Source organism: Geobacillus sp. WSUCF-018B (assembly GCF_002809985.1).
GTDB classification, from domain to species: Bacteria; Bacillota; Bacilli; order Bacillales; family Anoxybacillaceae; genus Geobacillus; species Geobacillus thermophilus.
The window spans coordinates 1-55,880 of sequence record NZ_PIJF01000006.1 but is presented as its reverse complement, the minus strand read 5'-3'; the positions used below and the strand labels follow the sequence as shown (position 1 = coordinate 55,880).

The window sequence follows — 55,880 nt, the reverse complement described above, 5'->3', positions numbered from 1 at the left end:
TGTTTCGCCTTCACCGTCACCGTAAACATCCCCTCCGGCGTCAAATCGGTATTGACCCCGGTCGCCACCGGATAAACGGCTTCGATGCGGCCGTCGCGGACGAGCGCGAGCTTATTGATCGCTTTGTTCACAATGACAAGCGGCTTTGCCTCCGCCGCTGTCTGGAAAGGCGCTCCCAACACGGCGGTGAGCACGAAACAAATGGCCAACCATACCCGCATATCCGTCCATCCTTTGCTTGAATGTTTGGCTATAGTGTGCACCAAAACGGATGAACATATGCCCTGCATCATGCCTTCAGCCGCTGCGGTTTTCGTTCGTTTCCGGGATGGAATTCGCTTTTGATGATTAAATATCGCTCCAATTCGCGCACTAAATGAAACAACGCCGCCCGCTCTTCAAACTGCTCGCGCGTCTTTGGCAGCGGCATCGCTTTAAACTGTTCGCGCATCTCGGCAAGGCGCCGCAAAAAGCGGTCCGCCGTATTTCCCGGATGAATGGCGTCGCTTAACTCATCGATAAAATCGGCGATCATCATCCGCTGTTCAACCGTATAGGTGAGCGATGTCACAAGCGGCAACATCCGTTCAATAATCTCAAGCTGTCGCTCACGCATGCGGAAATAGCGGACATATTCATCCTCATTCCGCCATAGCTGGTTGTCGGCGTGGCGGATGGCGAGCTTTTTCGCTTTTTCGAGCGTCTCCGCCGCAAGCGGCAGCTCCTTCCCATCCCAATCAAGCTCATTTGTGCGCAAGTAGCGGACGATTTCTTTTAAAATAATGCGAAACAAATCTTCGACAATGCGCTGGTACTCTTTGAGCTCCTTCTCGGCGCTCGGCATGTACATGTTCATCAGCAGCGCTACCCCAATGCCAACCGCCACCAGCAAGATCTCATTGGCGACCAATCCCCACGTGATGTCCTTGGCCTCATACAAATGCAAAATAATGACCGAGCTTGTCGCAATGCCCTCGTTCACTTTCAGCCTGACGGTCACTGGAATGAACAGCAGCAGCAACAGCCCGATCGTCCACGGATGATAGCCGAAGACGGTAAAAAACAACGCCGCAAAACCGATCGCGACAACGCACGCCGCAAAACGAGCCCGGGCGGTCTCAAGCGACCGCTTTTTCGTCACTTGAACGCATAAAATGACGATAATGCCAGCGGAAGCGAAATTATGCAGGCCGATCAGCTGAGCGATGGCGATCGCCAGCGCCGCCCCCACCGCCGTTTTCAACGTCCGATAGCCGATTTTCATCGCGAGTCTCCTTTGCCAATGGTTGCCGACTTCATTGTACCGATGACGGCGCTTTCGGTGCAAGGAAAAACGGACAATCCTGGCCTCCGCTCCGAAGCCGATCTGTCCCAACAGGCGCAAAAGGACAAAAAAGGCGGCTGTCCGCTCATGCAGGGCAAGCCGCCTAGGCTCACGACGGAGATTTCTCATAAATCGTCTTCCCGTCGCGCTCGATTTCCCGCCGGATCGCTTCGTTCAGCGCGTCGAAAAAAAGCACGTCACATGAGTAAATGCCGACAATCTCGTCAAGATCCTCTTTGATTTTCCACTTTTGTTTGCCGGTGTAGTCCACGCACAAGTCAATGTCAGAGTTGTAGCGGGCCGTGCCGCGCGCCCGTGAGCCGAACAAAATGACTTTTTGTATATCTTCTTCGCCCGCGAAATACGCCATCAACCGTTCAAACACGGTCGGGCTCATTCCATAGGTCACGATCGATCACTTCTTTTTTGATGTATTTGAGCAGTGCTTCAATTTCATGGACATATTGTGATACAATTCGGTTTTTAATCTGTTCATAGTCTTCCTCGTTATATACATGGGCTGCAGCGTTTCGCGAGTGCAATATATCGTTCCATACATCAATATTCTGAATCCACCCTTCCTTAAACGCCTGGCGGTAACATGCCCGCGGGTTGTTCAATTCCAGACCGGACGCTTTGAAAATTCGCGACAACAGCTTCCAGAGCTGGTCTTCCAAAATTTCATACTTTTTCACGATCGAATCACGATATACTTCCTTCAGCAGTTCATCTTCTGCCGACACTTGCTTCGACGCGGCAATGACATTCTTCAAATGAAGCAACAATCGAAACGCGCGCTGGTACGATAATACAATCGATTCTCGTTCATCCATGCCATCGTTCTCCTTTGCCCATTGTCCTAAATGGATCTGCATCTATGGCTTCGAAAATGGCGCTTGATTCGTCTTCATATAACGCTTCAGCTCTTCGTAAAAATTTTCACGCGTCCCCACCAAAACCACCACCACAACATGTCCGCTGTCATCTTGGTCGATCAAATAAGCAATCTCATAATTGATGCCTCGATGATAAATGTCATAACCGTAAATTCCTGCTAAATCACCAGTTTTCGCTTCCCCTGCTTCGGCGGGATCGGTAAGAATCTGCCGCAAGGCTTCGATCAAACGCTGCTTCAGAGCTGCATCCTTTTTTGTCAATTTTTTAATGGCTTTTTCTGCTTTCGGAAGCAATTGCAGCCGATTATTGTTCATCATCTTCGCCGAATAACTCCTCTAACGTATCCGCCGTATACGTTTTTGCCTTCGGTCTTTCCTCAGAAATCATCGCGTTGAATGCAGGGGCAATTTGCGATTTACGATATACAAATTCTTTGTATAGTTCTTCACCTGCATATCCTTCCCTGATCAAGTCTTTTAAAATCAGATCGGAAAAGTCAAAGTGGTCCTCATGAATCGGATGAATAATTAACTTATTATCCGCCAGCTCAATCAGCACTTCATTTCCAATCCCTAATTGCTCATAAAAATCTTTTGGGATTGTAATTTGTTTTTTACTTGATACAGCAATGCGCTTCACACGTTTTTTCTTGTCATCTGGGAGTTTGTCCATCGGTACCTTCTCCTTTGTCATCGAATCTGATGGTACCATATTATTCCCCTCCTTCTAAAAAAATAACCAAATTTCTTGGTTTCTTTACTAATGATCATAGCATGGTGGGGAAACAAACACAATGATTTTCCCATACCGTAGGGAGGAGAAGTGTTCAATGTTTGCGGAAGAGGAATAGATTGATGCAAACACTAACATCCTAGTGGAACAAAGCGGAGAATTCCTGAACAAAACGACGCTCAATTGATGGAGGCCAAGGTCCTCAAAGATAGTGATTATTATTTCAAATAGGAACTTTCTTAAATAGATACCGACGTTTATTATCTGGATTAATCAACCAAAACTTCTCTCTTGTCCCAGAAGCTTGCCGTTCCTCATCTTTTTCCAGTGGCTAACATCATATAACTCCATAAAAGATGATCCTTTTTTAGTTTTTGGTTTTTGATAGAAACAAGAGAAAAAGTTGATCACAAGAGAAGCCTGCTAAAATGATGATCATATGCACTGCTGTTTGCCTGTCTCTGATCTCTTTACAATTATATTATCACAAACAATAATGGCCATGCAAAAACCCGAAGTCCCTTTTGGAACTTCGGGTTCTCCTTTCACACTTCCTCACAATATTCATCGAACAGCGCCTGCAGCTTTTGCACGACAGCGACCGGTTCGTGCCCTTCGATGTCGTGTCGGTGCAGCATGGCGCACAATTTCCCGTCTTTTAACAAGGCGAACGACGGCGAGGATGGCGGCTCGCCGACAAAATATTCGCGCGCGCGGGCCGTTGCTTCTTTGTCTTGGCCGGCAAAGACGGTCACCAAATGGTCCGGGCGCTTGTCGTAATGAACCGCGTGGGCCGCTGCGGGACGGGCGATGCCGCCGGCGCACCCGCACATGGAGTTGATGAGGACAAGCGTGGTGCCCGGACGGCGGAATGCCGCATCGACGTCTTCCGGCGTGCGCAGTTCTTCAAATCCGGCTTCGACCGCTTCACGCCGCGCTTGTTCGACGATGTCGTGATAGAGCGGAAATTGAAATTGGAACATCGTGACACCTCCTTCGATTTGCCTTTATCATATCACAGTTCACCGCCTCGCTTCCGTTCATACGCCTCGATCAGCTCGCGGACGGCGGCGGTGACCGGCTTGGCGCCGGAAATGACGCTGTTCTCGAGCATCGGAAGCTTCTCTTTCACGACCGGATCGGCAAAAAAGCGCGTTTCCACATATTCTTTGATCATGGCGTGCATCCAGTCTTTTTGCTGCTGGCGGCGGCGGTCGAAAAAGACGCCGGATTGCTTCGTCGTTTCGACAAACGTTTGAATGACGCGCCACATGTCGGCGATCCCTTCTCCCAAAAGCGCCGAGCATGTGTACGCTTTCGTCTCCCAGCCGGGCGTGGCCGGGCGGAGGTAATGGAGAAACTGGTTGTATTCTTTTTGCGCCATCCGCGCTTTTTCTTTATTATCGCCGTCCGCCTTGTTGATGACGATGGCGTCGACCAGCTCCATGATGCCGCGCTTCATGCCTTGCAGCTCATCGCCGGCGCCGGTTAAGGCGAGCAGCAGGAAAAAGTCAACCATCCCGCGGACGACAAACTCGCTTTGCCCGACGCCGACCGTCTCGACGAGGATGATGTCATAGCCGGCCGCTTCGCACAGCATCATCGTCTCGCGCGTTTTCCGATGCACGCCGCCAAGCGCCCCACCGGATGGAGATGGACGGATGAAGGCGTGCGGATGGCGGGCAAGCGCCTCCATCCGCGTTTTGTCGCCAAGGATGCTGCCGCCGGTCAACGAACTCGTCGGGTCGACGGCCAAGACGGCGACGCGATGGCCCTGCTCGCACAAAAACGTGCCAAACGCTTCAATGAACGTGCTTTTTCCCGCCCCCGGCACGCCGGTGATGCCGATGCGAATCGAGCGGCCGACGTGCGGAAGCAGTTCATTGAGCACTTGCTGGGCGAGATCCATATGCCTGGCCGCATTGCTTTCGACAAGCGTAATCGCCTGCGCCAAAATGGTGCGGTCGCCGGCGAGCACCCCTTGGACGTATTCTTTAACCGATCGTTCTTTTCGCCGCACGAGCCGCTTCGGCGCAGGTGGGCGCTCGGCTTGCACGTACGACGACAAGCCATTGCCGTCCGCCCATTCCGGGCGCCGCGGCTGCCCGTCCGAAGCTGCGCTCTGGCCGCTTTCCTGTTCCCGCCGTTTCTCTTCCCCGCTCATGGGTTCACTTCCTCATAGCCAAGCCGGGCGTAAATTTCCTCCAACACCTTTTCCGCTGACTCCGGAATCACGGTTCCCGGCCCGAAGATGGCGGCGGCGCCGTGCTCATACAAAAACGCGTAGTCTTGCGGCGGAATGACGCCGCCGACAAAAACGAGAATGTCGCCGCGGCCGAGTTTTTCAAGCTCCGCCACAAGCTGCGGCACGAGCGTTTTATGTCCACCGGCGAGCGAGCTGATGCCGACAGCGTGCACGTCGTTTTCGACCGCCTGGCGCGCCGTTTCTTCCGGCGTTTGAAAGAGCGGGCCGATGTCGACGTCAAACCCTAGATCGGCAAACGCTGTGGCGACGACTTTCGCCCCGCGGTCATGCCCATCCTGCCCCATTTTCGCAATCAAGATGCGCGGGCGGCGTCCTTCGAGTTCGGCGAACTGCTCCACCCGCCGCTTCACCCGTTCGAGCTGCGCTTCGTTTTTGTATTCCGAGCTGTAAACGCCGCTGATCGAGCGGATGGCGGCGCGATGGCGGCTCGCCACTTTTTCGATCGCGTACGAAATTTCTCCGAGCGTCGCCCGGACGCGCGCCGCTTGGACGGCCAGCTCGAGCAAATTCCCCTCGCCCGTTTCCGCCGCTTTTGTGATGGCGTCAAGCGCCGCTTCGACCTGCTCGTTGTCGCGCGTCGCCTTGAGCTCGTTCAGCCGCTCGATTTGCCGCTTTCGCACGGCGGTGTTGTCGACTTCCAAAATGTCGATCGGTTCTTCTTTGTCCGGGCGGTATTTGTTCACGCCGATGATCGTTTCCGCTCCTGAATCGATGCGCGCTTGGCGGCGGGCCGCCGCTTCTTCGATGCGCATTTTCGGGATGCCCGTTTCAATGGCTTTCGCCATCCCGCCCAAGCTTTCAATTTCTTCGATATGCACCCACGCCCGTTTCATCAACTCGTTCGTCAACGCCTCGACGTAATACGAACCGGCCCATGGATCGATCGTCCGGCAAATGCCCGTTTCTTCCTGCAAGTACAGCTGCGTATTGCGGGCGATGCGCGCCGAGAAATCGGTCGGCAAAGCAATCGCTTCATCCAAGGCGTTCGTATGGAGCGACTGCGTATGCCCCATCGCCGCCGCGTGCGCCTCGATGAGCGTGCGCACAACGTTGTTGAACGGATCTTGCTCGGTCAAGCTCCAGCCCGACGTTTGCGAATGCGTCCTGAGAGCGAGCGATTTCGGGTTTTTCGGGTTGAACGTTTTCATCATTTTCGCCCACATGAGGCGCGCCGCCCGCAGTTTCGCCACTTCCATAAAGTAGTTCATGCCGATCGCCCAGAAAAACGACAGCCTCGGCGCGAACGAGTCGATGTCAATGCCCGCTTTCAAGCCGGTGCGCACGTACTCAAGCCCGTCGGCGAGCGTGTACGCCAGCTCCAAATCGGCCGGCGCCCCGGCTTCCTGCATATGGTAGCCGGAGATGCTGATGCTGTTGAACTTCGGCATGTATTTGGCCGTATAGGCGAAAATGTCGGCGATGATGCGCATCGACATCTCCGGTGGATAAATGTACGTGTTGCGCACCATATATTCTTTCAAAATATCGTTTTGAATCGTGCCGGACAGTTTGTCTTGCGTCACTCCCTGCTCTTCGGCGGTGACGATGTAAAACGCCATGATCGGGAGCACCGCCCCGTTCATCGTCATCGACACCGACATTTGGTCGAGCGGGATGCCGTCAAACAAAATTTTCATATCGAGCACCGAATCGATGGCCACCCCTGCTTTGCCGACGTCGCCGACGACGCGCGGATGGTCGGAGTCATAGCCGCGGTGCGTCGCCAAGTCAAAAGCGACCGACAACCCTTTTTGCCCCATCGCCAAGTTGCGCCGGTAAAAGGCGTTGCTCTCCTCGGCGGTCGAAAAGCCGGCGTATTGGCGGATCGTCCACGGCCGCACGACGTACATCGTCGGGTACGGCCCGCGCAAGTACGGCGGCAAGCCGGGCATATAATCAAGAAAATCGAGCCCATCGATGTCTTCCTTTGTATACAGCGGCTTCACCGCAATGTGTTCGTTCGTCTGAACCAACAGCTCATCGATCGACGCTTGCACGCGCCGCTCCACCGCGTCTCTCCACTGTTTCTCATCCACATCGGCCGCCGCCGTGGAAAGCGTCATGTTGGTAAAATCAACGTACTTCGCCATCAAGCGCCACCCCTCTTTCCGTTAGAAACGCCACGATCACATCGTACGCGTTCGAACCGAGATGAATCGATCCGTCCACGCCCGCGTCCGCGTACGTTCTCTCAAGCTCTTCCGGCGGCTTTCCGGCGACATACAGCTTCGCGTTCGGCTTGGCTTGCTTGAACGCCTCAGCCAACGCTGGAACGAACGCCGGGTAATCGTCATCGGCGCCGCACACGATATAATGCGTCCCGTTCGTGCTTTGCACCCATTCGACCGCTTCCGCGACCGAGGCAAAACCGTCGCTCCGCTCAGCCGCCACCCCGCCGGCCGCAAACAGCCCGGCGATGAAATCGGCGCGCGCTTGATGGCGGACAAGCGGCCCGATATTGATCAAGTGAACGGAAAGCCGGCTTCCCGTACGCTCCGCATGCTTCTCGGCCGCCTTGCGCAGCCGCTCAAACGGCTCGGCCAAGCGCCATGCGCGAATCGGCGCAATGCGGATGGACGTGTTTCCGTCAGCGAGAGCCGCCGCGATTTCCCGAGCGGTTGCTCGACGGCGAACCGCACGAATCGCCGCTTCCATCCACTTCCCGCCCGCGAGCGAGGCGCGAATATCGGCCACCCGCTTTTCATCCAGCGGCGGCGCCACGTTCGCTGCGTCTTGCTTCGGTTTTTCGACCGGCGTTTCCTCCAAATTGGCGTACACGTTCGTGCCAACGATTTTTTCCTTCCGCATCTTGACACGATCAAGCCGCCGCTTGGCGACCGCTTCCACTTCCGTCTGCACGAAGCCGGCTTCGAGCGCCTTCGCCATGCCGCCTTGTTCTTCGACGCGTTGGAACAGCTTCCACGCTTCTTCAGCGAGCTTGGCGGTCAACGTTTCCACATAATACGAGCCGCCCGCCGGGTCGATGACGTTCGCCACATGCGCCTCTTCGAGCAAAATGAGCTGCGTGTTGCGGGCGATGCGCCGCGAAAACTCATCAGCGAGTCCGATCGCTTCGTCAAACGGCGACACGTGCACGCCATCGGCGCCGCCGACAACGGCCGCAAACGCTTCCGCCGCCGCCCGCAGCATGTTCACATACGGGTCGTACACCGTTTTCGTAAACGGCGACGTGCGCACATATAGCTCGATCCGCTTTGCGGATTCACCGCCGCCAAACGCCTCCATCACTTGAGCAAACAAGCGCCGCGCCGCCCGCAGTTTTGCGATTTCCATAAAAAAATCCGCTCCAACCGCAAACGACGCTTGCATCCGCACCGCGATGTCGTCGACCGCCAAGCCTCGATCGAGCCCGGCGCGGATGTACTCGACCGCTGTCGCCAACGAAAACGCGAGCTCCTGCACGGCGTTCGCCCCGCCGTTATGGTACGGTTCGCCGCGCACCAAAATCGTGCGAACGGCAGGCATCTGTTCCTTCGCCCACTTCGTTGCTTCCGCCATTTCATCATACAGCCGCTCAAGCGAACACGGGAGCGTCCCCTGCTCCGCCCACGCTCCGAGCGGATCCATGCCGATCGCGCCCCGTACGCTCGATAGCGGCACCCCCTGTTCCTTGAAATAAGCGACAAGCAGCGCCAAAAACGAAAGCGACCGCGCCCCGGCGTCCACACGGAGCGAATAGCGGTCCAGCAGCACGCCATCCAACATCGCCGCCACATCATCAACCGACTCGACGGCAAACGGCAGCCGGCCGAGAGCGAAATGGATTTCCGTCTGTCCCCGCTCCAAGTCGTGCTTGACCGCTTCGTTCCATTCCGACGGGCTCGCCGCCGAAATCTCCTGGCTCACCTTCCACGGCCCGCCCCGATACCCTTCCGGCCGCGCTCCGCGCACGTACTGGCCAAAGCCCGGGTACTGCTCAAGCGGGCCGAGCGCCTCCACATCGCGGCGCGTATAGAGCGGTTTGACCGCAATGTTTTCGTACGTCATCGATACAAGCCGCTCGAGCGGCTTGCCTTTCAGCGACTTTTCCGCTTCCCGCTCCCACTCCTCCACCGTCGGAGCCGGAAACGCCGCTTCCTTCATCTTCGCGACATCGCTCATTTCCCCATCCCCTTTCGCGTCTTTCTCTCAAAAAGAAACCGCTTTCGTTTTTCCGCGCCTTTTTCCACCTGAAGACGGGCAACACCCAATGGCGCCTCACGCCAAACAAATGAAGCCGTGCTTGGGTGGGAAAAAACGGGTTCTATGTTTATTGTAGTACATAGGCTGGTTTTGGGCAATGAACAAAAAACAGCGAAATGACTGGCCAAGGGCGCTGCATTGGATACGGGTTGGACCAAAAAGGCCAAGGAATTCCACAGCCTTTCCACATGATCGACATCGAAACGGGAACACACCAAGGGGTTGGATTCATCGAAGTATGAATGCCGCCTTTCGCCATGAAAAGGAAGAGGGCGTTGACGGCACATTCTAATGAGCCTCCCTCGTCCCCTTCCAAATCGCACTTAGCGTAAGTCTCAACTGCCATTTATTCATTGGAAAATGTTTCGCAAATCGATCACGAAATCCTTCAATACATGAACCAAAACGGCGTCATCCCGGTTGTACACTCCATGAAGTTCCAATCTTCCTGTTTTTCCGCGCAAATACACTTCCACCACTTGATTCGCCGGGTCAACGATCCAATATTCCTTCACCCCGGCCCGCTCGTACGCGATCCGTTTGTCCATCCGGTCGATTTTGGCCGTGGCGGGGGACAAGATCTCGACGACCAAATCCGGAGCCCCGACAATGCGGTTTTTTTGAATTTTGTTTTTGTCGCAGATGACGACAAGATCGGGGCATACCCAGTTTCGGACGTTTTCATCCATCCATCCCTTGCGATGATCTTCGAAAAGATACACATCGATCGGGGCGGCCAACACGCGGCAATCCTTCCCACGAAGATGCATCCCGAATTCAATGGAAAGTTGGAGCGAAACTGATTGATGTTCCGGTGTCGGCGACGGCGCCATGCTAATGATGTTCCCATCCAACACCTCGCACCGTTTTCCTTCCGGCCATGTCGCATACTCTTTGTACGTCATAGGGGCCTGTTCCTTTTCTGGTGAACCCATATCCTCCACCTGCCTCCTAATTTTATATTGATTATACATCATCCATTCCTGTGTCTTGAACGATGTTTATTCCTCTTCCCGAACGAGCGGCAGGCGGACGAATACGGTCATCCCGCGTCCAAGGTCGCTGTCGAACCAAATCGCGCCGTCATGAAGAGAGACGATTTGTTTGACGATGGCAAGCCCCAAGCCGGTGCCGCCTTCTTTGCGGGTGCGGGCGCGGTCGACGCGGAAAAAGCGCTGGCCGAGAAGCGGGAGCTGGTCTTTCGGAATTCCTTTTCCCGTGTCTTGGATGACAAGCTCGCCTTCCGCTTCCGACAAGCGGGAAAGCCGCACCGTCACCGCGCCGCCTTCCGGGGTGTAGCGGATGGCGTTGTCGAGCAAGTTGCGCACGACTTGTTCGAGCCGGTCGGCGTCGCCGTTGACGATGATGTCATAGTCCAACTCACACGCCAGCTCGATCCGCTTTTGCGCGGCGATCGGTTCGTACGTGGCGATGACATCTTCGATCACTTGGGCGAACGCCACCGGCGCGCGCTCGAGCGGCACGCTTTGCCCTTCAAGGCGCGCCAGGTCAAGAAGATCGCGCACCAGCCGCTCCATCCGCTCCGTTTCGCGGTGGATGAGGCGAAGGTACGCCTTTTCTTCTTCCTTCGTTTTCGCGAGGCCAGCAAGGAGTGCTTCGCTGTATCCTTTCATATAGCTGAGCGGCGTGCGCAGCTCATGCGAGACGTTCGCTAAGAACTCGCGTTTCCGCTCGTCTTCTTTAGCAATGGCGTCCGCCATTTGGTTGAACGCCTCCGCCAGGCGGCCGATTTCATCATCGCTCCGCACGGGAATGTCCGCTTCGTAGCGTCCTTCCGCCATGCGTTCTGCCGCTTGTTCCATCGCTTGGAGCGGCTCGGTCATCTGCCGCACCATCCGTCGGCCGACAACCAAAAGCGCGGCGGCGAATATGGCGGCCAACGGCCAAAACGCGGCGGCCGCCCGCTTCGTTGCTTCCTGAACGTCGGCTAACGGCAAATACAAGTAAATCGCTCCTTCAAGCCGCTTGCCGTCCAAAAGCGGAACGACGACCGCCATCACGCGGCGGCCGAACCGCTTTTCGTATCCCGTTTTGACAACAGGCTTCCCGGCTAACAGCGTTTCCCGGTCGCGGCCGCTGACTAACGCGTCATAGTGGACCGGAAACGGAAAGCAGGCGCTCAGTTCGCGCGGGTTGTCAATCAACAAGATCGTGGCCGTTGATTTTTCGTCATACCATTCGATTTGACGGCGATATGCCTCCGTCACCGCCCCGCCGCGATAGTCGCGGGCGAGGCTCGTCCCTTCCGCGATCAACGTTCGCTCAACTTCTTTCATGTACACCGTCCGGTAAAAATAATTCAGAAGGCCAAAGGAAAACGCCAGCGTCGCCACGACCGCGGCCCCGATCGCCAGCCATAGTTTTTGTCCTAACCGAAGCCGTTTCATGTTCATCCCTCAAACTTGTAGCCGATGCCCCAGACGGTTTGGATGTGGCGGGCAGCGTCTTTCAGCTTCATACGCAGCGTTTTCACATGCGTATCGACCGTGCGGGCGTTTCCTGTATAATCATATCCCCACACTTTGACGAGCAAATCATCGCGGCTGAACACCTGTCCGCGGTGTTTCGCCAAAAACAGCAACAGCTCAAACTCTTTCAGCGTCAGCTTCACCGCCTCGCCGCCGACGGTCACGGTTCGGCCTTTTTCATCAATGGCCAGGTTGCCAAAACGGAGATGCCCCTCATGTTCAAAACCACGACCGGTCCGACGCAGCACCGCCTCGAGGCGGGCGATGAGCTCTCCTGGGCTGAACGGTTTGACGATGTAATCGTCGCCGCCAAGCTTCAATCCTTTCACTTTATCCCATTCTTCGCCAAGAGCGGTCAAAAACAAAATCGGCACGTCCGACTGCTCGCGGATGCGGGCGCAGACGGCGAATCCGTCCTGTTTTGGCATCATGACGTCCAACAGCACGGCATCAACCGGATGTTGCGAAAGCAGCACCAGCGCTTCTTCCCCGTCCCCTGCTTCGAGGCAGCGAAAGCCGGCGTTTTCCAAATACATGCCAACGAGCAGGCGCATGTCTTCCTCATCATCCACCATTAAAACAACGCGCTCCTTCATGTCCGTCCCTCCCGAATGAATAGCTGCAGCGGGCCGTCTCCCGTCTTCCAGCGGGCGAGCGGGCGCAGCGTCGCCTCATCGACCACGATCATTTCATCGCTGTCATAGCTCGCGATATACAAACGGCCCAACGCCGCTTCCATCGCAAATGGATTGGCGCCGACAGAGATGGAGCCGAGCCGCTTCCCGCTTGGCGAAAATTGATAGACCGTGTTCGAACCGTGGCTTAGCACAAACACGCCGCGGCCTGTTTCGACGAAATCGACCGGCATGACCGGCGCAGCAACCGTCCGCAACAAGCGGCCGTCTCGAAGTGAATAGACATGGATATTGGTCTCCACCTTGCTTCCGCTTCCATGTCCGCCGACCCACAATTCCCCTTGCTGCTCGCGCATCAATCCACCTAACGCCATCTTCGGCACCGAAAATGAGCGAATGACGCGGAGGCGGCTTGCATCAATGACAAAGGCGCGGCCGTCTTGAAAGTCGATGGCATACAGCTCCGTTCCTTGGCGATTGACAAGCAGCGTCATCGGGGAGCGTCCGACCAAAAGGCGGGCGATCTCTTTCCCGCCCCGGCTCACAACGCGCACCGCGTGATGTTCGCTGTCGCCGAAAAACCACGTACGGCCATCCGGGGACGGGGCCGCGCTGACGATGCCGCTTCCCGTTTTCCACTCTGAAAGCGGCTTTCCCGTCGCCAAATCATACCGATATACGCCGTCAAGCTCCCGTCCGTACAAAAGAAGCGTCCGGCCGTCTGGGCTCAACGCCCCTCCTTGAAACGGTTCATTGATGTTCCAACGGGCGATTTTGCTGCCATTTTTCGCGTTCAAAAAGGTGACCGTTCCCGCTTTGACATCGAGGCTGATGACGACAGAAAGCGAATCGGCCACCGGGGGAAACGACGGATGGACGCAGCCGCTTAGCAGAAAGAAGCAACACAACAGCATCCATACGCTCGCTCGTTTCATCTCGTTTTTCTCCTTCGCACGTTCGTTTCTGTCCTCATTATACCTCACATTTGTGAAAGAAGTTTGAAATCGCGCCATGCAAAAACCCCACCGCCAACTCGATGGCGATGGGGGAATCGTTAATAAATCGGCGTGTTGTCTTTGTTCATGTTTTCCAAAATCGCTTTGACGCGGGCGAGGAAGCGGCCGCAAATGAGGCCGTCCAAGACGCGATGGTCAAGCGACAAGCATAAGTTGACCATGTCGCGGATGGCGATCATGCCGTTTTTGACGACGGGTCGTTTGACGATCGTTTCCACTTGCAAAATGGCCGCTTGCGGGTAGTTGATAATGCCCATCGACTGCACCGAGCCGAACGCGCCGGTGTTGTTGACGGTGAACGTGCCGCCCTGCATGTCTTCCGGGCGCAGTTTGCCAGCGCGCGTTTTTGCCGCCAGCTCGGCGATTTCGCGGGCGATGCCTTTGATCGTTTTTTCATCGGCGTGCTTGATGACGGGCACGAACAAGGCGTCATCGGTCGCGACGGCGATCGAGATGTTGATGTCTTTGCGCTGAATGATCTTATCGCCCGCCCACGTCGAGTTCAGCTGTGGAAATTCTTTCAGCGCTTGGGCGACCGCCTTGACGAAGAAGGCGAAATACGTCAAATTGAAGCCTTCACGCCGCTTGAACTCGTCTTTGATCGCATCGCGGTAGGCGACCAGGTCGGTGACGTCGACTTCGACCATCGTCCACGCGTGCGGCGCTTCGTGTTTGCTGCGGAGCATGTTCGCCGCAATCGCCTTGCGCACCGGGGTGACCGGAATTTCGATGTCGCCCGCTCCGGCTTCGACGTTCGGGGCCGCTAGTTTGATCGGCGCTGCCTGCGGCGCGGTTGGCGCGGCCGCGGCAGACGGTTGAGCCGCCGCGGCGGCCGGGGCCGGCTGCTCCGTTCTCGGTTCCGCTTTTGGCGCCGCTTGTTCCGCCGCCGGTGCCGCTCCCGCTTTCGGAATTTGTCCAGACTCAATGAGCTTCAGCAAATCTTTGCGCGTCACCCGCCCGCCAAGGCCGGTGCCTTGGACTTGTTCCAAGTCAATGCCGTGCTCTTGGGCGAGGCGGAGCACGGCCGGCGAATAGCGGCCGTTGTTTGCCCGGCCGGCCTTTTTCGGAGCGGCTGGCTTGGCGTTGTCTTCTGCTTTCGGCGCTTCATCCGCCGGCTTCGCTTCCGAAGCCGGTGCAGCGCCTTCGACTTCGATCGTGCAAATCGGCGCGCCGACTGGGAGCGTCTCCCCTTCTTTGGCGATCAGCTCGCGGATGACGCCGGCAAACGACGACGGAATTTCCGCGCTCACTTTATCGGTGATGACTTCAGCGATCGGGTCGTATTTGTTCACTTTGTCGCCCGGGGAGACGAGCCATTTGCTGATCGTGCCTTCCGTGACGCTCTCCCCAAGCTGAGGCATCGTCAATTGTTCGATGACCACATCGATACCCTCCTATCTTGGCTGCAATGTCTTCGCCGCGGCGCCCCGGCCGCCTGCGGTTCGCCTCAAGGCTTGGCGCGCTCCGCTGCGGACCGGGGTTCTCCGCTCCTCCACTGCTCCTACATTAAAACGCCGCGAGTTCACGCATCGCTTTTTCGACTTTTTCCGGGTTGACCATAAAGAACTTCTCCATCGTCGGCGCATACGGCATGGCCGGAACGTCTGGACCGGCAAGGCGCATAATCGGCGCGTCGAGATCAAACAAACAATGCTCCGCGATAATGGCGGCGACTTCGCTCATGACACTGCCTTCTTTATTGTCTTCCGTAATGAGCAGCACTTTCCCCGTTTTGCTCGCCGCTTCGGTGATCGCTTCTTTGTCAAGCGGGTAGACGGTGCGCAAATCGAGCAGATGGACGGAAATGCCGTCTTGTGCGACGCGTTCGGCCGCCTGCAAGGCAAAATGGACGCACAGCCCGTACGTGATGACCGTGATGTCCTCTCCTTCACGCTTGACATCAGCTTTGCCGATCGGAAGCACGTAGTCGTCCTCCGGCACTTCCCCTTTAATGAGGCGGTAAGCGCGTTTATGCTCGAAAAAGAGCACCGGGTCTTCGTCGCGAATCGCCGCTTTCAGCAGCCCTTTCACATCGTACGGCGTCGACGGCATGACGATTTTCAGCCCCGGCTGGTTGGCGAAAATCGCTTCCACCGATTGAGAATGGTACAGAGCACCGTGAACACCGCCGCCGTATGGGGCGCGGATGACGATCGGGCAGTTCCAGTCGTTGTTCGAGCGGTAGCGAATGCGCGCCGCCTCCGAAATGATTTGGTTGACCGCCGGCATGATGAAGTCGGCAAACTGAATTTCCGCGATCGGGCGCAGACCGTACATCGCCGCGCCGATGCCGACGCCGACGATCGCCGATTCGGCAAGCGGCGTATCAATCACGCGCTCTTCGCCAAACTGCTCGTACAATCCTTGCGTCGCTTTGAACACTCCGCCTTTTCGGCCGACGTCTTCTCCTAACACAAACACGCGCGGGTCGCGCTCCATCTCTTCGCGAATTGCCATCGTAACCGCATCAATATAGGAAATAACAGGCATCGTCGATTCCCCCTTACTCCTCGGCATACACGTAGCGAAGCGCATGCTCCGGCTCGGCGTACGGCGCCTTCTCCGCGTAGTCGGTCGCTTCGTTCACTTCCTTCATGACGCGCGCTTGAATTTCTTCATCCCGTTCATCGGTCAAAACGCCCGTTTCTTTCAAATAGTTGGCAAATGTGATGATCGGGTCTTTGGCGCGCGCCTCGGCGAGCTCTTCTTCCGTCCGGTAGACGCGATGGTCGTCATCCGACGAGTGCGACGTCAGCCGATACGTCACCGCTTCAATCAACGTTGGCCCTTCGCCGCGGCGGGCGCGGTCGGCCGCTTCCTTGACGACGCGGTATACTTCAAGCGGATCGGTGCCGTCGACCGTATAGCCCGGCATGCCGTAACCGACAGCGCGGTCGGACACTTTTTCGCACGCGAGTTGTTTCGAAATCGGCACGGAAATGGCGTACTTGTTGTTTTCGCACATGAAGATGACCGGAAGCTTGTGAACACCGGCGAAGTTTGCCCCTTCATGGAAGTCGCCTTGGTTCGACGACCCTTCGCCAAAGGTGACAAAAGCGACAAAATCTTTCTTTTCCATTTTCGCCGCTAACGCAAAGCCGACCGCATGCGGCACTTGCGTCGTCACGGGCGAGGAGCCGGTGACGATCCGGTTTTTCTTTTGCCCGAAATGGCCAGGCATTTGCCGGCCTCCGGAGTTCGGGTCTTCCGCCTTGGCGAACGCCGCCAGCATCAATTCTCTCGCCGTCATGCCAAATGTCAACACAACCCCCATATCGCGGTAGTACGGCAGTACATAGTCCTTCGTCCGATCGAGGGCGAACGCCGCGCCGACTTGCGCCGCTTCCTGCCCTTGGCACGAGATGACGAACGGAATTTTTCCGGCGCGGTTTAACAGCCACATCCGCTCATCGAGCTTGCGGGCGAGAAGCATTGTTTCATACATTTCCAACACCGTGTCATCGCTTAATCCGAGCGCTTGATGACGGTTTTGCGCCATCACAACAACCTCCCTTAGATTTACATAGTCAACCAATGATCACGCGCCGAGCTCATGCCGCCACGAACTAAAAATGAATCGCTTTGCCATCGACCGCCAGCGCCGCTTCCGCCATGGCCTCTGACAGCGTCGGATGCGGGTGGATCGCATGGGCCACTTCCCACGGAGCCGCATCAAGCACGCGGGCGAGCCCGGCTTCGGAAATCAAATCGGTCACGTGCGGCCCGACCATATGGACGCCAAGCAGATCGTCCGTGTTCCGGTCGGCGATGAGTTTCACAAACCCTTCCGCCTCACCGAACACAAGCGCCTTGCCAATGGCTTTAAACGGAAATTTGCCGACCTTGACATCATAGCCTTTCGCTTTCGCCTCTTGTTCGGTTAAGCCAACCGCCGCCGCTTCCGGACGGGTGTAAATGCAGCGGGGCACCATCGTGTAGTCAATCGGCGCCGGGTTATGCCCGGCTAAATGTTCAATGGCGACAATCCCTTCATGGGCAGCGACATGGGCCAGCTGCAGGCCGCCGATGACATCACCGATTGCGTAAATGTGCGATTCTTTCGTTTGGCCGAACTCGTTTGTTTGAATATATCCCTTCTCCACAACAATTTCGGTGTTTTCAAGACCAATTCCTTCAATGTTCGCCTGACGCCCGACGGAAACGAGCATCTTGTCGGCCGCAAACGTTTTCCGCTCGCCTTGATGCTCCGCTTGGATCGTGACGCCGTTTCCTTTCTCGAGCGTTTCCGCGAGCACCCGCGCTCCCGTGACGATGTTGACGCCGCGGCGGCGGAGCAGTTTTTCCATTTCTTTTGAGACATCTTCATCTTCTGTCGGCAAAATGCGATCGGCATATTCCAGCACCGTCACGTCAACGCCGAAATCATTAAGCATGGACGCCCATTCCATGCCGATCACACCGCCGCCGACGATCAAGATGGACGACGGAAGCACCTCCATTTGCAGCGCCTCATCCGATGTCATCACGAATTCGCCGTCCGGCTCGAGCCCCGGCAGCGTGCGCGGGCGCGAACCGGTGGCGATGACGACGAATTTCGGGACGAGCATTTCGTTTTCGCTGCCGTCGTTCATCTCAACCGACACCGTCCCCGGCAGCGGGGAAAAGATCGACGGGCCGAGCAGGCGGCCGGTGCCGGCGTACACATCGATCTTCCCTTTTTTCATCAAATGCTGCACACCTTTATGGAGCTGGTCGACAATCGTCGCTTTGCGCGCCTGCACTTTCGCGAAATCAAGGCGCACGCCGTCGGCGATGACGCCAAACGCCTCGCCGTTTTTCGTTTGTGCGTACACTTCCGCACTGCGGAGCAGCGCTTTGGACGGAATGCAGCCGGCGTGCAGACACGTGCCGCCGAGCTTCCCTTTTTCGACAACCGCCGTTTTCAAGCCGAGCTGCGAGGCGCGAATAGCGGCCACATAGCCACCCGTGCCGCCGCCGAGAATGACGACATCGTATTCTTTTGCCATCTTGTCTTCCCCTTTCTCATCCGTTGCCGCATCAACGCCGGACTGAAACCGGCGAGGCCGCTTCACCTAAATACGTTTTTTCCTCTTCTTCGCCGCGCAGGACGCGAAGCGCCCCTTCGGCAAGCGCCTGCAGTTCGTTTTCGCCCGGATGGACGATGACATCGGCGATCCATTGCACGCGGCGAGTGATTTGTTCGACAAACGATTTGCCATACGCCAACCCGCCGGTCAAAATGATGGCGTCCACTTTGCCCGCCAATACGGCGCTTGCCGCGCCGATTTCTTTCGCCACTTGGTACGCCATCGCCTCATAGACGAGCTTGGCCTTTTCATCGCCGGCTTCGATCATGTTCTCGACTTTCACCGCATCGTTCGTGCCCAAATACCCGACAAGTCCGCCTTGACCGACGAGCATGCGCATCACTTCCTCGCGATAGTAGTCGCCCGAGAAGCATAGCGCCACCAAATCGCCGGCCGGCACCGTCCCGGCGCGCTCCGGGCTGAACGGGCCTTCGCCGTCAAGCCCGTTGTTCACGTCCACCACCCGCCCTTGCTTATGGGCGCCGACCGTGATGCCGCCGCCCATATGAGCGACGATCAAGTTCAGTTCGTCATACCGCTTGCCAAGCTGCTTGGCGACGCGGCGCGCGACCGCTTTTTGGTTTAGGGCGTGGAAAATGCTGCGCCGCTCAATGAGCGGAAAGCCGCTGATCCGGGCGATTGGCTCAAGCTCATCAACGACGACCGGGTCGACGATAAACGCCGGGATGTTTAAGGCCGAGGCGATCTCATGCGCCAAAATGCCGCCGAGATTGGAGGCGTGCTGTCCCGAATAACCGCGGCGCAAATCTTCAAGCATCGCCTCATTGACGCGGTACGTCCCGCCTTCGATCGGGCGGAGGAGCCCACCGCGGCCGCAGACGGCGTTCAACTTCGATAAATTGATCCCTTCTTCATCGAGAGCTTGCAAAATCGTTTGTTTGCGGAACTCATACTGATCCGCAATCGTTTTATATTGCCGAAGCACGTCCGCCTCATGGCGGATCGTTTTTTCGAGCAATGGCCGTTCGTTTTCAAAGACGCCGATTTTCGTTGACGTCGAACCTGGATTGATCGTTAAAATGCGGAACTTCTGCTCTTGCATCGTTGTCGTCCCTCCGTCATCCGCCGGCGGGGCGGAAGGCCGCCCCGCGCCGCTGTTAGCGGGCGCGACGGCGGCTTAAAATATGGTGACCATTTTGCAAAAATTGACTGCGCGCTTTGCGCATCGTTTCAATCCGTTCTTCTGCCATCCGGTCGGCGGCCACATACGTTGGAATGTTGTCGCGCTTGGCGATGGCAAACACTTTTTCGATGTTGTCATAAATTTGCTCGATTTTTTTCATCGCCCGTTCACGGTTGTAGCCGTACAGTTCGTCCGCGACATTGATGACGCCGCCGGCGTTGATCACATAATCCGGGGCATAGACGATGCCCATTTCATGGATGATGTCGCCATGGCGCGGCTCTTTCAGCTGGTTGTTCGCCGATCCGGCGATCACTTTCGCTTTCAGTTGCGGAATCGTTTGATCGTTGATGATGCCGCCGAGCGCGCATGGAGCAAAAATGTCGCACTCCACGCCGTAAATGTCGTTCGGGTCGACCGCTTTCGCTCCGAATTCCTCGACCGCGCGCGCCACCGCTTCCTTGTTGATGTCAGTCACGATGAGTTTCGCTCCTTCTTCGTGCAAATGGCGGCACAAATGATACGCGACATTGCCGACTCCTTGGACGGCGACGACTTTTCCTTCGAGCGAATCGCTGCCGAACGCCTCTTTTGCCGCCGCCTTCATGCCGCGGTATACGCCGTAGGCGGTCGCCGGCGATGGGTTGCCGGATGAGCCGAATTCGGGCGAAATGCCGGTGACATAGTCGGTTTCTTGATAGATGATATCCATATCGGCGACGGTCGTGCCGACGTCTTCCGCCGTGATGTAGCGGCCGTTCAGCCCTTGAATGAAGCGGCCGAACGCGCGGAACATCGCTTCGTTTTTATCTTTGCGCGGGTCGCCGATGATGACCGTTTTGCCCCCGCCCAAGTTGAGGCCGGCGGCCGCGTTTTTGTACGTCATGCCGCGGGCGAGGCGCAAGGCGTCTTCAAGCGCTTCTTCTTCCGAATTGTACATCCACATGCGCGTCCCGCCGAGCGCCGGGCCGAGCGTTGTGTCATGAATGGCAATGATCGCTTTCAAACCCGATTCTTTATCTTGGCAAAACAGCACTTGCTCATAATCGTAAGTTTCCATATATTTGAACAATTCCATCTCAGATGGCCTCCTTCTTTTCATTTCGCTGCCGAACAGATGGCGAGCGCCAACGAATACAGTTTGCTTTCCGCCGAGTCGGCGCGCGACGTCAAGACGATCGGCGCCTTCGCCCCGGCGATGACCGCGCCGACTTTGGCTTTTGCAAAGTAGACGAGCGACTTGTACAACATGTTGCCGGATTCAATGTCCGGCACGAGCAAAATATCAGCCTGTCCAGCCACTTCGCTTTCAATTCGTTTATGCTTCGCCGCCGTCATGGACACTGCATTGTCCAAGGCAAGCGGCCCGTCAAGCAGGCAATGTTCGATTTGCCCCCGCTTTTGCATCATCGCGAGCGCCGCTGCATCGACGGTTGCCGGCATGGCCGGATTGACCGTCTCCACCGCCGCCAGCGCCGCGACTTTCGGACGCTCGATGCCGATGGAACGCGCCACGCTGACGGCATTGTTCACAATTTGCACTTTTTGCTCGAGATCGGGGGCGATGTTCATGGCCGCGTCGGTCACGATGACCAGCCGTTCGAACTCCGGCACGTCAAACACCGCGACATGGGACAACACCTTTCCTGTGCGCAGCCCGTATTCTTTGTTCAAGACGGCTTTCAGCAAGGTTGCCGTCGGTACGTGCCCTTTCATTAAGGCATCTGCTTCATTCAAATGAACGGCGCGCACCGCCAGTTCGGCCGCTTGGGCGACCGAATTGGCGTGAACGATGTCGACATCGGCAAAACGCGCCCCCCCTTTTTCTTTGAGCAACCGTCCGATTCGCTCCCGGTCTCCGTACAGCACAAACCGGCCGAGGCGATGCTCGAGCGCCATCGCCACCGCTTCGATCACTTCCTCATCCTCGGCGGCGGCCACGGCCACCGTCCGACCTTGACATTGACTTGCTTCCTCGATTAATGTGTTCAACTTCATCGTCTGCACCAACCTTTTCTGCCAATCCGTCGAGGCACTTCTTTATATGCAAAAACCATGCCAATCACCAATACGTGAAAGCGCTTTATGAAATAAAGGCTGTTGAAGTTCGTTTGTGCAATCTTTTTCACTATACGCAAATTATTGCACGCTGTTTTTGTCAATGTTGTATTTTTCAAGCTTGTAGTATAAATTGCGCACCGAAATGCCGAGCGCGCGGGCCGCTGCTGTTTTATTGCCGCGATGACGCCGGAGCGCCTCTTCGAGCAATTGGGCTTCATACCGGCCAAGCATCTCGTCAAGCGGCCGGAACTCCCCTTCCGTTTCGGGGCGAACCGACGGCGCGGCCGACGGCGCGGAAAGCGGCGGCAAATGCGAAATATCGATCATCACTTCATGAAACTTCATGAAAATCATCGCCCGCCCGAGCACGTTTTCGAGCTCGCGGACATTTCCTGGCCAATCATAGGCAAGAAGCTTCACCATCGCTTCATCCGTGACACCTTCGACGTTGCGCCCGTAATCTTGGTTCAGCTTTTGGATCAAATGCCGGCAAAGCGCTGGAATGTCTTCCTTGCGGGCGCGCAGCGGCGGGATGTAAATCGGCATCCGATTGAGCCGATAGTATAAGTCTTCGCGAAAGGCTCCTTCGGCAATCGCTTTTTCAAGGTTGACGTTCGTGGCGGCGATGACGCGGACGTTGATCGGAATCGGCTTCGTCCCGCCGACGCGAACGATCTCCCGCTCCTGCAAAACGCGGAGCAGCTTCGCCTGCGTGCTGGCCGACAGCTCGCCGATTTCATCGAGGAAAATGCTGCCGTTGTTCGCCTCTTCAAACAGCCCGCGCTTGCCGCCGCGCCGCGCACCAGAAAACGCTCCTTCCTCATAGCCAAACAGTTCGCTTTCTAATAATGTTTCCGGAATCGCGGCGCAATTGACACGGATAAACTTGTTATACTTCCGGTCGCTCGCGTTGTGAATGGCGTGGGCGAACAGCTCCTTGCCTGTGCCCGATTCCCCTCGCAGCAAAATCGTCGCCGGTGTTTTCGCCGCCAGTTTCGCCTGTTCAATGGCCACTTTCATTTCTTCCGATTCGCCGATAATATCCGCAAATGAATATTTCGCTTCAAGCGTGCGGATGATTTGCCGCGCCCGGTTGAGTTCAGCCGTCAGCCGCTGGATTTCCGATACATCATGAATGACACCGACGCTTCCTTTGAGCACTCCGTCAACGATAATCGGAGCGACATTGACGATGACATCGCGGTTTTTGGGGCCGACTTTCATGCGCGCGCCGCGCACCGGACGGCGCGTTTTGAGCACTTGCATATGCATGCTTTCCCCTTCCGCGATGTCGGCGGTCGCCGGTTTGCCGATGACATCCTCTTCCGTCAAACCGGTCAGCCTTGTATACGCCGGATTGATTAAAATGCCGTTGCCGTTTTCATCAACGACAGAGATCGCTTCTTCTGATGAATGGATGATCGCCTCAAGCATCATGCGGATTTCCTTTAGGTCGGTGATTTCTTCCGCCAATGCGACGAGTTCGGTAATATCTTTGAACACCGCCAACGCCCCGAACAATTTGCCGCTGTCGTCAATAATCGGGATGCGGGTGGCGATAATTTTTTTCCCGTTGGCCAGCTCCACCTCTTGATGAAATTCCGTCTGCCTCGTTTTCAGCACGCGCGGCAAGCCGCTTGACGGCAAGACGGATAAAATATGGCGGCCGATCACCTCGTCCTTGTCCACTCCGAGAAGCTGGGCGGCGCTTTCATTCATATCGGTAATGTAAGCATATTCATCAACGACAATCATGCCATCGTGGGACGAGTGAAAGATGAGAGCGCGCCGGGCCGCCTCGCTTTTCAACTTGGCGATGAGCGCTTCCTTTTCCTCGACGAGCTCCGCCATCATTCGCGCGACGGCGCTTGGAACGATATTCGCCCCCTTGGGCGCCTGCTGGCGGATTGACTCAAGAACGTCTGCCCTCCCGGTCGTTTCAATAATCAAATCAAGCGGCTCATCCATCCATGGGCGCCAGTCGCGGCCAACCGCAATGCCCCATTTGCGCGCCAATTGCAGCCCCGGGGCGTTGTCATCAACATCAATGACGGCCACGACGTCAAACCCTGACGCTTCATGGAGCAGTTTCAGCAACGAGGTTCCCCGCGAATCCGCCCCGATGATGATCACGTTTTTCATCCTGTTCCCCCACATTTCGTCCTATGCCAAATTTTGCAGACAGTTTTATCATACCCGCTTTTTCGTTCCTTGACAAATGACGGATAACGGTTATGATAATCGGTGAAGTGATTTCTGCTGGGAAAGGGACGCGATCGCGATGGGGCGAATGATTGCGCTGTTCATTTTAGTCGTTCCGGGGCTGGCGGCGGCGCTCGGCATTAAATGGATGCGCGATGCGTTGTTTGGCATCATGCAGCCGCCGTTTGCCGCCTTATGGCTGCAATTTCTCGCCGGGCTTGTGCTGTTTGCGGCCGGGTTGGCGTTTATCGGCGGGTTTTTGCTGCACCGCGACCGAAAACGGAACAAAGTGCAGGCGCGTTTTCAACGAAAACGAAAAACGCCTTGATTCGGAATTAGAAACCATCCATTTCAAGGCAAGCCAAAAAACGCCTTAACGGTTTTCGTTAAGGCGTTTTCTCCTTCCATTCCTTCGCTTGACGCGGATAGTCGGTGAAAATCGCATCCACTTTATAGGCGAACATCGTCTTCGCCGTTTTCGGCTTGTTCACCGTAAAGGGCCGGACTGCGACGCCGCGGCGCCGCGCATCCGCGGCGAAGTCCGCCGTCACCGTTCGGTGGTACGGATGCACCCCGCCTGCGTTCATCGCCTGCACATACGTCCACGGGTCATAGAGCGGCTCCATATAAAGAAGCGCCGTTTCGATCTCCGGCGCCAACTGGCGGCAAAGACGCATGCTGTTATGGTTGAACGACGAGAAAATCGTCCGGTTCTCGAGCCCATAGCGGCGCACAACGGCGATCACCTTTTGCTCAAGCCTTTCATAAGCCACGAGGCTGTTTTTCAGCTCAATGTTGACTAAAAGCCGTGTCGGCGCCAGCCAGGCGAGCACTTCCTCGAGATGGGGAATCGGGCAATGGCCGTAACGGCCGTCCCATTTCGCTGCTGCGTTGAACTTGCGGAGTTCGCGGTATAGGATGTCTTTGACCCAGCCGCTGCCGTCCGTCGTCCGGTCGACCGTTTCGTCATGAATGACGACCGGTTCGCCGTCTTTCGTCAGCTGCACATCGAGCTCAATGCCATCCGCCCCCGCCTTCAGCGCTTCTTCAAACGCTGCCATCGTATTTTCCGGATGGGTTCCCGCCGCTCCGCGGTGGGCAAAAATATATGTCATACCGTTTCTTCCTTTCCCATATAATTCGCCATTTGGCCGACAAAGCTGGCCGAATGCGGCAGTGATCGGTTATACTAAAAGTAATGTATGAGGCACTGGAGGGGAAGATGATGCAGCCGCTGAAAATTTCCTTGGAGACGGCGCAAAAGCTGGCAAAAGCGCTCGGCGTGCCGATCGAGCAAGTGATGCACATGCCGCCGCATATTTTGATGAAAAAATTGCTCGAACTTGAGAAAAAGGAAACAGAGCATGACGAACCGTAGCGGCCCGCCCTCATCAACGGGTGGCTTGGCGTTTCGAGTAGGCGCCCGGCCGCAAAAAAGGCCGGCGCCAAAAAGCCGGTCAACCGCTTTTTCGGCCCGCCTCTTTTGCCTTCACCGCGTTCCGCCCTTTATGACGCTTTATGCTCAAGCCGCAGTTTGTCGGCCACCATGGCGATGAATTCGGAGTTGGTCGGTTTGGCTTTCGAGACGCTGACCGTATAGCCGAACAGCGATGAGATCGATTCGAGATTGCCGCGGCTCCAGGCGACTTCGATCGCATGGCGGATCGCCCGTTCGACCCGGCTTGCCGTTGTGTTGTATTTTTTGGCGATGTCCGGGTACAGCACTTTCGTGATCGAGCCGAGCAGCTCGATGTCGTGATAGACCATGGCAATGGCCTCGCGCAAATACAAATAGCCTTTAATGTGGGCTGGAACGCCGATTTCATGGATGATGCTCGTAATGCTCGCGTCCAAGTTTTTCGGCTTGTTGTTGCGCACTTGGGGCGCCGGGGCTGCTTTCCTCACAACCGGCGTCGTTTTGCCGTAAACTTGCCGAATATGGTGGACTAAGTTTTCCATGTCAAACGGCTTTAAAATGAAATAGGAAGCCCCGAGTTCAACCGCCTTTTTCGTCACGTCTTCCTGGCCGAACGCCGTCAGCATAATGACATTGGGCTGATGTTCGAAGCCGGCGCGGATTCTCTCCAAAACAGCCAGTCCGTCCAAATGCGGCATAATGATGTCCAACAGCAAAATATCCGGCCGCTTTTCCTCAAGCATCTGCAGGCAGTCCTGGCCGTTGTACGCCGTGCCGATCACTTCCATGTCCGGCTGGCTCGAAATATATTCATCAAGCAATGACACCAATTCGCGATTATCGTCGGCAATGCACACTTTAATGCTCAACTTGATCGTCCTCCCCCACATTTTTTTCCTATGTAACTTTCCGTTAACGTACATTCGACAGCAGCAGCAAAAAATCCTTTTCTTTTTCACAAATTAACGCAAAATAAAAATTATAGCAAAAGATGAGCTCTTTAGACAATATTCGTTTTTTTAACCATGTATTTGTCGAAAAATCTTTACATGTTCCATTTTAACGGATGTTTCACCAAATATCTATGCCCAATCGGCAAAATATTTGCCGTCTTTTTTGAAAAATTTTTGGGCTGCAAAAAAGCGAGCTGACTCGCGGTCAGCTCGCCTTTTTTTGACGGCCATATAGATCGATTCCTGCTTCTTGCAGCATCCATTCAATATGGACGCCGTATCCCGATGTCGGATCGTTGACAAACACATGCGTCACCGCACCGACAAGTTTGCCGTCTTGAATGATCGGGCTGCCGCTCATGCCTTGAACGATGCCGCCCGTTTTCTTGAGCAGGCGCGGATCGGTGACGCGGATGACGAGTCCTTTTGTGGCTGGAAACTTTTGTGGAACGTTGCTGACAATTTCAACATCAAATTGCTCCACCTTGTCGTTTTCGACCACTGTCAATATTTTTGCCGGTCCTTCTTTCACCTGGCTGGCCAAAGCGATCGGAATCGGTTTCGTGAATGGGCTGTCCGGCAATGGCTTTGTCAGTTTACCAAAAATGCCAAACGGACTGTTATTCGTCACCGTGCCGATCACCTCTTCGCCATCGGAGAAGCGGGCTAACTTTTCGCCTGGGTTGCCGCTCGTCCCTTTTTCAATGGAGGTGACGGTCGAGCGCATAATTTGCCCATTTTGCACCAAAATCGGCTTTTTCGTATCCATGTCGGAAATGACATGGCCGAGCGCACCGTACGTTTTCGATTTTGGGTCATAGAACGTCATCGTCCCGATGCCGGCGGCGGAATCACGGATATACAAGCCGATGCGGTACACGTCGTCATGCTTGTCTTTCAGCGGAACGAGCTTCGCTGTGACGGAGTGCTGATCGCGCAGAATGGTGAGATGAAGCGGTTTTCCGGTTTTGCCGGCTTCCTCAATGAAAGGGGAGAGATCGCTCATGTTTTCAATTTTTTGCCCGTTAATGGCGGTGATCACGTCGCCGATTTGGATGCCGGCCGCCTCCCCCGGGGACTTCTTTCCGTTTTCTGTTTCGACTAAGTGGTAGCCGACCACAAGCACCCCAACCGTATTGAGTTTGACGCCGATCGATTGCCCGCCGGGGATGACTTTCAGCGTCGGCAGCACGTTGACATCCACTTGTTTAATCGGCATTCCGGCGACCTGCAAAATCAACGTTTCTTCTCCGCGCTGTTTCGCCTTTACAGACAACGAACCGTTTTTTTGCTCAACATTGAGCGTTTCGGGAGCGTTTCGGTCATGGACGGCCGCTTGCACCGGAAGGGATGACGCCCGAAATTCGACCGTATCGCCTTCAAACAGCACAAGCTGCTTTGGAATTTGCCAATATTCTTTCATCGGTTTGGCAAAACCGATCGCCATCAGCATGCCTAGGAGAAGCACTCCTGCTATGTTTCGGGCCATTTCTTTCTTCAATGTCGTTCACTCTCCTCGCTCCCGCCTACACCATACAAAAACGGTTACAGTTTTAATTTTGCCTGAACAGGGGAAAATATAATCGCAACGCTTATAAAAAAAGCTGCCCGGATTGGATGGACTTTCATCCGGGCAGCCCATTGCCTCGCAGCGGGGGCAACGGCCCGACGGGGGGCGGACAGCAAGGCTATCGCTTCATTTTCGCCGCCAGCTCGAGCAGCTCTTTGGCATGCTGCTTCGTCAGTTCGGTCATCTCCACGCCGGAAATCATCCGTCCGATTTCCTTCACCTTCTCCTCCTCGTCGAGCTTTTTCACGGCCGTTTTGGTCCGCGTTCCGTCCGTTTCCTTCACGATCAACAGATGCGTGTCCGCCATGGCGGCGACTTGCGGCAGGTGGGAAATGCAAAGCACTTGCGACTGGCTGGCGATGCGGTAAATTTTTTCGGCGATCGCCTGGGCGACCCGGCCGCTGACGCCGGTGTCGACTTCATCAAAAATAATCGATGTCACGCCTTGGTGTTTCGAAAAAATCGTCTTCAATGCGAGCATAATGCGCGACAGCTCGCCGCCTGAAGCAGTTTTGGCAAGCGGCTTCAGCGGCTCGCCGACGTTCGTCGACAGGTAAAATTCAACAACATCGATGCCGTCTTCCGCAAATTTGACCGGCACGCCGTCGACCAACGGGGCGTCGAGCGGGCCTTCGCGTTTGGCGAAGACGATGTCAAACTGCGTTTTTTCCATGTACAAATCTTTCAATTCTTGCTGAATGCGCTCAATCAGCTGCCGGGCGTACGCCTGGCGGATGCTGGTCACCTTTTTCGCCTCGGCAAGCAATTTGCCGGTCACGTCGGCAAGCTGCCGCTCGAGGTCGTGCACATGCATGTCGCGGTTTTCAATCGTCTCGATTTCTTTGGCGATCGCTTCGGCATACTGCAAAATATCGGCGATCGTCGCTCCGTACTTCCGTTTTAATTGCTGGATTTCCGCGAGGCGGCTTTCAATGGCGTCAAGCCGCATCGGATCGTATTCAAGCTCCTCAAGTTGGTCGCGCAGCCTATACATGACTTCCTCGAGCAAATAGTAGCTGTTGGCCACCATTTCATGCGCCTCTTTAAGTTCCGCGTCCATCGCGGCGACGTCCTCGAGATGTCCCATCGCCTGGCCGACCGAATCCAAGCCGCGTCCTTCGCCGGCGAGCGCTTCGTAGCTATGCTGAATGGCTTGATAAATTTTTTGGAAATTCACAATCCGCACTTTTTCTTCCATCAGCCGCTCGTCTTCGCCAATCTCGAGCCCGGCTTGTTCGATTTCGCGCAGCTGAAACGTCAGCAAATCGAGCCGATGCGCCATTTGCTGCTCATTTTCACTCAGCTTTTTCAACTTTTTTACCAACGCTTCACGCTCTTCATACAGAGCGCGATAACGCGCCAGCGCCGCCGCCGTTTCCGCGCCGCCAAACTCATCGAGAAGCGGCAGATGGCGGGATGGATCCATCAGCTCTTGATGCTCATGCTGACCGTGAATATCGACGAGCGTCGAACCGATGTCGCGCAGCACGGCGGTGGTGACGAGCTTGCCGTTGATGCGGCAGATGCTTTTGCCGCTCGCCAAAATGTCGCGGCGGAGCACCACCATCCCATCGCTGACATCAACGCCAATGTCCGCACATTTTTGGCAGCATGGATGGCGGTCGTCATCAAGCAAAAACAGCCCTTCGATTTCGGCCTTCTCTGCGCCGAAACGGACGAACTCAGACGAACCGCGCCCGCCGATGAGCAAATGAATGGCGTCGATGATGATCGACTTGCCGGCCCCTGTTTCGCCCGTCAACACCGTCAGCCCTTTATCAAACGACAACGAGAGCGATTCGATAATCGCGAAATTTTTAATCGACAGTTCAGCGAGCATTCCATCCTCCCCTTGAACGCTGGAATGGCGCCTGCCTTGTCCAGGCTGCCTTAATGATAAAACACGTGTTCACATTCCAACAAAGGACCGTCCCCGTTTGTTCCTCTCTCTGACGCAGAGGAAAGTCGGGCCGGTCCTCGGTTAAAGCATGGACAGCAGCTGGTTCGACACTTTTTTGGCGTCTTTTGGCGTCCGGCAGATGATTAAACACGTATCGTCGCCGCAAATCGTACCGACGATTTCGTCCCAGTCCAAGTTATCGAGCAGAACGCCGATGGCGTGGGCGTTGCCCGGCAGCGTCCGCAGCACGAGCAAGTTTCCGGTTCCGTCAAGCTTAATGAACACGTCAACGAGCGCCCGCTTCAGTTTTTGCCGCGGGTTGAAGCGCTGATCGGACGGAAGGCTGTACTTATAGCGGCCGTTGGCCATCGGCACTTTGACAAGCTGCATCTCCTTAATGTCGCGCGAGACGGTCGCCTGTGTGACGTTGAAGCCGGCTTCCCTCAGCCGGTCGACCAGCTCGTCTTGCGTCTCGATGTCGTTGTTCATGATAATCTCGCGAATTTTAATATGCCTTTGCCCTTTGTTCAAATCGCGCCACCTCCTCGTTCCCTAAGATGCGCAGTCGCGGCCCCGTCCGGCTGGGGGCGGGACTTCTTTCCGACGGTTGCTTAGGCGCCGTTTTCTTCCCCCTCTTTAAGGCTGAGGCGGGCGTGCGCTTCGCTGACGACGTCTGCAATCGGCTTGGCGAGCCGGTTTTCGCCTTCCCGCTCTTCGCCGGAATAGACGGCATGAAGCAAAAACTCGATATTGCCGTCGCCGCCGGTGATCGGCGAGTACGACAAATGAAGAACATCGAACCGTTCCGCGCAGGCAAACTGAACGATCGACTCCAGCACGTCGCGATGAACGGCCGGATCGCGGACGATTCCTTTTTTGCCAACCTTTTCTTTCCCTGCTTCAAACTGCGGTTTGACAAGCGCAATAACATCGCCGCCTGGAACGATGACCGTCTTGACGACCGGCAAAATGAGCCGAAGTGAAATAAACGACACATCGATGACCGCCACTTCCGGCAGCCCTTTTGTAAACAAATCCGGCGTCGCGTAGCGGAAGTTCGTCCGCTCCATGACGACGACGCGCTCATCTTGACGCAGCTTCCAGGCGAGCTGGTTGTAGCCGACATCGACCGCATAGGACAGTTTCGCCCCATGCTGCAAGGCGCAATCGGTGAAGCCGCCGGTCGAGGCGCCGATATCGAGGACAATTTTTCCTTTAACGCTGATCTGAAATTCGCGCAACGCTTTTTCGAGCTTCAAGCCGCCGCGGCTGACGTACGGGAGCGGGTTGCCTTTCACTTCAAGCGGGATATCCGTTGGCACTTTCTCTCCGGGCTTGTCGAGCCGGATGTCGTTCGAGTAGACGAGGCCGGCCATGATCGCCCGCTTCGCTTTTTCACGCGTTTCCGCCAGCCCGCGTTCAACAAGCAGCACATCGAGCCGTTCTTTTTTCCCTTTCATCGTCTCAAGCCCTTTTCTGTTTTCTTGGCGCCATCGTTTTAATGCGGTCAACGATATGCGCGGCTGTCAGCCCAATTTCGCGCAGCAGCTCGCTGACGCTTCCGTGCTCAATAAACCGGTCAGGGATGCCCATCCGCTCGATCACCGCCTGATGGTAGCCGCGGTCATGGGCAAATTCAAGCACGGCGCTGCCAAAGCCGCCCTGCAGCACAGCTTCCTCGATCGTCAAAATCGGCAGGCGGCTTTCGAGCAGTTCAAGCAGCACCGCTTCGTCCATCGGCTTAATAAAGCGGGCGTTGACGACTTTGACCGAGACGCCTTCTTTCGCCAATTGGTCGGCAGCCTCAAGGGCCATGGAGATCGTTGTCCCAAACGTCAAGATCGCCGCATCGCGGCCATCGCGCAGCACTTCCCACGTGCCGATCGGAATCTCTTTCAGCTCCTCGTCAAGCGGAACGCCCAGGCCGTTTCCGCGCGGGAAACGCATGGCAATCGGCCCGTCATCGTAGCGGATAGCCGTATACACCATGTGCTGGCCTTCATTTTCATCTTTTGGCATCATCAGCACCAAGTTCGGCACATGGCGCAAAAAGGCGATGTCAAACACCCCCTGGTGCGTTTCGCCGTCGGCGCCGACAAGCCCGGCGCGGTCAATGGCGAAAAAGACGTTTAAGTTTTGCCGGCATACGTCATGGACGACTTGGTCGTACGCGCGCTGCAAAAACGTCGAATAAATGGCCAAAAACGGTTTCATCCCTTGCGTCGCCAGCCCGGCCGCCAGCGTCGTCGCATGCTGTTCGGCAATGCCGACATCAAACATCCGATCCGGAAATTCGCTTGCAAACCCTTCCAGCTTCGATCCGACCGGCATCGCCGGCGTAATGGCCACGATGCGCGGATCCGTGCGCGCGAGCCGGCGCACCGTTTCGCTGACAAGCGCGCTCCACGACGGCCCGGCTTCCTTCGTTTTCACAAACGCACCAGTTTCAATTTTGTACGGGCCGGTGCCGTGCCACGTTCCCACTTTGTCGTTTTCCGCCGGACTGTAGCCTTTCCCTTTTTTCGTGATCACATGCACGAGCACCGGACCTTTCATTTTCTTCGCATAACGCAAATTTTCAAACAGATCATCAAAATCATGACCGTCCACCGGTCCTAAATACGTAAACCCGAGCTCTTCGAAAAACACGCCGGAAACGAGCAAGTATTTTAAACTGTCTTTCAAACGTTCGGCCGTGGCCGCCAGCTTGCCGCCGACCGCCGGGATGCGCTTGAGCAACAATTCAAGCTCATCTTTCACCCACTGATATTTGCCGGCTGTTCGCAACCGTCCGAGGATGTTGTGCAGCGCCCCGACGTTCGGGGCGATCGACATTTCGTTGTCATTTAAAATGACAATCATATCCGTTTTTTCATGGCCGATATGGTTGAGCGCCTCGAGCGCCATGCCGCCGGTGAGCGCCCCGTCGCCGATGATCGGCACGATGTATTCATCCGTCCCTTTTAAATCGCGGGCGATCGCCATGCCCATCGCTGCCGACAGCGACGTTGAGCTATGGCCCGTTTCCCACACGTCATGCTCGCTTTCGCTCCGCTTCGGGAAGCCGGACAACCCCTTGTACTGGCGGAGCGTGTCGAACTCAGCGGCGCGCCCCGTCAAAATTTTATGCACATACGCTTGATGCCCGACATCCCAAATGAGTTTGTCTTTCGGGCTGTCAAACTCCCGGTGCAGGGCGATCGTCAGCTCGACGACCCCTAAATTTGGGCCGATGTGTCCTCCTGTTTTGGACAGCTTTTCAATTAAAAACCGCCGAATCTCGGCGCTTAACTGTTTCAGTTCCGGAATGGACATCGTTTTTAACACGCGCGGATGTTCAATTTTCGTCAAATCCAAATGAGATCACTCGCTTTCATTCGGTCATTCTCCGAGCCGATTCCCTAGAATACAGGTAGTATTATTATACATGATTCGCCACGAAAAATCGACTTTTGCCGCCAACGCCGGCCTTGGCGCCACTGTATGGCCGCGGCGCGAAGATGAAAGACCCATCATGGGGAGGAAGCAAAAAAGCAACACAGCCGCCCTTGCTCCGAAGCAAGGGCGGCCGTTCCGCTTTTAATGGTCGCGGGCGGCGACCAGTTCGCAAATATAGGCGAGCGCGGCGCCGTCAACGTCGGCGTGCCGTAAATGGCGCTGCGCCGCCTCGATATGGAACGCCAACTTTTCCTTCGCGCCGGCAAGCGACAGCAGCGCTGGATACGTCGCTTTGTTGTTGCTTTGGTCGCTGCCGACCGGCTTGCCGATTTTTTCTTCTGCCCCTTCAATATCGAGAATATCATCGCGAATTTGAAAGGCAAGGCCTAGATGGGCGGCGAATTCGTCAAGCTCCCGCGTTTGCCGGGCATCAGCGCCGCCGATCAAGGCGCCGGCGTGCACGCTGTATTGCAGCATTTTCCCGGTTTTATGCCGATGGATGTATTCGAGCTCCGAAAGCGTCAGCGTTTTCCCCTCTCCTTCCATATCGGCTGCCTGACCGGCGACCATCCCTTCCGGACCGGCCGCTTTCGCCAGCCGTTCGATGAGCCGAAGCCGGACGGAAGGAGGGATGCGCTCATCGTCGATTTCGGCGATCAATTGAAACGCGTACGTCAACAACCCGTCCCCCGCCAAGATGGCCATCGCCTCGCCGAACACTTTATGGTTCGTCGGCTTGCCGCGCCGCAAATCATCGTTGTCCATGCTCGGCAAATCATCATGGATCAAAGAGTACGTATGGATCATTTCAATCGCGCAGGCGACGGGCAATCCGACCGCCGGGTCTTTGCCGAGCGCCCGAACGGTGGACAGAAGCAGCAACGGACGGATTCGTTTGCCGCCGGCCTCCAACGAGTACGCCATCGCCTTTTTCAGCTTCTCCGGCCCTTCTAAGCGCTCTATATAACAGGAGAGCGCTGTTTCCACCGCCTGTTTTTGCTCGTTGAGAAACTGTTCAACTGAAAGCTGCGCCACCGCTTACTCCTCCTCCGGCGAAAAAGGCACGAGCTGACCGTCTTCGCGCAACATATACTCGAGCTGTTTTTCGACGTGCTGCAGTTTATCATGGCAAAGTTTCGACAGCTTCATGCCTTCTTGAAAAAAGACGATCGCCTCTTCAAGCGGCACATTTCCTTCCTCGAGCCGTTCGACGATTTCCTCAAGCTTTTTCATCGCTTCTTCAAACGTCAGCTCTTTTTCTTCGCTCATATTGTTTTCTCCTCCACTCCCGTCACTTGACAATCGACTTGTCCGTCTTGAATCCGGATGGACAGGCGCTCGCCGACCTGAAGCTGGCCGATTCGTTTGACAAGCTCGCGCCGCTCATTGTACACCAAACTGTAGCCGCGCTCCATGATGCGGAGCGGACTGAGCGCCTCAAGCCGCGCGACATGGGAACGAAAGCGGAGCGCATGGCGCTCTAAGGCGGTGCGCATCGCTTTTTCAAGCGCGCCGGCAGCCGCTTTTTGCCGCTCCTTCATCCGCTCAAGCTCGGCCGCCGGGTGATGGCGCCACAGCCGCAGGCGCAGCTCACGCCATTGTTGGCGCTTCTTGTCGAGCAACCGTTCGCGCTGGCGGGCGAGCCGGTCGAGCAACACGTCAAGCTGCTGCTCTTTTTGTTCGTACAGCCGCCTTGGATAGCGGAAAGCGTACGATGCTTGAAGCCGCCGCAACCGTTCCTGGCTGGCAGCGAGCTGTTCTTTCATGGCGCGGATCATCCGCCATTTCCGCTCGGCGAGCCGCTCAGCCAGCTCCCCGACGTGCGGCGCAGCCAGTTCTGCTGCCGCCGTCGGTGTCGGCGCCCGCAAATCGGCGACAAAATCGGCGATCGTAAAATCGGTCTCATGGCCGACGGCGGAAATGACCGGCACGCGCGAAGCAAAGATGGCGCGGGCGACGATTTCTTCGTTAAACGCCCACAATTCTTCAATCGAACCGCCGCCGCGGCCGACAATGAGCACGTCAACCCCGCCGAACTCATTTGCCCGCTCGATGGCGCGCACGATTGACAGCGCCGCCCCGTCGCCTTGGACGAGCGCCGGAAACAAAATGATTTTCGCAAGCGGATAGCGGCGGCGGATCGTCGTCATAATGTCGCGCACCGCCGCTCCGGTCGGCGATGTAACAACGCCGATGCAGCGCGGAAACGCCGGAAGCGGCTTTTTATGGACGGGAGAAAACAGCCCCTCCGCCTCGAGCCGCTGCTTCAGCTGCTCATACGCCAAATACAGGCGGCCGATGCCTTCCGGCTGCATTTCTTTTACATATAGCTGGTAGTTCCCATTCGGCTCATAGACGGAAATTTCCCCACGCACAAGCACGTTCATCCCATCTTCGGGACGGAACGGCAAATGTTGATTGTAGCCGGCAAACATGACCGCGGCAATGCGCGCCTGGCTGTCTTTTAAGGTAAAATACATATGGCCGCGCGAATGCTGCTTAAAGTTGGAAATTTCACCTTTCACCCATAAATCGCGCAAATGCGGGTCGACGTCAAATTTGCGCTTAATGTATTTCGTCAGCGCCCCGACGGTGACGTATTTCACTTCCATCGAAACCGCCTCACTTCACGGCGAGCTGCCGGGCCGCTTCGATCGTGTTGTGCAACAGCATCGTAATCGTCATCGGACCGACCCCTTTTGGCACCGGCGTGATATAGCCCGCCACTTCTTTGACGGCGTCAAAATCAACATCGCCGCACAGTTTGCCGCTCTCCAAACGGTTGACGCCGACATCAATGACGACAGCTCCCGGTTTGACGTGGTCCGGACCGATGAGACGCGCCTTGCCAACCGCGACGATCAAAATGTCAGCCTGCCGCGTGACGGCCGGCAAATCAGGCGTTTTCGAATGGGCGTAGGTGACGGTCGCATGCTCGCGCAAAAACAGCTGGCCGACCGGTTTGCCGACGATGTTGCTCCGGCCGACGACGACGACATGCTTCCCGGCAATGTCGATGCCGGCAGATTTGACCATCACGAGAACGCCATGCGGAGTGCACGGAAGAAACGCCGGCTGGCCGATCATCATTTTCCCGACGTTGATCGGGTGGAAGCCATCGACATCTTTTTCCGGGGCGATCGTTTCAATGACCGACCATTCGCGGATATGCTCCGGCAACGGCAGCTGCACTAAAATGCCGTGCACCGCCGGATCGCCGTTCAGTTCGCGGATTTTCGCCAACAGCTCCTCTTCGCTGATGGACGCCGGAAATGTGTAAAGAAATGAACGAATGCCCACTTCAGCGCACGCTTTTTGCTTCCCTTTCACATACGAATGCGACGCCGGATCGTCGCCGACAAGAATGACGGCCAGCCCCGGCTCAACGCCGCTTTCCTTCAACTTCGCTGTTTCTTCCGCCAACCCGGCGCGAATCGTTGCGGCCAGTTCTGCTCCGCTGATGATTTGTGCTGTCATCGTATCTCGTTCCCCTCTCCTTGTTCGTCCATCCATATCGGTTTGCCTGACTTGACGCCGAAAGCTTGCGCAGCCGGCGGCCTGTCCTATTTTTGCAGCGCCGCCTTCACTTTCGAAAGCACGCCGTTGACAAAACTCCCGGATTTCCAATCGCCGAATTTTTTCGCCAGCTCGACCGCTTCATCGAGGCTGACGCTCACCGGCACATCGTCGGCATACTTCATCTCATACGTCGCCATGCGCAAGATGGTGCGGTCCACATTGGCCACCCGCTCAAGCGTCCACTTTTCCAAATTGGCGCGCAACAGCTCGTCAATTTCCTCCTGGTGCTCGACGACGCCTAGTACAAGCTGGCGCAAAAATGGATCCGCTTCGCTGCTTCCTGCCACATTGGCCAGCGCCTCCTCCGGCGGAATGTGCCCGACGTCGATTTGAAACAGCGCCTGCAGCGCTTTTTCCCGCGCTTCATGCCGCTTCATTGCCTTCCCCCTCTCTAAATACGAACATTTATATTAAAATCTTATCATATTTTTCGGAAAAAGCCAGCCCCTTCCCGTCGCCCGTCTTGCTGCCGATTTTACACCGCCGGCTCCGCTGATGGCCTCGTTCATTACAATAACAGACTTTGACGAAAAAAACAAAAGGCGGCTGCTCCGAAAGCAGCTGCCTTCTGTTTTTGTCACCGTTGTTCGACGGCGTCGTGCTCCTGTTTTCCGCTTTCAAACTGAATGCCGACGATGTGCACGTTTACTTCGCTCGTTTCCAAGCCGGTCATGTTCCAAAGCGCCTGGCGCACGTTTTCCTGCACCTTTTTCGCCACGTTCGGGATCGACGCGCCGAACTGGACGAAGCAATAAAGGTCAATGACAACCCCGTCATCGCGCAAATCGACTTTGACGCCTTTGCCGTGATGCTTTTTGCCGAACCGCTCGGCAACGCCGGCGGCGAAATTGCCGCGCATTTGCGCGATGCCGTCGACTTCTGACGCCGCGATGCCAGCGATCACCTCAATCACTTCCGGTGCAATTTCCACCTTGCCGAGCGCCGGGTACACTTGCTCTGTTTCAAAGACATGCTCAGACATAAGGCACCTCCTATTCCGCCTTCATAATATCATATAACTCCAAAAACTTCGTATTAAACTCGCCGCTTTGGAATTTCTCATGTTCCATTAATTTTATGTGAAACGGGATCGTCGTATGAATGCCTTCAATGACAAACTCCGAAAGAGCCCGTCTCATGCGGGCGATCGCCTCCTCACGCGTCGGCGCGTGAACGATCAGTTTGGCGATCATCGAATCGTAATACGGCGGAATCGTATAGCCCGGGTAGGCGGCGGAATCGACGCGCACGCCCGGACCGCCCGGCGGCAAGTACATGGCGATTTTCCCCGGCGACGGCATAAAGTTTTTCGCTGGGTTTTCCGCATTGATGCGGCATTCGATCGCCCAACCGTTAAAGGAGACGTCCTCTTGGGTGAGCGACAGCTTTTCACCGGCAGCGACGCGGATCTGTTCTTTTACTAAATCGACACCGGTAATGAGCTCGGTGACCGGGTGCTCCACCTGAATGCGCGTATTCATTTCCATGAAATAAAACTGTTTGTTCCGGTGGTCATAAATAAATTCGACCGTGCCGGCGCCCGTGTAGTTGACCGCCTTGGCCGCCTTGACCGCCGCCTCGCCCATCCTCCGGCGCATGTCGTCGTCAAGGGCCGGCGACGGCGCTTCTTCGACAAGCTTTTGCAGCCGGCGCTGGATCGAGCAGTCGCGCTCTCCTAAATGAATGGTGTTGCCATATGAATCGGCGAGCACTTGAATTTCGACATGGCGGAAATCTTCGATATACTTTTCAATATAAACGCCAGGGTTGCCGAACGCCGTCGCCGCTTCTTGCTGGGTGATGTTGATGCCTTTGACGAGCTCTTCTTCGTTGCGGGCGACGCGAATTCCTTTCCCACCGCCGCCGGCCGTCGCTTTGATGATGACCGGGTAACCGATTTCAGCGGCGATCGCCCGCGCCTCCTCAAGACTTTCAATAACGCCGCGCGAGCCCGGCACAATCGGCACGCCCGCTTCCCTCATCGTCTCGCGGGCGATGTCTTTAATCCCCATTTTGGCGATCGCTTCCGGGCTCGGGCCGATGAACGTGACATTGCATTCGCGGCACAGCTCGGCAAACGCCTCGTTCTCCGCCAAAAAGCCATAGCCCGGGTGAATGGCGTCACAGCCGGTCAACGTGGCAACGCTCATGATGTTGGTGAAATTCAAATAGCTGTCTTTCGAGGCGGTCGGCCCGATGCAGTACGCCTCATCCGCCAGCTGCACATGCAAGGCGTCGCGGTCAGCCTGCGAAAAGACGGCGACCGTCTCAATGCCGAGCTCCCGGCAGGCGCGAATAATGCGGACGGCGATTTCCCCGCGGTTCGCCACCAACACTTTTTTGATCATCGTCCGTTCTCTCCCTTATTCAGGCTTGACCAAAAACAACGGCTGGCCGTATTCGACGAGCTGGCCGTTTTGCACGAGCACCTCGACAATTTCGCCATCGACTTCCGCTTCAATTTCATTAAACAGCTTCATCGCCTCGATGATGCAAACAACCGTATCTTTTTTCACTTTGTCGCCCGGCTTCACATACGGCGGCTTGTCCGGCGCCGGCGCTGCGTAGAACGTGCCGACCATCGGCGATGTAATTTGATGCAAGTTGTCTTCCACAGCCGGCTTTGCTTCTTTGGCCGCCGGCGGTTCCGTTTCCGGCGCCGGCTTCACTTCCGAAGCCGCCACTTGGACAGGCGCAGGCGCCGGGGCCGCCGGCGGTTCGACCGCTGCCACTGCCTGTGCGGGCGCCGCCGGTGCGGCTGCCGGTGCAACGGCGACAGCAACCGCTTTTTTCATATGTACTTTCGTTTCTCCTTGCTCATATACAAATTCATCGATTGAGGATTGATCGACCAACCGAATCAATTCGCGGATTTCTTGAATTTTCATCGCTCTCACACCTTTCTCCAAGTGTCAGCCCGTCTTTCGCAGGCGGTGATCAAACGTATTCATAACGATTATACACACAACTGCAGGGCAAACGAAAGGTTTTTATTGCAAAAAAAACTGCTCTGGCAAAGAGCAGCGCGTTCATCCGGCCGGCTGGAACTCGACGGTGACATATTGGGCATCCGGAATTTCTTTTTTCACCATATGAATGACTTCATTTGCCGACTTGGCGGAGCTTTCTTTCGCTTTGATTGTGACGCGCACTTGGCCGCCGTCAGCGCGCACCAGCACGTCCTCATACCCGCCTTTTGATTTGATGAGCGTCTCTAACGTCGCTTCTTTTTCAGAAAGCGCTTGGAGCTTTTCGATTTTATCGAGCGCCTCATTTTTTTCCTCGGCCGTCGCATTCGCCGAAGCCACGATAGCGTTCAGTTCATCGCGCAGCCGGCTCCGCTCATCCTCAATTTTCATGCGCAGCGCCGTAAACAAATCATCGCCTGCGGTTGACGGCTCCTCTTTCGCTCCGGTCTCTTCCACCGCTACGCTTGGTTGTTTGGCCGGCTTTTCTGTTTTCTCATTCGCGGTGAGCGCCGGGCTGTTGCCCATCTCTTTCGGCGCCGTGACATAATACACCGACAGTACGACTACTAAGCTTAGCATCGTCAACAGCCATACCGTTTGTTTTTTCAACATGGCGATCTCCTCTCCCCTTACTTGAGTCATTTTTTCGGCAAGACCGCGACGCGGTAGCTCGGAACGTTTAACACGCGCGTCACCGCCTCGACGATCCATTTTTTAATTTGCAAGTTGTCGGCCCCTTTGGCGACGACAAGCACACCGCGAATATCCGGCTTTTTCGTGGCGACAACAAGCGGCGTTTCCTCGTCGCCATTGCGGATGATGATCACTTCTTCGTTTGTCGACTGATTTTCAATCGTCCGTTTTCCGCCTTCCTTGTCGCTTTCTTCGGTCGTTTGCTGCTGGGTCGAGCGTTTTTTCTCAAACAGCTTCAGCTCGGTTGAGTCAAGGTTGACGACAACGGTGACATCCTCAACCCCTTCAATTGCTTCGAGGGCGGCTTTCAACTCCTTCTCGTACCGTTCCTCATAGGCGGCGATCACTTTATCCTTTGTCTCCTTGCTCGACAAAAACGCCGGCTCGGACGGGGATTCCGGCTGATTGGCGGAAGGCTTGGCTTCGGCATCGTCTGCGCTACCCGCAAAGTGACTCGCCGCCATGAGCGCCACACCGGCCAGCAGCAGGACAACGACATATGAGAACGGCATGTGTTTTCGCGCCCCTTCCCCGTTCCCGTCTTTGGGCGGGGAAGAAAGAAACCGTTTGAAAAACGAGAGCATCCCCCCTATTCCCTCCCTCTAAATTGCACGGCAATTTTATTTTCATCGACTTCCCATTTGCCGGCGAGAAAGGCGCGCACCTCTTCAGCCAGCGAGGCATCGCTCTCGGGCAAAGCCGGCGGCTTTGTTGTATCGATGACAACCGGCTCCACCGCGCCGGCAGGGCGTTGTTTCAAAAGCGCCACTTCAATCGTCTTGATGTCCTCTGGCATGCGCCAATTTTCGTTGTGATCGGCGTAAACTTTGATATCAGCCTTCAATCCATACTTTTCCATCAACTCCCCGTTTACGTCGTTTTCGAGCTGGACAGCCATTTGTTCTAAAATATATGCGCGTTGTGAAGCTTGTATTTCTTTTTTCTGTTGTTCCATTTGATTTTTTATCGCCTCTTCCCCCTTGAAGCCGTCGGAAAAACGGGCAAGTGCTGAAGCGACAAGCTGATCCGGATCCGCCGAAGCCATCCGGAGCACCGGCGTCAACATAATTAGGAGAAGCAAAAGTCCGACGACCATTTTGACATATTTTTGCATCGTCCCGGACGGCAGCAAAAAATCGATGATGATGGCAAACAACAAAAACAAAATGATGTTCGTCACCCATTCAATCACAAGCTGCATAACGTTCCTCCTAGCGGACCATCATCGTAATATTCCCTGCCATAACCATGACGGTGAGGCTGAAGAAAAACATGAGCGAGACGATCAAAAGCGCCGCGAGCACATAGGCGATGCTTTTGCCGATAATGTTGAGGCAAGACAGCACCGGACTGCCGCCAAGCGGCTGCAACAGCGCGGCTGATAGTTTGTAGATGATGACGATGGCGAAAATTTTCACCGCCGGAAAGATGGCAATCATCAACAACACAGCCACCCCGACCAATCCGACCGCATTTTTGAGCAGCATCGAAGCGGCAACGACCGTATCGGCTGCATCAGTAAACAGCTTGCCGACGACCGGGATGAAGTTGCCGGTGACAAATTTCGCCGCCCGCAGCGCCACCCCGTCCGCCACCGCCGCTGTTGCCCCCCGCACCGACATAACGCCAAGGAAAACCGTCAAAATGAGGCCGAGCAAACCGAGGGCGGCCTTGTTCAACAAATCGGCAAGCTGGGTCGCCTTGTACCGGTCGCTGAGCGTGCTGACGACGCTTAAAAGCGCCGCTAGCAACAGAAGCGGGAGCGTGACATATTCCACGACAACGCCGGTTGTGTTCATCAAAAACAAAATGATCGGATGGAAAAACGCCGCCGATACGACGCCGCCGGAGGAGGCGAGCAAAGCGAGCAAAAGCGGAACGAGGGCGATGATAAAATGGCTCATCGTCCGCACCGCCTCGAGCGCATAGCCGGTTGCGAGGCGGAAGCTGTTTAAGGCGATCAACAACAGCACCATGTAGACGACGGCGTGGGCGATTTTGCTTACCTCCTGCTGGGCGAACGCGTTTTGCAGCGATTGCAGCACGGTGCTGAAGACAGCGAGCAAAATGAGCGTCCCAAGCAGCTTCCCGTTGACTTGCAGTTCATAAAATAAATAACGGGCGAGCGCTTTCAGCCACTCGACGGGCGACCATTGCCGGTCGCCGCTTAAAAAATCGGAGAGCGGCCCTTTTTCGCTTTCCGGCAAAAAGCCCCCATACTCATGGACGATCGTTTCCCAATAACGGCGGATGTCGCTGACATCCAAATGAGCGAGCTGCTCGCTGACGGACGGCCCATCGCTCGCAGCTTGTACGACGAACGGGCAAAAAAAGAGAGAGAGCAGCCCCGCAATGAGGAACGCTGTCCGCTTCAATCCGTTCCCTCCTTATCGCGCCGCCGGAATGAGGCTGATGACCGCTTCAATGATGGCAGTCAAAATCGGGACGGCGAGCGCCAAAATGACGATTTTGCCGCCGAGCTCAATTTTGGCGGCGATCGCCCCTTGGCCGGCGTCTTTGGAAATTTGCGCGGCAAACTCGGCGATGTAGGCAATGCCGATAATTTTCAACATCGTTTCCAAGTACACCATTTGAATGTGGGCGCCTTCCGCCATCTCCCGCAGCGTCAGCAAAATATCGCTGATGTGGTCAACAAGCAGCAAAAAAATGGTGCAGCCGACAAAAACGGTCAATAAAAAGGAGAGGCTCGATTTTTGTTCTTGCAGCAGCACAACGAGGAACGTCGCCACCAACCCGAGGCCGACGATTTGCAAAATGTCCATGGCCTCTCCCCCTACCCGCGGAACAAAAAGACATCTTTAATTTTTTGAAACAAATCGCTTACAATCGAAGCGACCATAAACAAAATATAAATAAAGCCGAGCAGCGTCACCCACTGGGCGTATTCTTTCCTTCCCATCTGGTCGAGCACCGTATGCAAAAACGCGATGACGATGCCGACGCCGGCGATTTTTAAAATGATATCGACATCGATGCCCATTCGTCCTGCCTCCTGTCTACATGAGTAAAATGACGAGCAGCAGCCCGGCTAACACGCCTAAACTTTTCGCCATTTTGCCATAGCGCGCCTGATCGTCCAGCGCCTCCGCTTCCTCCCGCTCAAGATGGGCGAGCGCCAAGGCGATTTGCTGTTGCTGGGTGAGCCGGTCATACTGGCCGAGCGTGGCGCCAAACTGTTTCATCACTTCCCACTCTCCTTGTTTGAGCGCGGTCTTCCCCCATACAGCCCGCAAGCTTTTTTCCCATGCTTCGGCCACGCTCGTTTCACACGCATGCAACGCCGCCGCAAACTGGGCAAACAGCTCGCCAATCGGAGCGGCCGTCTGGCGGGCGATATGCTGAGATGCCTCGGCAAGCGGCGTATGTCCGTACATCACTTCCGCTTCGAACGCCCTGAGCGCCGCTTTCAGCTGGCGAAGCTGGCGCGGCCGTTCGTACAAGGCGCGGGCGGCTGCCATCCCCATCCAAGTGGAGGCGGCAAGAATCAACAAGGCGCCCAGCCACTTCATCGGCCCGCCACCGCCCGCTCGTACAGCACGGCGCCGTTGGCGTCAACAATGCGCCGGATGAAGCCGGGATGCGGGACGTTCGTCAGCTCAATAAACCGTTCAAACACCCGTTGCTCCATGACCGGACGCAACGTCGGCCGCTGCCAAACATCTCGAACGGTGCGCCCGTGCACGGTCGTCCATATCGAAACGCCGGCATTCGCCGCCTCCAGCACCGCTTCGCTGTCTTCCTCGCGCCCAATTTCATCCACAATCATGACATCCGGACTCATCGAGCGAATCATCATCATCATCCCTTCCGCTTTCGGACAAGCGTCCAACACATCAAGGCGTGGGCCGAACGAAAATTGCGGAATGCCTTTCACGCAGCCGGCGATTTCCGACCGCTCGTCAACGATCGCCACCTTTTGCGCCGGAATGCGCCCAGTTCCGCTGCTGATCAGGCGCGCCGCGTCGCGCAACAGCGTCGTTTTGCCGGTCTGCGGGGAACCGATGATCATCGTATGGCGCCAGCGCCCATCATACACATACGGAATCAGCGGATCGGCAATGCCGATTTGCTCTTTGGCAATGCGGATGTTAAAGGAGGCGACATCGCGGATGGCTTTCACCTTGCCCCCTTCTGTAACGACTTTGCCGGCGAGCCCGACGCGATGGCCGCCTTCAATCGTCATAAATCCACGCCTCAGCTCCTCTTCGACGGCATAAATCGAATAATGGCTCAACTTGTTGAGCAAGTACACGCCGTCCTCTTTCGTCACTTCATATGGCAGCAAGCGGGCCTTCCCATCGACGATCACTTCAAGCGGCCGGGAAATACGGATGCGGATTTCTTCGATGCTGCGCCCCCAGGAAGGCATCTGCTGCAGCACAGCGGCGATCGTTTTCGGCAAAATTCCCCATACCGCTTCCATGGCCCTCCCCCTTTTTGGTGGACTAGTCTATATGTATGGGCGGAAGATGCTGTTTATGCCTTACTTGTAAATGCCGAACAAAATGAGCGCCACCCCGAGCGCGATGAACGCGAGCCGAGAAAACGAAAGCTCGTCCGCCAGCGAAAGCAGACCGATCGCCATCGTTACGATCAGCACAGTCGGGCCGACAGCAGCGAGCACGGCGTTAATGGCGAGCGCCTTTCTTACATCATTAAAGACCAACATCAGCAGCGCTGCACTCAGTTCAATAAGCGCCGACAACATCCGCATGCCCGCCATCGCCAAAACGGACGAATCGATCGATCGCAGCCAATGTTTCATGTGTCCCTCCTCATTTAGCGAATAGAGATGGATTAGTACAAACGTATGCGGGAACAAGCCGTTTCAGAAGAAGTTTTTGCCGGTGAAAACGGGGATGGACAACGAAGCAGGACGGGGCACCTTTGGCGCATAAAAACAGCACCGGCCCGGAACATTCCGGATCAGTGCTGCCCTTGTTCAGGTTCTTACGCCCGTGACACGTATGTGCCGTCAGCCGTATTGATGATGAGGGTGTCGCCTTCATTGACGAAAAATGGCACTTGAACGACAAGGCCGGTTTCAAGCTTGGCCGGTTTCGAACCGCCGGAAGCGGTGTCGCCTTTAATGCCCGGCTCGGTTTCAACAACTTTCAGCTCAACGGTATTCGGCAGCTCGATGCCGATCGTTTCGCCCTGGTACATCATGATGAACACTTCCATATTTTCTTTCAAAAACTTGAGCTCATGTTCGATTTGCTTTGCCGGCAGCTCAATTTGCTCGTACGTTTCCATGTCCATAAAGACGTGTTGATCGCCGTTGGCGTACAAATATTGCATTTTGCGCGTGTCAATTTGCGCCCGGTTCACTTTTTCGCCTGCGCGGAACGTCCGCTCTTGAATGGCGCCGGTGCGCAAATTTCGCAGTTTCGAACGGACGAACGCCGCACCCTTGCCCGGCTTGACGTGCTGAAACTCAAGGACGCGCCAAATCTCGCCGTCGACCTCGATGGTAAGTCCTGTGCGAAAATCGTTGACTGAAATCATTGCCCGAAATCCTCCTCACGCTATCCGTTATAAAATGATCAGTTCTTTCGGCGAATGAGTGAGCGCTTCGTTCCCATCGGCGGTAATGACCGCATCATCCTCAATGCGCACCCCGCCGAGCCCCGGGATGTAAATGCCGGGCTCGACCGTCACAACCATGCCCGGCTCCAGCACCGCATCGGAGCGGGCCGAAAGCGTCGGCCCTTCGTGAATTTCAAGGCCGATGCCGTGGCCGGTTGAATGTCCGAAATAATCGCCATACCCTTGTTCGCGAATATAATCGCGCGTCAGTGCGTCAGCCTCTTTGCCGGTCATGCCCGCTTTGATTCCGCGCATGCCGCGCCGCTGCGCTTCAAGGACAATGCCATAAATCGTTTGCAGCTCAGCGCTGACTTGGCCGACGGCGACCGTCCTTGTCAGGTCGGAACAATATCCCTTGTAGTAAGCCCCGAAATCAAGCGTGACGAGTTCGCCGCGCTCGATCGTTTTTTCGGACGCCACCCCGTGCGGCAGCGCCGAACGGTAGCCAGAGGCGACGATCGTATCGAAGGAGGACGAAGACGCCCCTTGCTTGCGCATAAAAAATTCAAGCTCATTCGCCACTTCAATTTCTTTGACGCCCGGACGAATGAACGACAAAATATGAGCAAATGCGGCATCGGCAATTTCCGCTGCTTCCTTTAATATCTTAATCTCTGCTTCCGACTTAATCAAGCGCAACTTTTCCACGACATGGGATGTCGGCGCAAGCTCGGCATCAATCGCCTCTTCATACGCCTTGTACGCCGCATACGTCACATGCTCCTGCTCAAAGCCGAGCGTTTTGATCCCGAGCCGCTTCACTTGTTTCGCGATTTCATCGACGATCGGTCCGCTGTGCTGGACGATTTCAAATCCTTCAACTTGCTTGGCCGCCTGCTCGACATAGCGAAAATCCGTAATAAAGACCGCCCCTTGGCGGCTGACAAGCGCAACGCCGGCGGTGCCAGTGAATCCGGTAATGTAGCGGCGGTTGCAGCCGTTTGTCACCAACAGCCCGTCAAGATGCTGCTCTTCAAGCAACGCTCGAAGCCTTTCCAGCTTTTCCATGTTTCATTCTCCTCTGCCCATGAATATTGTAATACAAAGGCGATGTGATACGTTGGCGGTTGCCGATGCGCGAGATCGGCTGCGCCTAAAAAATATGGAAACCTTCTTTATTTTACCATGATCGCAGCAGTTTCCGCCATATGCGCCCGCTTTGGCCGACAGCTTAGCTTCCTTCCTTGGCCGCCTGCGGTTCAGCGCTTGGCGACGGCCGGTTCATTTCCTGCGCCTCGAAAGAAACCGAATACCCGACAAACACGCCGTACAAAATGTACAAGCAGAGCGTTGTAATGACCGTATTCGTCTCTAAATCCGCAACCGGCTTCACGTTCGGAAACAGCGGATTGAGCAAATAAAACACCACTACCCAAAGCGCAGCGCCATACAACATTCCCGCCCACATGCCGCGGATGTTCCTTAGCAGTGCATAGTAAAGAAGCGCCGCCGCAATGGAAATGATGCCGATCAACACAATAGCCGCATAATTGCCGGCTTTGCCGTATTTCCAGTCGCCGGCGACCCACGGGATGAGAACCATGTTCGGACTGATTTCGCTGAAGTTGAAAAAGTAAGCCAAATAGCCCATCAAGCTCCAAAACACCCCGCCGACAAATCCGGTGATAATCGTTTTTTGCACGAGCGTCATCGGCCGTTCCGTTTTTTCTTGCTCCAGTTTTCCTTTCTGTTCCGCCATCATGCTACACCTCCTTGTCTGTTAGTATGACCTGCAATTTGCCGCCCCATGAATCAAGCAAAAAAATGACCGCCTCTGTGTAAATAATGGATTTTTTGGAAATCATAACAGTAACATCAACCTAGAGGTTTCCGGACGTTTCTTGTAGAATAAAATAATAAACATAAAAAAATAGGTTGGTGTTTGCCCGATGAAACAAGAGAAACCGTTATACGGCGGCCAGGCGGTTGTCGAAGGGGTCATGTTTGCCGGCAAAACGCATTCTGTCACCGCCATTCGCCGCACCGATGGAACGATCGAGTACTTTTCCGCACCGCGCCGCGCCAATCCGACGCTGGCCGCCTTCAAAAAAATCCCGTTTGTCCGCGGCATCGTCGCCATTATTGAAGCGAGCGCAACCGGGGCCAAACATTTGCAGTTTGCAAGCGAACGGTATGACGTCGCCCCAGGGGAAGAACAGACGGAGGCCGAAAGCAGTTCCAACCTGACGCTGATTCTCGGCGCCGCCGCGATCGGCGTGCTCTCGTTTTTGTTCGCCAAAACGGTGTTCACGCTCATCCCAGCGTTGCTCGCCGCCGCTTTCAAGCCGCTCATCCCGGGAAAAACGGGGCAAATTTTGCTTGAAGGGGCTTTTAAGCTCGCCTTATTGCTCGGCTACATTTACTTTATTTCCTTGACGCCGCTTGTAAAACGCGTCTTTCAATACCACGGGGCGGAACATAAAGTGATCAACGCCTATGAAGCGGGCTGGCCGCTCACTGTCGAACATGTCCAACGCGCCTCGCGCCTTCACTACCGGTGCGGCAGCAGCTTCATTTTATTTACCGTCATCGTCGGCTTGTTTCTGTATTTGTTCGTGCCGACCGATCCGCTTTGGCTGCGGATTGTGAACCGGCTCGCCTTAATTCCGGTCGTGCTCGGCGTTTCGTTTGAGGTGCTGCAGTTTACAAATAAATGGAGGGACATTCCGTTGCTGCGCTGGCTGGGCTATCCCGGTCTATGGCTGCAGCGGCTGACGACAAAAGAGCCGGACGACGACCAAGTGGAAGTGGCCATCGCTTCGTTCCAGCAGCTTCTTCGTTTAGAGGCGGAAGCGGAAGCGAAAAAAGCGGTGCAGTAATCGTAAAGGGGGTGGATTCATTGCGGCGCAGGGCTGTTCACCCGCTCGCCGGACTTATGATTTTGCTTGGGACGCTTGGCATTGTGTATACCCTTTTTGCCCATCCGACGGTGCTGTTTCGCCAGCTGTTGTTTGTTGCGCTGTTTGCAGCCGCGATTTATCTCTTTTACCGTTTCGTCTACCAACGCCGCACTAACAAAGAACGATTGTCGTATCTAAAAGCGGTGCGGCAGTCGAAAAAACTTCATCCCCGCTCCGCGCGCAAGCAGCCGAAGCCGGCGAAACTAAAACGGCCGTTGAAAAAGCGAACGGCGACTCCGCATTTGACCGTCATCGAGGGCAAAAAAGGCAAAAAAAAGAATCGGGCTTCCTTTTAGCTTGATTCTTTTTTGTTTTGGGCGCTCAAAACGCCCACCGCCGCAAAAACTGCCGCGCCCGCTCGCGCCCATAGTCAATGAGACGCCGGCGCGCTTCCAGGTCGATGGAAAACTCGGTCGCAATCTCACGGGCGGTGTATCCAGCCGCCAGCAGCGCAGCAAGCAGCGCCCCGGCGCTCGTCCCGGCAAGCCGCTTCCAGCGCAGCCCTTTTTCTTCAATGGCCTCATACGCCCCCAGCAACGCAAACCCTTTCACTCCGCCGCCGGAAAAGACGAGATCAATGTTCATCGCCGCCTCCCCTTTCTCGCTGTTTATATATATGTAAGAGAAAGAAAAGGCGTTTAGTACGAAAAACAAAAAAGAGCAAGCAGTCGCTTACTCCCCTTGCTCATTGCGCTTTTGCACGTCGCGCAGCGCCTCAAGACGGCGTTCGTCCTCTTGAAAATATTGCACCAAATCGCCAATCCGGTCGATGGCGTTCCAACTCAAATGGTGTTCAATCCCTTCCACATCGCGGTAAATGTTTTCTTCGTTGACGCCAATGAGGCGAAGAAACTGCTCAAGCAGCTCATGGCGGTACACAAGCCGTTGGCCGATTTTTTTTCCTTTCGGCGTCAAGACAAGGCCGCGGTACTTTTCATACACCAAATATTCATCTTTATCGAGCTTTTGCACCATTTTCGTCACTGAAGAAGGGTGAACGGACAACGCTTCCGCGATGTCCGAAACGCGGGCATAGCCTTTTTCTTCAATCAACATGTAAATTTGCTCAATATAATCTTCCATGCTCGGTGTCGGCAACGTTTGTCCCCTCCTGCAACGTTTGCCTGCCGCCAGCAAATCCCCCGGCCTATACCGTCACTCCGATGCGTCGGCCCTTTTGGCAGACAAAAATAGCAATCATTTCTATTGTACCATAAAAGGGGCATTACGTAAAATACTGCACCTCAGCCGCCGGGAAAAAGCGGGCAATGTACGAACGCATCGTTTCCTCCAGCTCCTGCGCCTCCTCGTCACGATACACGTATTTGCCGATGCCGTACCGCCCCCACTTATAGTTGTCCATATTTTGATGTTAGTATGGTTCAAGGTTGGAGGGAAATCGTATGCTTCTTTTGCTTGGCACCATTTTTCATGGAAAGTTCATTGCCCCTCATTTGATATGTTCATCTCCCAGCGAAACCAACGACCATGCCCATCGGTTTCAGCCACGATTTGCCGATATTCTCGGCCGTCAATCATGCCATCCAGATGCAATTTCCGATCCCACATGTTGTTATACACATGGAACAAATCCCGTTGGCGGCCGATTTCGCGAAGCTGCTCAAGATTTGCCATGACAGCTCATGAACGCAATGATACAATAAAACTAAACTGAAAGGAGGGATGCAGAATGTCTCACGAGCTTGTCGAATTGCTTCGCTCAGTGCTGAAAGAGGAGTTGCAGCCGATTCATGAACGCCTCGACCGCCTAGAAGCCGGACAGCAACGCCTCGAAGAACGACAACAGCGCCTCGAAGAACGACAACAGCGCCTCGAAGAACAGCAACAACGCCTCGAGGAAAAGTTGGGCCATTTCATTATCGAGACGCGCAGCCATTTCAAAAAAATCGAGGACGAGCTGGCTGAGCATCGGCGCATGTTCGAGATATTGTCACATGATTGGCGCAACGCGAACATTGCGATTGAATATTTAAACCATAAGATCGGCCAGCACGATCTGGAAATTTATCAGCTAAAAAAGCGGCTCGAACTCCAAGAAACAAAATAAAAGCGCATGCCCGATGACCGGCGCATACGCTCTAACTGCTTAGCTTACCCACGCTTGCGAATGCGGAAATTGTCTTCCAACAGCACCCAGTTTTCCGGATACGGATACCCGAGCACCCAGTAGCTGATTCCGCGCAATCCGTATTCTTTCACCAAGTCAAATTTCGCCAACGCGCTGCGGGCGTCCTCAAACCACACTTCATGTTGTCGCCCTTGTTCATCTGTATAGCGGTAAAACGGCGAAGCCGCCGCCGCATCGTATTGGATGGACGCCCCGTAGCGAATGGCGCGCTCTAGCGCCTCTTTCGGACTGAACGTTTCCGCCTTTTACCACTATATTTTGGCTTTTGCCTTTTATGTAAAAAAAAAACGCCGGTTCCTCTACGGAAACCAGCGTTTCATCCATCCAAACCCATCCGTATCACCATTACAGGCCGCACTTCAGCTGGGCGCCGCAGTTCGTGCACGTGTTGCAGCCGCCGATCTCTTCAACCGTTCCTTCGCGGCAAATCGGGCAAATGTTGCCGATTTCGGAGCCGATCGTCACATCGGTGGCGCGCACATCTTGAATCGTATCGACAAGCACGACGGCGCGTTTCGTTTCTTTTTCCTCTTGTTCTTCTGGAAGCAGTTCTAGCTGTTCTTCGATCCGGTTTTCTTCCGCTTTCAACGTCAACACTTGCGCATCGCGGCTGCCGTCGACGTAGACGGTGCCGCCTTTCGCGCCGCCGCGCCATAAACGCTCGTACACTTTTTGCACTTGCTCGACGGTGTAGCCTCTCGGCGCGTTGACCGTTTTCGACAAGCTCGAGTCGACCCAGCGCTGAATGATGCATTGCACATCGGCGTGCGCTTCCGGCGGCAAGTCCATCGCCGTCACAAACCAAGGCGGCAAATGGTTCGGGTCGGCTTCCGGATGTTTGTCCAAATATTCTTGCACGATGTCTGCTTTCACTTCGATAAATTTGCCCAAGCGCCCGCTCCGGTAGTACGAGAACGAGAAGTACGGCTCCAGCCCGGTTGACACGCCGACCATCGTCCCCGTCGATCCCGTCGGCGCCACCGTCAGCAAGTGCGAGTTGCGGATGCCGTATTTCAAAATATCTTGGCGAATGTCATCCGGCATCCGTTTCATGTAACCGGTGTTGATGAACGCTTCGCGCAGCTTTTGCGTTTCTTCTTCCGTTTCGCCGACCAAAAACGGGAAGCTGCCTTTTTCTTTCGCCAGCTCGATCGAGGCCCGGTAAGCGGTCGTGGCGATCGTGCGGAACAGCTCATCGACAAGCTGGTTTCCTTCCTCAGAGCCGTACGCTTTTTCGCAGTAAATGAGCAAGTCTGCAAGCCCCATGACGCCAAGGCCGATGCGGCGCTCGCCGAGCGCTTGTTTTTTGTTTTCCTCAAGGAAGTACGGCGTGGCGTCAATGACGTTGTCTTGCATCCGCACCCCGATTTCGACCGTGCGTTTCAGTTTTTCGTAGTCAATGACCTTCCGTTCTTTGTCCACCATGTTCGCCAAGTTAATGGCGGCCAGATTGCACACCGAATACGGTGCCAACGGTTGTTCCCCGCACGGGTTGGTCGCAACGACTTTTTGCCCGTACGCGCGGGCGTTCGTCATTTCGTTGGCGTTGTCGATGAAGAAAATGCCCGGCTCGGCTGAATACGTCGCGCAAATGTTGATCAGCTTCCACAGTTCGCGGGCGCGGATTTTCCGGTAGACGCGGACGCGATAGCCCATTTTCTCCCATTCGCGTACATCGCCGATTTCATGCCATTTTTCATTGTAAATGCGCATTTCTTCTTCAGAATACGTTTCTACGTCCGGGAAGCGCAGCTCGTATTCTTCGTCCTTTTCGACCGCTTCCATGAATTCTTTCGTCAAGCAGACGGAAATGTTCGCACCGGTCAAAAAGTCCGGGTTGTGCACCGTGTATGTACCGCCGGTGCGCAGTTTTTCTTCAGCGTCTTTGATAATTTCCTCTGTGAAGCCGCCGTAGTCAGGCGCGTTTTTGTACCGGACGATCGCTTCGTACATCGCCCGCTCCCGCTCGGTGAGCGGCGTGAATTTCAGTTTGTCGCGCGCTGCTTTTTTGATGCCCTCGTCTTCCATATTTTCAAGCAGGTAGCGCAAAATGCGCGGGTTTTGCATTTTCGAGACGATGAATTCGATAATGTCCGGGTGCCAGTCGGCCAGCATAATCATTTGGGCGCCGCGGCGGGAGCCACCTTGCTCGACAAGGTGGGTCAGCTTCGCAATGTCGTCAAGCCATGAGACCGACCCGGACGATTTGCCGTTCACCCCGCGCGCAAGCGTATGGCGCGGCCGCAATGTCGAGCCGTTCGTCCCAACGCCGCCGCCGCGGCTCATAATTTCCATCACCTGCTTCCGATGTTCGGAAATGCCTTCGCGCGAATCTTTCACAAACGGCATCACATAGCAGTTGAAATACGTCACTTCCTTGCCTGAACCCGCCCCATACAACACGCGGCCGGCCGGAACAAAATTCAAGCTGGCGAGCTCTTGATAAAACTTTTCGAACCACTCTTTCCGCTTTTCTTCGGTCTTTTCCACCGCCGCCAGCCCGGTCGCATTGCGCTTGGCGATTTGCTCATAGAAAATCTCGAGCGGCTTGTCGATAATGTCGAGCGATCGAAGGACAATGCCGGTTTCCGCCTCCTCGCCTTCGAGCACGTGCCGGTATTCGTCTTCAATCAACACGCGCGCTTTTTTCGCCTCCCAGTCAATATCGACGATAAAACCGAGACCGCGGGCTGGGAATTTCGGGTCCTCCTTGATCGTCAACACAACGAAATCGCCCGGTGTGAGCGTCAGCTTCTCCGTATCTTTGAATGAATACCGGTCAAGCATGACCAAACGGGATACGCCTTTATGGGTGATGTGCATATCCGGCGTAATCGGATGCACTTGCGGAAATAGGCGGATATCCTCGTTCAGCTTGTCAATATTGATCTTCATTTTTTCGGATGACGCCACCGTCATTCTCCTATCTCTCCTCTTTTATATAATTATATAATCTCTCATGTTTTTGCCAATGTTGCCCTGTCTTCTCTACCTTACCATATCAAACAGAAAAAAACAATATATAGTATGATTTTTTATGAAAATCATACTATATATTGTGATTTAGAACAGATCATTTCGTTTTTGTCAAGCAAAAAAAGACAAAAAACGGCGAAAAACGGACCAGCCATGCCGTTTTTGCCAAAACAGGAGCGATGTTCCATATTGCCGCCTAACGCTTAAAGTTCCATTCATCGCTTTCGTATTTCGTCCGCGCCAGCTCTTCGACGTATGCCAACTCTTCGGCGGTGAGCGTGTACGGTTCCAATACGATGTTCAATCCTTTTTCAAATCCTTTGTAAAACGCCTCTTTCGCTTCCTCGATCGTCACCGTGCGGCTCGTCAACTCATTGATCGCGACGGCTTTCTTTTTAAAATCGCGCTGCAGACGCTCTTTCACCCGCTCGTTTGGATATTTAAACAAGCTGAACAGCAAGTCTTCGTCCAAATCGAGCAAAATCGAACCATGCTGCAAAATGACGCCTTTTTGCCGCGTTTGCGCGCTGCCGGCGATTTTCCGCCCCTCAACGACAAGTTCGTACCACGACGGTGCGTCAAAGCAAACAGCCGAGCGCGGGCTGCGCAAATCCGCTTTTTCTTCTTCTGTTTTCGGCACGGCGAAATACGCGTCAAGCCCAAGGAAGCGAAATCCTTCCAAAATGCCCTGGGAGATGACGCGATACGCTTCCGTCACCGTCTGCGGCATCGCGGGATGCGATTCGGAGACGATGACGCTGTAGGTCAACTCTTTGTCATGAAGAACGCCGCGCCCGCCAGTCGGGCGGCGGACAAAGCCGAGGCCGTTCCGTTTCACCGCGTCTAAATCAATTTCTTTCTCCACTTTTTGAAAATAGCCGATCGACAACGTCGGCGGATTCCAGCCGTAAAAGCGGACCGTCGGCGGAATTTTTCCTTCGCTGTGCCACTCTAAGAGCGCCTCATCAAGCGCCATATTAAACGACGGCGAGCCCTCGCCGGAGTCAATAAAGCGCCATACTTCCTTTTTAGCCATCGTTCCACCTTCTTTTCAGAATCACCTTTACTAGTTTAGCAAACAACGCCGGCCAAGGGAAGAAAAATGGCATCGCGAAAACACTTTGCTTCCGAGCGGCAACTCTATATAATAGGAAATAGCGGACAAAGCGAAAGGAGGCATGACGGGTGGAAGCATTGCTCATTATTCTCGGCGCAATCATCGTGTATTCCGTCATTACGTACTTCTGGCAGAAGAGAATTGTCAAAGCATTGACAGAGGAAGAGTTCCGCGCCGGTTATCGAAAAGCGCAACTCGTCGACGTCCGCGAACCGGATGAGTTTGCGGCTGGACATATTTTAGGGGCGCGCAACATCCCGCTGACCCAACTGCGCATGCGCATGAAAGAATTGCGCAAAGACCAGCCGATTTATTTATATTGCCAAAACGGGCTGCGCAGCGGGCGGGCCGCACAAATGCTTTACCGGAAAGGGTATCGCGATTTGTACCATTTAAAAGGCGGATTTAAAACGTGGACCGGGAAAGTGAAGAAAAAAGCGTAGCGATCAGCAAAAAGAGGCGCGCTGCCGGACTATATAGATGCAACGAAGAAGTTTAACATATCCTTGACGGAAAAGCGGTTTGTCCATTTTCGACTGTCGAAGGCAAGCCATAGGCTTGCCCCGTCACG

General features: G+C 55.2%; 61 protein-coding genes and 3 pseudogenes (1 of these 64 running past the window's edge). 7 read left to right on the top strand and 57 right to left on the bottom strand.

Going from position 1 to position 55,880, the window contains the following annotated elements:
• The 23 genes from CV944_RS03345 to CV944_RS03235 form a co-directional block, all read right to left on the bottom strand.
• Positions 1-221: the 5' portion of a L,D-transpeptidase gene (locus tag CV944_RS03345; RefSeq protein ID WP_100659122.1), read on the bottom strand. 286 nt of this gene lie to the left of the window's left edge; 221 of the gene's 507 nt are visible here — the first part of the coding sequence; the start codon lies at positions 219-221; its stop codon lies off the left edge, out of view.
• Between the two features lie 68 nt (positions 222-289).
• Entirely contained in the window at positions 290-1,264 is a 975-nt protein-coding gene (locus CV944_RS03340) for an aromatic acid exporter family protein (RefSeq protein WP_100659121.1), read from the bottom strand.
• A gap of 169 nt (positions 1,265-1,433) precedes the next feature.
• On the bottom strand, positions 1,434-1,721 hold the full coding sequence (mntA, locus tag CV944_RS03335) for a type VII toxin-antitoxin system MntA family adenylyltransferase antitoxin (protein WP_081132527.1): 288 nt from the start codon (positions 1,719-1,721) through the stop codon (positions 1,434-1,436).
• Positions 1,702-2,157 carry an HI0074 family nucleotidyltransferase substrate-binding subunit gene (locus CV944_RS03330; RefSeq protein WP_033006466.1) on the bottom strand — a complete coding sequence of 152 codons (456 nt, stop codon included), beginning with the start codon at positions 2,155-2,157 and terminating at the stop codon, positions 1,702-1,704. Before CV944_RS03330 ends, mntA begins: the two co-directional genes overlap by 20 nt.
• Positions 2,158-2,199: 42 nt before the next feature.
• Positions 2,200-2,538: a type II toxin-antitoxin system RelE/ParE family toxin gene (locus CV944_RS03325; RefSeq protein WP_095859633.1), complete on the bottom strand. Its 339-nt coding sequence runs from the start codon at positions 2,536-2,538 to the stop codon at positions 2,200-2,202.
• Positions 2,525-2,893, bottom strand: coding sequence for an AbrB/MazE/SpoVT family DNA-binding domain-containing protein (locus CV944_RS03320; RefSeq protein ID WP_033009440.1), 369 nt, complete (start codon positions 2,891-2,893; stop codon positions 2,525-2,527). The genes CV944_RS03325 and CV944_RS03320 overlap by 14 nt, the downstream gene beginning before the upstream one ends.
• A gap of 605 nt (positions 2,894-3,498) precedes the next feature.
• Positions 3,499-3,936, bottom strand: coding sequence for a BrxA/BrxB family bacilliredoxin (locus tag CV944_RS03310; RefSeq protein ID WP_100659120.1), 438 nt, complete (start codon positions 3,934-3,936; stop codon positions 3,499-3,501).
• Between the two features lie 32 nt (positions 3,937-3,968).
• Complete coding sequence (gene meaB / locus CV944_RS03305) at positions 3,969-5,117, bottom strand: methylmalonyl Co-A mutase-associated GTPase MeaB (RefSeq protein WP_100659119.1); 1,149 nt, start codon at positions 5,115-5,117, stop codon at positions 3,969-3,971.
• Positions 5,114-7,309, bottom strand: coding sequence for a methylmalonyl-CoA mutase (gene scpA / locus CV944_RS03300; protein ID WP_100659118.1), 2,196 nt, complete (start codon positions 7,307-7,309; stop codon positions 5,114-5,116). Before scpA ends, meaB begins: the two co-directional genes overlap by 4 nt.
• The gene (locus CV944_RS03295) at positions 7,293-9,341 is read right to left on the bottom strand and encodes a methylmalonyl-CoA mutase family protein (RefSeq protein WP_100659117.1); all 2,049 of its coding nucleotides are present in this window, start codon (positions 9,339-9,341) and stop codon (positions 7,293-7,295) included. The genes scpA and CV944_RS03295 overlap by 17 nt, the downstream gene beginning before the upstream one ends.
• Positions 9,338-9,709, bottom strand: a complete 372-nt coding sequence (locus CV944_RS17145) for a hypothetical protein (protein WP_145994818.1) — start codon at positions 9,707-9,709, stop codon at positions 9,338-9,340. The genes CV944_RS03295 and CV944_RS17145 overlap by 4 nt, the downstream gene beginning before the upstream one ends.
• A gap of 63 nt (positions 9,710-9,772) precedes the next feature.
• Positions 9,773-10,357: a Uma2 family endonuclease gene (locus tag CV944_RS03290; protein ID WP_011231854.1), complete on the bottom strand. Its 585-nt coding sequence runs from the start codon at positions 10,355-10,357 to the stop codon at positions 9,773-9,775.
• 66 nt (positions 10,358-10,423) lie between these two features.
• Positions 10,424-11,830: a sensor histidine kinase gene (locus CV944_RS03285; protein ID WP_031206535.1), complete on the bottom strand. Its 1,407-nt coding sequence runs from the start codon at positions 11,828-11,830 to the stop codon at positions 10,424-10,426.
• A 2-nt stretch (positions 11,831-11,832) separates the two neighbouring features.
• Entirely contained in the window at positions 11,833-12,507 is a 675-nt protein-coding gene (locus tag CV944_RS03280; protein WP_100659116.1) for a response regulator transcription factor, read from the bottom strand.
• Complete coding sequence (locus tag CV944_RS03275; protein WP_100659115.1) at positions 12,504-13,481, bottom strand: YncE family protein; 978 nt, start codon at positions 13,479-13,481, stop codon at positions 12,504-12,506. The genes CV944_RS03280 and CV944_RS03275 overlap by 4 nt, the downstream gene beginning before the upstream one ends.
• 119 nt (positions 13,482-13,600) lie before the next feature.
• Positions 13,601-14,944: a dihydrolipoamide acetyltransferase family protein gene (locus CV944_RS03270; protein ID WP_100659114.1), complete on the bottom strand. Its 1,344-nt coding sequence runs from the start codon at positions 14,942-14,944 to the stop codon at positions 13,601-13,603.
• Between the two features lie 124 nt (positions 14,945-15,068).
• On the bottom strand, positions 15,069-16,052 hold the full coding sequence (locus CV944_RS03265) for an alpha-ketoacid dehydrogenase subunit beta (RefSeq protein ID WP_100659113.1): 984 nt from the start codon (positions 16,050-16,052) through the stop codon (positions 15,069-15,071).
• Between the two features lie 13 nt (positions 16,053-16,065).
• A complete protein-coding gene (locus tag CV944_RS03260) occupies positions 16,066-17,061 on the bottom strand; it encodes a thiamine pyrophosphate-dependent dehydrogenase E1 component subunit alpha (protein WP_033009435.1) in 996 nt (331 codons plus the stop codon).
• A 67-nt stretch (positions 17,062-17,128) separates the two neighbouring features.
• On the bottom strand, positions 17,129-18,550 hold the full coding sequence (gene lpdA, locus CV944_RS03255; protein ID WP_100659112.1) for a dihydrolipoyl dehydrogenase: 1,422 nt from the start codon (positions 18,548-18,550) through the stop codon (positions 17,129-17,131).
• 31 nt (positions 18,551-18,581) lie between these two features.
• On the bottom strand, positions 18,582-19,694 hold the full coding sequence (gene buk / locus CV944_RS03250) for a butyrate kinase (protein ID WP_100659111.1): 1,113 nt from the start codon (positions 19,692-19,694) through the stop codon (positions 18,582-18,584).
• A gap of 55 nt (positions 19,695-19,749) precedes the next feature.
• Entirely contained in the window at positions 19,750-20,853 is a 1,104-nt protein-coding gene (locus CV944_RS03245) for a leucine dehydrogenase (RefSeq protein ID WP_033009431.1), read from the bottom strand.
• 20 nt (positions 20,854-20,873) lie between these two features.
• Complete coding sequence (gene yqiS / locus CV944_RS03240; protein ID WP_047818681.1) at positions 20,874-21,773, bottom strand: phosphate butyryltransferase; 900 nt, start codon at positions 21,771-21,773, stop codon at positions 20,874-20,876.
• 141 nt (positions 21,774-21,914) lie between these two features.
• On the bottom strand, positions 21,915-23,978 hold the full coding sequence (locus tag CV944_RS03235) for a sigma-54 interaction domain-containing protein (protein WP_100659110.1): 2,064 nt from the start codon (positions 23,976-23,978) through the stop codon (positions 21,915-21,917).
• 139 nt (positions 23,979-24,117) lie between these two features.
• On the opposite strand from CV944_RS03235, the gene CV944_RS03230 reads away from it, so the two are divergent.
• On the top strand, positions 24,118-24,366 hold the full coding sequence (locus tag CV944_RS03230; protein ID WP_033009427.1) for a DUF2627 domain-containing protein: 249 nt from the start codon (positions 24,118-24,120) through the stop codon (positions 24,364-24,366).
• 58 nt (positions 24,367-24,424) lie between these two features.
• On the opposite strand, the gene CV944_RS03225 is transcribed toward CV944_RS03230, so the two are convergent.
• On the bottom strand, positions 24,425-25,153 hold the full coding sequence (locus CV944_RS03225; protein WP_033009425.1) for a glycerophosphodiester phosphodiesterase: 729 nt from the start codon (positions 25,151-25,153) through the stop codon (positions 24,425-24,427).
• Positions 25,154-25,263: 110 nt separating this feature from the next.
• Between CV944_RS03225 and CV944_RS03220 the strand changes: the two genes are divergently transcribed.
• Positions 25,264-25,416: a YycC family protein gene (locus CV944_RS03220; protein ID WP_064502501.1), complete on the top strand. Its 153-nt coding sequence runs from the start codon at positions 25,264-25,266 to the stop codon at positions 25,414-25,416.
• Positions 25,417-25,544: 128 nt separating this feature from the next.
• Here the strand turns inward: CV944_RS03220 and spo0A are convergent, their stop codons facing one another.
• The 6 genes from spo0A to dxs form a co-directional block, all read right to left on the bottom strand.
• Positions 25,545-26,324, bottom strand: a complete 780-nt coding sequence (gene spo0A / locus CV944_RS03215; protein WP_100659109.1) for a sporulation transcription factor Spo0A — start codon at positions 26,322-26,324, stop codon at positions 25,545-25,547.
• Between the two features lie 289 nt (positions 26,325-26,613).
• The gene (gene spoIVB, locus CV944_RS03210; protein WP_082825805.1) at positions 26,614-27,909 is read right to left on the bottom strand and encodes a SpoIVB peptidase; all 1,296 of its coding nucleotides are present in this window, start codon (positions 27,907-27,909) and stop codon (positions 26,614-26,616) included.
• 187 nt (positions 27,910-28,096) lie between these two features.
• A complete protein-coding gene (gene recN / locus CV944_RS03205; RefSeq protein ID WP_100663816.1) occupies positions 28,097-29,818 on the bottom strand; it encodes a DNA repair protein RecN in 1,722 nt (573 codons plus the stop codon).
• A 141-nt stretch (positions 29,819-29,959) separates the two neighbouring features.
• Positions 29,960-30,409: a transcriptional regulator AhrC/ArgR gene (gene ahrC / locus CV944_RS03200; RefSeq protein WP_033009420.1), complete on the bottom strand. Its 450-nt coding sequence runs from the start codon at positions 30,407-30,409 to the stop codon at positions 29,960-29,962.
• 80 nt (positions 30,410-30,489) lie between these two features.
• Entirely contained in the window at positions 30,490-31,338 is an 849-nt protein-coding gene (locus CV944_RS03195; protein WP_033009419.1) for a TlyA family RNA methyltransferase, read from the bottom strand.
• Between the two features lie 4 nt (positions 31,339-31,342).
• Positions 31,343-33,235, bottom strand: coding sequence for a 1-deoxy-D-xylulose-5-phosphate synthase (dxs, locus tag CV944_RS03190; RefSeq protein ID WP_033009418.1), 1,893 nt, complete (start codon positions 33,233-33,235; stop codon positions 31,343-31,345).
• A 70-nt stretch (positions 33,236-33,305) separates the two neighbouring features.
• On the opposite strand from dxs, the gene CV944_RS17255 reads away from it, so the two are divergent.
• A complete protein-coding gene (locus tag CV944_RS17255; protein ID WP_157807505.1) occupies positions 33,306-33,461 on the top strand; it encodes a hypothetical protein in 156 nt (51 codons plus the stop codon).
• Here CV944_RS17255 and CV944_RS03185 read toward each other — a convergent pair.
• From CV944_RS03185 to CV944_RS03090, 20 genes are all read right to left on the bottom strand, one after another.
• A complete protein-coding gene (locus CV944_RS03185; RefSeq protein WP_033009416.1) occupies positions 33,458-34,351 on the bottom strand; it encodes a polyprenyl synthetase family protein in 894 nt (297 codons plus the stop codon). The two genes, CV944_RS17255 and CV944_RS03185, sit on opposite strands and share 4 nt — an antisense overlap.
• Positions 34,352-34,354: 3 nt before the next feature.
• Positions 34,355-34,585 carry an exodeoxyribonuclease VII small subunit gene (locus CV944_RS03180; protein ID WP_033009414.1) on the bottom strand — a complete coding sequence of 77 codons (231 nt, stop codon included), beginning with the start codon at positions 34,583-34,585 and terminating at the stop codon, positions 34,355-34,357.
• Complete coding sequence (xseA, locus tag CV944_RS03175) at positions 34,582-35,928, bottom strand: exodeoxyribonuclease VII large subunit (protein ID WP_044743181.1); 1,347 nt, start codon at positions 35,926-35,928, stop codon at positions 34,582-34,584. Before xseA ends, CV944_RS03180 begins: the two co-directional genes overlap by 4 nt.
• Before the next feature lie 10 nt (positions 35,929-35,938).
• A complete protein-coding gene (folD, locus tag CV944_RS03170; protein ID WP_033009410.1) occupies positions 35,939-36,793 on the bottom strand; it encodes a bifunctional methylenetetrahydrofolate dehydrogenase/methenyltetrahydrofolate cyclohydrolase FolD in 855 nt (284 codons plus the stop codon).
• Between the two features lie 86 nt (positions 36,794-36,879).
• Positions 36,880-37,272 carry a transcription antitermination factor NusB gene (gene nusB, locus CV944_RS03165; RefSeq protein ID WP_100659108.1) on the bottom strand — a complete coding sequence of 131 codons (393 nt, stop codon included), beginning with the start codon at positions 37,270-37,272 and terminating at the stop codon, positions 36,880-36,882.
• A gap of 200 nt (positions 37,273-37,472) precedes the next feature.
• Positions 37,473-37,877: an Asp23/Gls24 family envelope stress response protein gene (locus CV944_RS03160; RefSeq protein WP_044743180.1), complete on the bottom strand. Its 405-nt coding sequence runs from the start codon at positions 37,875-37,877 to the stop codon at positions 37,473-37,475.
• 10 nt (positions 37,878-37,887) lie between these two features.
• A complete protein-coding gene (accC, locus tag CV944_RS03155) occupies positions 37,888-39,243 on the bottom strand; it encodes an acetyl-CoA carboxylase biotin carboxylase subunit (protein WP_033009405.1) in 1,356 nt (451 codons plus the stop codon).
• Between the two features lie 15 nt (positions 39,244-39,258).
• Positions 39,259-39,783, bottom strand: coding sequence for an acetyl-CoA carboxylase biotin carboxyl carrier protein (accB, locus tag CV944_RS03150; RefSeq protein WP_100659107.1), 525 nt, complete (start codon positions 39,781-39,783; stop codon positions 39,259-39,261).
• 141 nt (positions 39,784-39,924) lie between these two features.
• Entirely contained in the window at positions 39,925-40,476 is a 552-nt protein-coding gene (locus tag CV944_RS03145) for a SpoIIIAH-like family protein (protein WP_033009401.1), read from the bottom strand.
• 26 nt (positions 40,477-40,502) lie between these two features.
• On the bottom strand, positions 40,503-41,141 hold the full coding sequence (gene spoIIIAG / locus CV944_RS03140; RefSeq protein ID WP_033009400.1) for a stage III sporulation protein AG: 639 nt from the start codon (positions 41,139-41,141) through the stop codon (positions 40,503-40,505).
• A gap of 5 nt (positions 41,142-41,146) precedes the next feature.
• Complete coding sequence (gene spoIIIAF, locus CV944_RS03135; protein WP_033009399.1) at positions 41,147-41,758, bottom strand: stage III sporulation protein AF; 612 nt, start codon at positions 41,756-41,758, stop codon at positions 41,147-41,149.
• 10 nt (positions 41,759-41,768) lie between these two features.
• Positions 41,769-42,932 carry a stage III sporulation protein AE gene (gene spoIIIAE / locus CV944_RS03130; RefSeq protein WP_033009396.1) on the bottom strand — a complete coding sequence of 388 codons (1,164 nt, stop codon included), beginning with the start codon at positions 42,930-42,932 and terminating at the stop codon, positions 41,769-41,771.
• Between the two features lie 12 nt (positions 42,933-42,944).
• Complete coding sequence (gene spoIIIAD, locus CV944_RS03125; protein WP_227412604.1) at positions 42,945-43,340, bottom strand: stage III sporulation protein AD; 396 nt, start codon at positions 43,338-43,340, stop codon at positions 42,945-42,947.
• 11 nt (positions 43,341-43,351) lie between these two features.
• A complete protein-coding gene (gene spoIIIAC, locus CV944_RS03120) occupies positions 43,352-43,558 on the bottom strand; it encodes a stage III sporulation protein AC (RefSeq protein WP_020960538.1) in 207 nt (68 codons plus the stop codon).
• Positions 43,559-43,574: 16 nt separating this feature from the next.
• Positions 43,575-44,087 (bottom strand): stage III sporulation protein SpoIIIAB, encoded by a 513-nt coding sequence (spoIIIAB, locus tag CV944_RS03115; RefSeq protein WP_033009392.1) that lies wholly within the window; start codon positions 44,085-44,087, stop codon positions 43,575-43,577.
• On the bottom strand, positions 44,084-45,001 hold the full coding sequence (spoIIIAA, locus tag CV944_RS03110) for a stage III sporulation protein AA (protein ID WP_033016424.1): 918 nt from the start codon (positions 44,999-45,001) through the stop codon (positions 44,084-44,086). Before spoIIIAA ends, spoIIIAB begins: the two co-directional genes overlap by 4 nt.
• A gap of 60 nt (positions 45,002-45,061) precedes the next feature.
• Positions 45,062-45,343 carry a YqhV family protein gene (locus CV944_RS03105; RefSeq protein WP_033009388.1) on the bottom strand — a complete coding sequence of 94 codons (282 nt, stop codon included), beginning with the start codon at positions 45,341-45,343 and terminating at the stop codon, positions 45,062-45,064.
• 185 nt (positions 45,344-45,528) lie between these two features.
• Positions 45,529-46,086: an elongation factor P gene (gene efp, locus CV944_RS03100; protein WP_033009386.1), complete on the bottom strand. Its 558-nt coding sequence runs from the start codon at positions 46,084-46,086 to the stop codon at positions 45,529-45,531.
• A 27-nt stretch (positions 46,087-46,113) separates the two neighbouring features.
• A complete protein-coding gene (locus tag CV944_RS03095) occupies positions 46,114-47,175 on the bottom strand; it encodes a M24 family metallopeptidase (protein WP_033009385.1) in 1,062 nt (353 codons plus the stop codon).
• A 163-nt stretch (positions 47,176-47,338) separates the two neighbouring features.
• Positions 47,339-47,869 carry a YqhR family membrane protein gene (locus CV944_RS03090; RefSeq protein ID WP_033016421.1) on the bottom strand — a complete coding sequence of 177 codons (531 nt, stop codon included), beginning with the start codon at positions 47,867-47,869 and terminating at the stop codon, positions 47,339-47,341.
• A 187-nt stretch (positions 47,870-48,056) separates the two neighbouring features.
• Between CV944_RS03090 and CV944_RS03085 the strand changes: the two genes are divergently transcribed.
• Entirely contained in the window at positions 48,057-48,986 is a 930-nt protein-coding gene (locus CV944_RS03085) for a DUF1385 domain-containing protein (protein ID WP_033027765.1), read from the top strand.
• A 20-nt stretch (positions 48,987-49,006) separates the two neighbouring features.
• Positions 49,007-49,363, top strand: coding sequence for an SA1362 family protein (locus CV944_RS03080; RefSeq protein ID WP_033009672.1), 357 nt, complete (start codon positions 49,007-49,009; stop codon positions 49,361-49,363).
• Positions 49,364-49,484: 121 nt separating this feature from the next.
• Here CV944_RS03080 and CV944_RS03075 read toward each other — a convergent pair.
• The 4 genes and pseudogenes from CV944_RS03075 to CV944_RS03060 form a co-directional block, all read right to left on the bottom strand.
• A pseudogene (locus tag CV944_RS03075) lies at positions 49,485-49,652 on the bottom strand (patatin-like phospholipase family protein); the annotation flags it as partial.
• Positions 49,653-49,739: 87 nt separating this feature from the next.
• Positions 49,740-50,165, bottom strand: a complete 426-nt coding sequence (gene mntR, locus CV944_RS03070) for a transcriptional regulator MntR (protein ID WP_033009676.1) — start codon at positions 50,163-50,165, stop codon at positions 49,740-49,742.
• Positions 50,166-50,292: 127 nt separating this feature from the next.
• Positions 50,293-50,421: pseudogene (locus CV944_RS03065) on the bottom strand (spore photoproduct lyase family protein); the annotation flags it as partial.
• Between the two features lie 86 nt (positions 50,422-50,507).
• Positions 50,508-50,702, bottom strand: a complete 195-nt coding sequence (locus tag CV944_RS03060) for a DUF2332 family protein (protein ID WP_100659106.1) — start codon at positions 50,700-50,702, stop codon at positions 50,508-50,510.
• A gap of 55 nt (positions 50,703-50,757) precedes the next feature.
• Here CV944_RS03060 and CV944_RS03055 point away from each other — a divergent pair, with 55 nt between their 5' ends.
• Positions 50,758-51,135, top strand: a complete 378-nt coding sequence (locus CV944_RS03055; RefSeq protein WP_100659105.1) for a hypothetical protein — start codon at positions 50,758-50,760, stop codon at positions 51,133-51,135.
• Between the two features lie 44 nt (positions 51,136-51,179).
• Here CV944_RS03055 and CV944_RS03050 read toward each other — a convergent pair.
• From CV944_RS03050 to CV944_RS03040, 3 genes and pseudogenes are all read right to left on the bottom strand, one after another.
• Positions 51,180-51,461, bottom strand: a pseudogene (locus CV944_RS03050) (spore gernimation protein); the annotation flags it as partial.
• 100 nt (positions 51,462-51,561) lie between these two features.
• Positions 51,562-54,135 carry a vitamin B12-dependent ribonucleotide reductase gene (locus CV944_RS03045; RefSeq protein WP_100659104.1) on the bottom strand — a complete coding sequence of 858 codons (2,574 nt, stop codon included), beginning with the start codon at positions 54,133-54,135 and terminating at the stop codon, positions 51,562-51,564.
• Between the two features lie 253 nt (positions 54,136-54,388).
• Positions 54,389-55,228, bottom strand: a complete 840-nt coding sequence (locus CV944_RS03040; RefSeq protein WP_033010185.1) for a lipoate--protein ligase family protein — start codon at positions 55,226-55,228, stop codon at positions 54,389-54,391.
• Between the two features lie 149 nt (positions 55,229-55,377).
• Here CV944_RS03040 and CV944_RS03035 point away from each other — a divergent pair, with 149 nt between their 5' ends.
• Positions 55,378-55,752, top strand: a complete 375-nt coding sequence (locus tag CV944_RS03035) for a rhodanese-like domain-containing protein (protein WP_011231903.1) — start codon at positions 55,378-55,380, stop codon at positions 55,750-55,752.
• Positions 55,753-55,880: the final 128 nt, after the last annotated feature.

Coding starts and splice junctions, on each gene's coding strand:
- CV944_RS03340 (WP_100659121.1), bottom strand. CDS start 1,264: ATGAAAATCGGCTATCGGACGTTGAAAACGGCGGTGGGGGCGGCGCTG.
- mntA (WP_081132527.1), bottom strand. CDS start 1,721: ATGAGCCCGACCGTGTTTGAACGGTTGATGGCGTATTTCGCGGGCGAA.
- CV944_RS03330 (WP_033006466.1), bottom strand. CDS start 2,157: ATGGATGAACGAGAATCGATTGTATTATCGTACCAGCGCGCGTTTCGA.
- CV944_RS03325 (WP_095859633.1), bottom strand. CDS start 2,538: ATGATGAACAATAATCGGCTGCAATTGCTTCCGAAAGCAGAAAAAGCC.
- CV944_RS03320 (WP_033009440.1), bottom strand. CDS start 2,893: ATGGACAAACTCCCAGATGACAAGAAAAAACGTGTGAAGCGCATTGCT.
- CV944_RS03310 (WP_100659120.1), bottom strand. CDS start 3,936: ATGTTCCAATTTCAATTTCCGCTCTATCACGACATCGTCGAACAAGCG.
- meaB (WP_100659119.1), bottom strand. CDS start 5,117: ATGAGCGGGGAAGAGAAACGGCGGGAACAGGAAAGCGGCCAGAGCGCA.
- scpA (WP_100659118.1), bottom strand. CDS start 7,309: ATGGCGAAGTACGTTGATTTTACCAACATGACGCTTTCCACGGCGGCG.
- CV944_RS03295 (WP_100659117.1), bottom strand. CDS start 9,341: ATGAGCGATGTCGCGAAGATGAAGGAAGCGGCGTTTCCGGCTCCGACG.
- CV944_RS17145 (WP_145994818.1), bottom strand. CDS start 9,709: ATGTGCCGTCAACGCCCTCTTCCTTTTCATGGCGAAAGGCGGCATTCA.
- CV944_RS03290 (WP_011231854.1), bottom strand. CDS start 10,357: ATGGGTTCACCAGAAAAGGAACAGGCCCCTATGACGTACAAAGAGTAT.
- CV944_RS03285 (WP_031206535.1), bottom strand. CDS start 11,830: ATGAAACGGCTTCGGTTAGGACAAAAACTATGGCTGGCGATCGGGGCC.
- CV944_RS03280 (WP_100659116.1), bottom strand. CDS start 12,507: ATGAAGGAGCGCGTTGTTTTAATGGTGGATGATGAGGAAGACATGCGC.
- CV944_RS03275 (WP_100659115.1), bottom strand. CDS start 13,481: ATGAAACGAGCGAGCGTATGGATGCTGTTGTGTTGCTTCTTTCTGCTA.
- CV944_RS03265 (WP_100659113.1), bottom strand. CDS start 16,052: ATGCCTGTTATTTCCTATATTGATGCGGTTACGATGGCAATTCGCGAA.
- CV944_RS03260 (WP_033009435.1), bottom strand. CDS start 17,061: ATGGCGCAAAACCGTCATCAAGCGCTCGGATTAAGCGATGACACGGTG.
- lpdA (WP_100659112.1), bottom strand. CDS start 18,550: ATGGCAAAAGAATACGATGTCGTCATTCTCGGCGGCGGCACGGGTGGC.
- buk (WP_100659111.1), bottom strand. CDS start 19,694: ATGCAAGAGCAGAAGTTCCGCATTTTAACGATCAATCCAGGTTCGACG.
- CV944_RS03245 (WP_033009431.1), bottom strand. CDS start 20,853: ATGGAATTGTTCAAATATATGGAAACTTACGATTATGAGCAAGTGCTG.
- yqiS (WP_047818681.1), bottom strand. CDS start 21,773: ATGAAGTTGAACACATTAATCGAGGAAGCAAGTCAATGTCAAGGTCGG.
- CV944_RS03235 (WP_100659110.1), bottom strand. CDS start 23,978: ATGAAAAACGTGATCATCATCGGGGCGGATTCGCGGGGAACCTCGTTG.
- CV944_RS03230 (WP_033009427.1), top strand. CDS start 24,118: ATGGGGCGAATGATTGCGCTGTTCATTTTAGTCGTTCCGGGGCTGGCG.
- CV944_RS03225 (WP_033009425.1), bottom strand. CDS start 25,153: ATGACATATATTTTTGCCCACCGCGGAGCGGCGGGAACCCATCCGGAA.
- CV944_RS03220 (WP_064502501.1), top strand. CDS start 25,264: ATGCAGCCGCTGAAAATTTCCTTGGAGACGGCGCAAAAGCTGGCAAAA.
- recN (WP_100663816.1), bottom strand. CDS start 29,818: ATGCTCGCTGAACTGTCGATTAAAAATTTCGCGATTATCGAATCGCTC.
- CV944_RS03195 (WP_033009419.1), bottom strand. CDS start 31,338: ATGAAAGGGAAAAAAGAACGGCTCGATGTGCTGCTTGTTGAACGCGGG.
- CV944_RS17255 (WP_157807505.1), top strand. CDS start 33,306: ATGATTCGCCACGAAAAATCGACTTTTGCCGCCAACGCCGGCCTTGGC.
- CV944_RS03180 (WP_033009414.1), bottom strand. CDS start 34,585: ATGAGCGAAGAAAAAGAGCTGACGTTTGAAGAAGCGATGAAAAAGCTT.
- xseA (WP_044743181.1), bottom strand. CDS start 35,928: ATGGAAGTGAAATACGTCACCGTCGGGGCGCTGACGAAATACATTAAG.
- folD (WP_033009410.1), bottom strand. CDS start 36,793: ATGACAGCACAAATCATCAGCGGAGCAGAACTGGCCGCAACGATTCGC.
- nusB (WP_100659108.1), bottom strand. CDS start 37,272: ATGAAGCGGCATGAAGCGCGGGAAAAAGCGCTGCAGGCGCTGTTTCAA.
- CV944_RS03160 (WP_044743180.1), bottom strand. CDS start 37,877: ATGTCTGAGCATGTCTTTGAAACAGAGCAAGTGTACCCGGCGCTCGGC.
- accC (WP_033009405.1), bottom strand. CDS start 39,243: ATGATCAAAAAAGTGTTGGTGGCGAACCGCGGGGAAATCGCCGTCCGC.
- accB (WP_100659107.1), bottom strand. CDS start 39,783: ATGAAAATTCAAGAAATCCGCGAATTGATTCGGTTGGTCGATCAATCC.
- CV944_RS03145 (WP_033009401.1), bottom strand. CDS start 40,476: ATGTTGAAAAAACAAACGGTATGGCTGTTGACGATGCTAAGCTTAGTA.
- spoIIIAG (WP_033009400.1), bottom strand. CDS start 41,141: ATGCTCTCGTTTTTCAAACGGTTTCTTTCTTCCCCGCCCAAAGACGGG.
- spoIIIAF (WP_033009399.1), bottom strand. CDS start 41,758: ATGCAGCTTGTGATTGAATGGGTGACGAACATCATTTTGTTTTTGTTG.
- spoIIIAD (WP_227412604.1), bottom strand. CDS start 43,340: ATGGACATTTTGCAAATCGTCGGCCTCGGGTTGGTGGCGACGTTCCTC.
- spoIIIAC (WP_020960538.1), bottom strand. CDS start 43,558: ATGGGCATCGATGTCGATATCATTTTAAAAATCGCCGGCGTCGGCATC.
- spoIIIAB (WP_033009392.1), bottom strand. CDS start 44,087: ATGAAGTGGCTGGGCGCCTTGTTGATTCTTGCCGCCTCCACTTGGATG.
- spoIIIAA (WP_033016424.1), bottom strand. CDS start 45,001: ATGGAAGCGGTATGGGGAATTTTGCCGAAAACGATCGCCGCTGTGCTG.
- CV944_RS03105 (WP_033009388.1), bottom strand. CDS start 45,343: ATGAAACATTGGCTGCGATCGATCGATTCGTCCGTTTTGGCGATGGCG.
- efp (WP_033009386.1), bottom strand. CDS start 46,086: ATGATTTCAGTCAACGATTTTCGCACAGGACTTACCATCGAGGTCGAC.
- CV944_RS03095 (WP_033009385.1), bottom strand. CDS start 47,175: ATGGAAAAGCTGGAAAGGCTTCGAGCGTTGCTTGAAGAGCAGCATCTT.
- CV944_RS03090 (WP_033016421.1), bottom strand. CDS start 47,869: ATGATGGCGGAACAGAAAGGAAAACTGGAGCAAGAAAAAACGGAACGG.
- CV944_RS03085 (WP_033027765.1), top strand. CDS start 48,057: ATGAAACAAGAGAAACCGTTATACGGCGGCCAGGCGGTTGTCGAAGGG.
- CV944_RS03060 (WP_100659106.1), bottom strand. CDS start 50,702: ATGGCAAATCTTGAGCAGCTTCGCGAAATCGGCCGCCAACGGGATTTG.
- CV944_RS03055 (WP_100659105.1), top strand. CDS start 50,758: ATGTCTCACGAGCTTGTCGAATTGCTTCGCTCAGTGCTGAAAGAGGAG.
- CV944_RS03045 (WP_100659104.1), bottom strand. CDS start 54,135: ATGACGGTGGCGTCATCCGAAAAAATGAAGATCAATATTGACAAGCTG.
- CV944_RS03040 (WP_033010185.1), bottom strand. CDS start 55,228: ATGGCTAAAAAGGAAGTATGGCGCTTTATTGACTCCGGCGAGGGCTCG.